The sequence below is a fragment of the Pseudomonas sp. TH15 genome (assembly GCF_016651105.1).
GTDB lineage: Bacteria > Pseudomonadota > Gammaproteobacteria > Pseudomonadales > Pseudomonadaceae > Aquipseudomonas.
In genome coordinates this window covers 2,878,693-2,936,363 of record NZ_JAEKEL010000001.1, presented here as the reverse complement: position 1 = coordinate 2,936,363, position 57,671 = coordinate 2,878,693, and the positions used below count along the sequence as shown (strand labels likewise).

The window sequence follows — 57,671 nt, the reverse complement described above, 5'->3', positions numbered from 1 at the left end:
CGACAGCAGCTCAAGCGTACCGACCAGATGGGCGAAAACCCCGCCGCGATTGATGTCGGCGATCAGCACCACCGGACAGTCCACGGCTTCGGCAAAGCCCATGTTGGCAATGTCACCAGCGCGCAGATTGATCTCGGCCGGCGAGCCCGCGCCTTCGACCATCACCACCGGATAAGCCGCGCTCAGCCGTTCATGTGAGGCCAGCACCGCTTGCATCGCGATGGCTTTGTAGTCGTGATAGGCGACCGCGTTCATGGTGGTGACGGCGCGACCATGAATGATCACTTGGGCGCCGGTGTCGCTGTTGGGTTTGAGCAGCACCGGGTTCATGTCGGTGTGCGGTTCAAGGTTGGCGGCCTGAGCCTGCACCGCTTGCGCGCGGCCGATCTCGCCACCATCAGCGGTCACGGCGCTGTTCAACGCCATGTTTTGCGGCTTGAACGGCACAACGCTGACACCGTGGCGCGTGACCCAGCGACACAACGCCGTCACCAGCGTGCTTTTACCGGCGTCGGACGTAGTGCCTTGCACCATCAACGTAGTCATCGGGTTTCCTTGGCGAAGGCTTGCAGGGCTTGCTCGAGGCGAGCCTCTTCAGTTGCATCAGCCGGCAAGCCAAAACGCAGGCTGCTGTTGTGGGTGAACAACCGCAGCAAGATCCCGCGCCGAGCCATAAATGCATGCAGCTCTTCGGCGCGCTCAGTGATCAGCCATTGAAACAAGGCACAACCGCCCTGCGGCTTAAGGTCATATCGTTCCAGCAGCGCAGCCAGGCGCTGACTGGCCTCGTCGCTGCGCACCCGTTGCCGGGCGTGCCCTTCAGTGTCCTGCAAACAGGCCTGGCCCAGCACCCGGGTCGGGCCACTGACCGCCCACGGTCCGACTTGCTCAGCGAGCAATCTGAGCAACTTGCGCTCCGCCAGGACGAAACCCAGCCGTACCCCGGCCAGGCCAAAAAATTTGCCGAAAGAGCGCAGCACGATCAGCCCGACCTGATTGGCAAACGCGGCCAGGCTCAGGTGCGGCGTGTTGTCCATGAACGCTTCGTCCACCACCAGCCAGCCACCGCGCTGGGCCAGCCGCGAGTGCCAGTCGAGCAGACGATTCGGGCTCAGGCTCAGGCCCGTGGGATTGTTCGGGTTGACCACTACCAACACATCGAGGCTGTCGAGAAAGAAGTCGACTTCCTGCTCCAGCACTTCGCGCACGATGTAACCGTTACGACGCCACGCCTCCGCGTGTTCGGCATAACACGGCGACAGCACGCCGACCTTACCGGCCCGGCGCAGACGCGGCAGCAACTGGATCGCCATCTGCGAACCGGCGACCGGCAACACCTGGGCGGCGCCGTAGTAATCACAAGCCGCCTGCTCCAGACCGTCATCGGTTTCCGGCAACCGCGCCCAGGCTCGTAACGGAATTTCAGGAATCGCAAATGGCCAGGGTGCCAGGCCACTGGACAGGTCGAGCCAATCGGCTTCGGCGATGCCGTATTCGAGCGCCGCCTTACGCAACCGGCCACCGTGCTCAAGCATAGAATTCAGCCCCCACGCAGAGAATCAGCAGCCATAACCATACGCCGCGCTGGACCAATTGCCAGCCACGGTCGATGGAGTCGGCATCCGCTGGCGCGCCTTCACCGAGTTGTGGACGCTGATGCAATTCACCGTGATAAATCGCCGCCCCGCCCAGCTCGACACCCAGCGCACCGGCACCGGCCGCCATCACCGGGCCAGCGTTCGGGCTGTCCCAGGTCGGGCCCTGGGTACGCCAGCATTTCAATGCGAGTCGGGTTTTGCCCAACAGTGCGTAGGTCAACGCCACCAAACGTGCGGGAATGTAGTTGAGGACGTCGTCGATTTTCGCCGCCGCCCAGCCGAACCGTTCGAAGCGTTCGTTGCGATAGCCCCACATGGCGTCGAGGGTGTTACTGAGTCGATAGAGCACCACGCCCGGCGCACCGGCCACGGCAAACCAGAACAGCGCAGCGAACACCGCGTCACTGCCGTTTTCCAGCACCGATTCGGTGGCGGCGCGGGCGACTTCGGTTTTATCCAGCTCACTGGTCTGGCGGCTGACCAGATAACCCACGCGTTTACGCGCTTCGTCCAAGTCATCGCTGCGCAGGGCCTTGGCCACCGGCTCGACGTGTTCGCCAAGGCTGCGCATGCCGAGGGCGCAATACAGCGCCAGAATCTCGACCACCCAACCGACATAAGGCGCCCAGGAAAGCGCCGTAACCAACAAGGTCAGCGGCAACACCGCGATCACCCAGGCGGTGACGCCGTGACTGCGCCAACCGCGACCGCCGGAGTTGAAACGTTGCTCGATGCGATCGGCAAAACGGCCGAACGCCACCAGCGGATGCCAGCGTTTGGGTTCACCCAGCAGCGCATCCAGCGCAACCGCGGCGACACTCAATAACGCCACACTCATTGACTCACTCCCCAATAGTTTTCATACAGCAATTCACTGAGCGGGCGCGCCTGCGCCCAGCCTTCGAGTACCAACATCGGCGCCGGATAGAATTCCTTGACCGGACCCAGGCAAAGAACCGCCAGCGGTTTGGCACCGACAGGCAAACCCAGCAGGTCCGCCAGAGCTTGCGGCTCGAACAGCGACACCCAGCCCATCCCCAGCCCTTCAGCGCGGGACGCCAGCCACAAATTCTGGATCGCGCAGGACAGCGACGCCATGTCCATTTCCGGCAAGGTGCGGCGACCGAAAATGTGGCGTTCGCGATCATCCATCAACGCTGCTACCAACACTTCGGCGCAGTCGTTGATGCCTTCGACCTTGAGCTTCATGAACTCGTCGGTGCGCTCGCCGAGGGCTTCGGCAGTGCGGATGCGTTCTTCTTCTACTAATAACTGGATCTTGCCGCGCAGGGCTCGATCGCTGATGCGGATGAAGCGCCATGGCTGCATCAGGCCGACGCTGGGTGCCTGGTGCGCGGCTTCGAGCAGGCGCCGCAGCAATTCAGGCTCGACAGTGCCGCCGCTGAAGTGGCGCATGTCGCGGCGTTCAGCGATGGCGCGGTAGACGGCGGCGCGTTCGGCTTCGGAGAAGGCGTTGTCGGTCATGGCCGCTTCGCGAGCAAGCCCGCTCCCACATTAGATGGCGTGCTGCCTGACGAAACGCGGTCAACTGTGGGAGCGGGCTTGCTCGCGAAGGCGGCCTCAAGATCAGGCGCAAACAGAGCGGCAATCGCCGACGGATTCGACGGGAAATAAAAGTGCACATAAGAGGCTGTCATCCGCCCCTCACGATAAACCGCCTCCGCCCCGCGCCCGCCATTCGGGCTCAGGCCCCGGGCAATCGGCTCAAGCTCAGTGCTGGTCAACGAGTGATGATAGGTGTGCCCGCGCAACAAACCTTCGGGCAACTCGACCGCTTGCAACGCCAACGCCGCCAGACGTTTTTGCATCACCGCATCCCCCGCCAGCAAGCCGACCAGTTCAGCGCGAGTGCCGTCGACATCGGTTAAGGAATCGAGCAGATACAGCATGCCGCCGCACTCGGCCAGCAATGGCTTGCCCGCCGCATGGTGTGCGCGAATAGCGTTGAGCATCGAAGTGTTTTGCGACAGGGCGACATGGTGCAGTTCAGGGTAGCCGCCGGGCAGATAGAGGCTGTCTGCCTCCGGCAACTCGGTATCGCGAATCGGCGAGAAAAATGACAACTCGGCACCCATCGCCCGCAGCAAATCCAGGCTCGCACCGTAGGTGAAGGCGAACGCTTCGTCACGGGCCACGGCGATGCGCACACCCGCCAGCAACGGCTCGGCGCTGATCACATCCGGGGCGGCGAATTCGACGGCCGGTGGTAGCGCCACCTCGCAACTACTGGCCAACGCATCGGCCGCCGCATCGAGGCGCAGATCGAGATCATTCAACTCGCTGGCCTGCACCAACCCGAGGTGACGGCTCGGCAGTTCGATCCCGGTTTCCCGGGACAACGCACCGTACCAACGCAAGCCTTCGGTCAGGCTGCCTTCAAGCAATTGCGCATGACGCAAGGTGCCGACGCGGTTAGCCAACACGCCGGCAAACGGCAAGTCCGGCTGATAACGCGCCAAGCCCAGGGCCAACGCACCAAAGGTCTGAGCCATGGCGGTGCCATCGATCACGCCAAGCACCGGCACACCGAAGTGTCGCGCCAGGTCAGCGCTGGATGGCGTACCGTCGAACAAGCCCATGACCCCTTCGATCAGAATCAGGTCCGCTTCACCCGCCGCTTCCCACAACAGCCGACGGCTTTCCTGCTCGCCGACCATCCACATGTCCAGTTGATAGACCGGCGCACCGCTGGCGCGCTCGAGAATCATCGGGTCGAGAAAGTCCGGGCCGCATTTGAATACGCGCACCTTGCGCCCCTGATTGCGATGCAAACGGGCCAGCGCAGCAGTGACAGTGGTCTTGCCCTGACCGGAGGCCGGCGCGGCAATCAGTACCGCCGGGCAATGACGTGGTTGATTCACAGCTCGACGCCTTTTTGCGCTTTGATCCCGGCCTGGAACGCGTGTTTGATCACGTTCATTTCGGTGACGGTGTCGGCCAGCTCGATCATTTCCGGCTTGGCGCCGCGACCGGTGACCACCACGTGTTGCATCGGCGGACGGGCCTGCAAGTCGCTGAGGACTTGATCGAGATCGAGGTAACCGTGTTTGAGGGCGATGTTCAGCTCATCAAGCACCACCAGGCCAATCGACGGATCGCGCAGCAACTCGCGGGACACGGCCCACGCGGCTTCGGCGGCGGCGATGTCACGCTGGCGGTCCTGGGTTTCCCAGGTGAAGCCCTCGCCCATCACGTGAAAACGCACTTGCTCCGGGAAGCGGCGGAAGAACAACTCCTCGCCTGTGCTGTTGCGCCCCTTGATGAACTGCACCACACCGCACTGCATGCCATGGCCCATGGAACGGGCGAGCATGCCGAAGGCCGAGCTGCTTTTGCCTTTGCCGTTGCCGGTCAGCACCAGCAGCAGGCCGCATTCGTTCGGCGAATTGGCGATGCGTTCGTCAATCACGGCTTTTTTACGCAGCATGCGCGCCAGGTGGCGTTCGTCACGATCGAGGGTATCAGTCATGGGGAGCTCTCCGTTGAGGCTGGATAACGGCGGGCAGGCACAAGAATAGATGGCAAGAAGCCTGGCATCGCCCACCGTGATGCCGCTGGATGGATCAGGCCGGTCTCCGGGCTCATGAGCGGCATTACGCCTGGCTGCGCGCCTTCCCATGTCGAGTTAAGACACAGTGGCTCAGGCGCAGCTTTCTCTCATTTACCGTTGCGGGGGCAGCGCCGGGATCGTGGTTCTTCATCTATGGAAGAAATCACTCACCGGCTTCCCTGTTTCACTCTGTCGACCGCGGTCACAGAGCACCTGAAACAAGCCGCGAAGGTTAGAGGGTTGGGGGTGGAGCGTCAATTAAAGCCGGGGCGCCATCCAGCGAAAAACTGCCGTCGATCAATTTACTGACGCCAATCTTGCGCCACACTCCCAGCAGTGATATCAAAGAGCCATAACTCACAACACAATAACAAGGGTGAGCCACATGCAAGGCATGATCATCAGCAATCCGAAGCTGGAATTCCTGCGCCCGCTGCTGGAACGCTGGTTTGACTGTATCGACCGTTACAACGCCGTGCGCGGCGATAACGACACACCTTACTGGTTCGACGAAAAAGCCAACCTCGGGCTGCTCTCGGCCGCCGCGTGGATGGCCGAAATGGTCACGTTGCAACAGACGCCGAGCCGCAAACAGACCGAAGAAGGCGAACGCAATGCCCGAGCCGATTTGTTGATTGCCAGCAGCGAAGCTCGCGCTTTTATTCAGGCCACCCAGCGTTGGCCACGGGTCAATAGCCTGAATCTGACGCAAGCCCTGGCCGATATCACCAGCGAGGCGAAGCGAATCAGCCACGCCAGCGACCTGAAACTCGGCTGCCTGTTCGCCGCTCCACAAAAAGCCCAGCACAGCGCCACCCCGGAAGAACTCCAGGACATGGTCGACGACCTGCAAAAGGAACACACCTGCGCCGTGGCCTGGTATTTCCCTTACGCCTATCGCAAGTTGCGCAACGAAGCCGGCAACTATCACCCTGGTATCGCCGTACTGTTCAAAGAGGCCCGTGGTTGACGGGTTGAACCATCGCGTCTTTTCTCTTCTCTATGATTAAGACAATGCATTCATAGGGAAGAAGATCAGCATGCTCAAGCTTCAGTTCGTTCTCGTCATCGCGCTCGCCGGAGGGCTCGCCGCCTGTGGTGAATCCTCCAGCCTGCAAGTCTCGGACGGCACCGGACCGTCGCCCAAGCTGCCAGAACCGAACAAGACCCTGATCCCGACAGTCAACATCGCCCCGGCGATCGGCTGGCCGGCCGGCGCCAAACCCATTGCGGCCGCAGGGACGCAGGTCGCGGCATTTGCCGAAAACCTCGATCACCCGCGTTGGCTCTACGTGCTGCCCAACGGCGATGTGCTGGTGGCCGAAACCAACGCACCGCCCAAACCCGATGACAGCAAAGGCATTCGCGGCTGGGTGATGACGAAAGTCATGGGCCGCGCTGGTGCCGGCGTACCGAGTCCGAACCGCATCACGCTGCTGCGGGACAAGGACCACGATGGCGTGGCCGAAACCCGCACGGTATTCCTGGAAAACCTCAACTCGCCATTCGGCATGACCCTGGTCGGCAATGACCTGTACGTCGCCGACACGGATCGCCTGCTGCGCTTCCACTATGAAACCGGCGATACGACGATCAAGTCACAGCCCATTAAGGTCACCGATCTGCCGGGCGGCACGATCAACCATCACTGGACCAAAAACGTCATCGCCAGCAAGGACGGCAGCAAGCTCTACGTGACGGTGGGCTCCAACAGCAACGTCGGCGAAAATGGCCTGGCGGCCGAAGAAGGTCGCGCGGCGATCTGGGAAGTGGATCGTGCCACCGGCAATCACCGGATCTTCGCCTCGGGCCTGCGCAACCCGAACGGCATGGACTGGGAACCGAACAGCGGTGCGCTCTGGACCTCGGTCAACGAGCGGGATGAAATCGGCAGTGATCTGGTGCCGGACTACATCACCTCGGTCAAGGACGGCGCGTTTTATGGCTGGCCGTTCAGTTATTACGGGCAACACATCGATGTGCGCGTCGAGCCGCAGAACCCGGAGCTGGTGGCCAAAGCCATCGCCCCGGATTACGCCGTTGGCCCGCACACCGCCTCGCTGGGGTTCACCTTTGCCGAAGGCAGCAAACTGCCTGCACCGTTTACCAACGGCGCATTCGTCGGCCAGCACGGCTCGTGGAACCGCAAACCGCATAGCGGCTACAAGGTGATTTTCGTGCCGTTCGCGGCAGGCAAGCCGACCGGGCAGCCGGTAGATGTGCTGACCGGATTCCTCGATAAGGATGAAAATGCCATGGGCCGGCCGGTGGGTGTGGTGATTGATCAGCAGGGAGATTTGCTGGTGGCGGATGATGTAGGGAACAAGATTTGGCGGGTTTCGGCGGCTAAATAAGCCTCCAACGCCAACACACATAACAAATGTGGGAGCGGGCTTGCTCGCGAAGGCGTCATGACATTCAACATCTCCGTTGACTGTTACACCGCTTTCGCGAGCAAGCCCGCTCCCACATTAAGATTGCTGCGATTTTCCTACGGGTTACGCGCCAGGTGCTCAGGCTGCAAGACGCGCTTGGCGCTCAGGTAGGCTTTCTGCCAATAGGCTTTGGATAAGCTGTCGAGCTTCACCGTGCCGCCCGTGGCCGGGGCGTGGACGAAGCGGCCTTCACCGACGTAGATCCCGGCGTGGCTGACCTGGGAGCCGCCATTGGTGGCGAAGAAGATCAGGTCGCCGGTTTGCAGGCCTTCCTTGCCGACATTGGCAGCTTGCATGCTGATCATCTCGCGGGTGGTGCGCGGCAGGGAAATGCCGGCGACGTCACGGTAGACGTAACCGATCAGGCCACTGCAATCGAATCCCGAATCCGGTGTGTTGCCGCCCCAGCGATACGGCGTGCCCACCAGGCCGAGGGCGCGAAACAACACGTCTTCTGCTTCCGGGGAGAATGCTTGGGAGGAACCGAAAATAATCGGCGCGCGAACCACCGGTGCTGAGGGCGGTGGACGGCTGGCGCAGGCGCTGAGCAGCGCTGCGAAGAACATGAGTGCGAGGCGGGCCGACATCGTCATAAGCAGAACATCCTGATCTGGCTGCGGCTTTTTCTGCCGGAAAGACAGAAAAGAAAACCGCCTGCGCAGGACGCAGGCGGTTTGCCATCAATAATAGATCAGGATTCTAGCGCCTATGCGGCAAACTTCAAGTAAGACTTTAAGTTCGCCTTACATAAAGTGTGCTTACTTGCGAGCAGTGACCACAGTCGGGGCCATCGCGAGTGCGCGTTTGGCTTCGATGAAGGTCTTGCTCCAGTAGCTGTCGCCCAGGCTATCAACCCGCACGCCACCGCTTTTGCGGCTGCTGGAATGGATGAACTGGTCATCACCCAGGTAGATACCGGCGTGACTGACGCGACCGCGACGACCGTTGGTCGCGAAGAACAGCAAATCACCAGGCTTGAGCTTGTTGCGCGCTACCAACGGGGCATCCACGTTGATCATTTCGCGAGTGGAGCGCGGCAGATTCATGCCGGCCTCTTCACGAAACAGGTAGCCGATGAAGCCGCTGCAGTCGAAACCGGCTTCAGAGGTACCGCCGAAACGGTAACGGGTACCGATCAGGGACATACCACGTTCGAGGATGCTGTCGGCCAGAACCGGAAGCTGGTACGACTTGCCATCGGCGAAGTCTGCCAGTTCTTTTTCGGTGGCCACTTCTTCCTGATACAGAACGGAAGATTGGGCGGTAGCAGAGTTTCTAACCTGCTGTTGTTGCTCTTGCTGGGACACTGGAGAGTGAGCAGCGCAACCAAACAACAGGGTGACGAGTGCGAGAGGCACGAGGGGTGCGAAGCGATTTAGCATGGGCACGACCGTGGCTGATAGTTGTAAAGAAGGCGAGACTATGCCCGCTATCAACCTCATTTGCAAATTCAATCGATCTTTTTGTGACTTCTCGGTTTCTCGTTTACATCTAAGCGCTTAAGCCCATTTTAAACATTCGCGCAGCCTGCAACCTTGCAGGAAAGCGGATTTTCTGACGCCTGAAATATGCCGAAACCCGCTACAGGCCTTTATTTACTGGGGCTAGCTACCAACCGAGGGTTTCTTTCAGGAAGGGAATTGTCAGCTTGCGCTGAGCTTGAAGGGAGGCCTGATCGAGGCGTTCAAGTAGCTCGAAAAGCGCACTCATGCTGCGAGTACCGCGGGTCAAAATAAAATGCCCGACTTCATCGGTCAGGTGCAAACCGCGACGGGACGCACGCAATTGCAGGGCACGCAATTTGTCTTCATCGGACAGTGGGCGCATCTGGAAGATCAACGCCAAGGTGAGGCGCGATTTGAGATCCGCCAGCTTCACCGGCAGTTCACGCGGCGAGGTCGACGCAGCAATCAGCAGACGTCGGCCACTGTCACGCAGACGGTTGAACAGGTGGAACAACGCCTCTTCCCAATCCGCTCGCCCGGCGACGGCCTGTAGATCATCGAGGCAGACCAGTTCGTATTGTTCGAGGTTGTCGAGAATTTCGATGCCGCGATCCAGCAACTCGGCCAACGGCAAGTACACCGCCGGCTCGCCCATTTGCTCGAAACGCAGGCAGGCAGCCTGCAACAAGTGCGTGCGCCCTACCCCGTCCTTGCCCCAGAGGTAAATCAGGCTTTCGGTCCAGCCGGCGTCGGCTTCGCATAGCCGCTCGACATAGCCGAGTGCAGCGGCATTGGCGCCTGGGTAGTAATTGATAAAGGTAGCGTCATCACGCAGACGCACACCTAGGGGCAGCTGAATCGGTTTCATGCTGACTGAACAGTTCCAAAGGAACCGTTAGTGGCCTCTGTGTAAAGTTTGCGAAGTTTATACCCGTGAGACAGCCCGCACAATGCAGCAGACCACAAGCAAAATCAAAGGTTTGCGTTAACGCACTGGTTTTATGACAGTTTCTTTGGCGGCGCATGTGACAGCCGCGAGGGAGAAGCGGGCCGACCAGGCAAGAATCCAGGCCGCCCGCTACAAGCGATCAGTCGACTTTAAAGCTCAGGCTCGTCGACGCCGCTGTACATATCCGAATCTTTATACAAATCATGCACATGACGCACCAGCACCATGATCACCGCCGCCACCGGCAACGCCAGCAGCACGCCAGTGAAACCGAACAGCTCGCCACCGGCCAGAATCGCGAAAATCACCGCCACCGGGTGCAGGCCGATCCGGTCGCCCACCAGCAACGGCGTCAGCACCATGCCTTCCAGTGCCTGCCCAACCATAAACACCGCAACGATGCCGAGCATCGGATACAAGTCACCGTGAAACTGGAACAGGCCAGCAATCAACGCCGCGCCAATCCCGATGACAAACCCCATGTAAGGCACGATCGCCGCCAGACCGGCGATAAGACCGATCAACAGCCCCAACTCCAACCCGACCAGCATCAGGCCCGCGGCATAGATCACGCCCAGAGCCAGCATCACCAGCAATTGCCCGCGAACAAATGCCCCGAGCACTTCATGGCATTCACCGGCCAGTGACACCACGCGCTCTTCGCGATCACGAGGCAACAGGCTGCGGATCTTGGCCATCATCAGGTCCCAATCGCGCAGCAGGTAGAAGCTCACCACCGGGATCAGCACCAGGTTGGCTAGCCAACCAATCAGCGCCAGACCGGACGCGGTCGCCTGACTCAGTACCACACTGACAATGTCGGTGGTCTGGCCCATGTGCTCGCTGATCGCAGCCTTGACCTTGTCGAACTTCCAGAAATTATCCGACAGTCCGAATTTCGATTGCGCCCACGGCAAGGCAGTGTGCTGCAACCAATCCAGCATCTGTGGCGCCAACTCGTACAAGCGGAACAACTGCTTGGCGAGCAACGGTACCAACACCAGCAGCAGCGTCGTGAAGATCAAAGTGAACAGCGCGAACACCGTCACCACGCCCCAGGTCCGAGACAGGCCAAGCTTCTCCAGCCGATCCACCAGCGGATCGAACAGATAGGCCAGCAGTAGCGCCACCAAAAATGGCGTCAGGATCGGATGCAACAACCAGACAAACACGCAGAGCAGGACCACCCCGCCCAACCAGAACCAACGCCGCGTATCGGCCATCTACAACTCCCTATGCTTCTATATAAAGAAAGAAAACCTTACCAACGGAATCGCAACGACGGCGCCGCAGGTGTCGGGGCTGGCGCCGCAACAGGTGCTGCACCGGCAACCGCAGGCTGCGGCGCATCGACCGGGGTCGGTGCCTCGGGCGGCAGCTCCTGCAACTTCGCCAGCGACAACTGCGCGCGCATCTGATCGGCACTGCCATTGACCCGATACACGATGCGATCGCCATCGACACTTTGCAGACGCACGCCGAACGGTTCGAGTAACCGCAACAGCGTTGCGTAATGCTCAAGATTCATGCCCTGCACTTCCAGAGTCTGCTGACCCGAAACGCCAGGCTTGGCGACAAAACGTGGCGCCAAGCGCTCGGCCACCGCGAGCATCACCGCGTCGGCTACGGCAGCCTGATCGGCGCCCTGCACGCTGCCCGCCTCTTTTTGATCGCCCAGCCACAGATGCCATTTGGCCTGCCACTGCCCGCCTTCTTCGCGAGCATGCACGGCAAGCAAGGCATCCGCGTTGTAGCGCTCCGAAGCGCCGCGCAATGGCGCAGGGTCCGTGCCCTCGAGCGCGGGCGCCGTGGCCACCAGTTGCTCGCTCAAATCCGCCAGCGGCAAACGCAACGGCAAGCCGCGATGTTGCGCCGCTGCACGCAGAGGCGCCGCAGCGGCCTGGCCATCACCGACCAGACTCGAACCTTCAGTCGAATCGTTGAGCCACCAGCTCAGGATCGACGGGCGACTGGCCCCCACAGCGACAACCCGGCGCGGCGCAATGCCTGCTCGGTGGTCGTCGGATCGAAATCGACCTTGAGCACTTCCGGCGGTCCGGCATCAAAGCCGAACTGACTGATGATCTGCTGCGGATCCTTGCGAATCGCCGCCAACCCCGGGTTCTGCGGGGCTTTCGGATCGCCGGTCAGGCGTAGCACCAGCGTATCGAGCGCCGCCTGAGTGGCGCGATCACGTTCTTCCGGTGCCTGACCGTGCACCGGCTCTCGCACTTGATAAAGGCCTTTGAGGTTTTCGGCATGACTCGCCAGGCTGACCACAGACAAACAGCCCACAAACAACAATTTACAAAAACGCATGGAAAATTCCCGTCGACAGGAGCGGCTGGAACAGGCCGCGTGAACCGGTTGAGCAAGGCTGTGACCCTCGGCCGTTGCAAAACATTCACACGGCGGCGATAAGTTTTTGCACAGTGATAACGATAGACGGTTAATTGCCACACCTTATACAGGCACCCACGTCGCTCAATTGCAAAAAATTTCCGCTGATATGGCCCTGCCGTCGGCGCGAGGATGGCCGCTGCCTCTCAAGCCTGATAAAATCGCGCGCCTTCGCAGACCGGCAACAGCCGGGCACCCTGAAATTCGCGCAAGGCACTCGCCTTCGTTTGTTTCGGCGGTCCCACTGGACTCGGTCGTTACCCCTGAATCCCCCCTAAAGGCCTGGATCATGAGCAAGCAACCCTCCCTGAGCTACAAGGACGCCGGTGTAGACATCGACGCCGGTGAAGCATTGGTCGAACGCATCAAGAGCGTCGCCAAGCGCACTGCGCGCCCGGAAGTCATGGGCGGCCTGGGCGGTTTTGGCGCCCTCTGCGAAATCCCGGCCGGCTACAAGCAGCCAGTGCTGGTTTCCGGTACTGACGGCGTCGGCACCAAACTGCGCCTGGCGCTGAACCTGAACAAGCACGACAGCATCGGTATCGACCTGGTCGCCATGTGCGTCAACGACCTGGTGGTGTGCGGCGCCGAGCCGCTGTTCTTCCTCGACTACTACGCTACCGGCAAACTGAACGTCGAAACCGCGACCCAGGTCGTGACCGGCATCGGCGCAGGCTGCGAGCTGTCCGGCTGCTCCCTGGTCGGCGGTGAAACCGCTGAAATGCCTGGCATGTACGAAGGCGAAGACTACGACCTGGCAGGCTTCTGCGTCGGTGTCGTGGAAAAATCCGAAATCATCGACGGTTCCAAAGTCGCTGCCGGCGATGCCCTGCTCGCCCTGCCGTCTTCCGGCCCGCACTCCAACGGCTACTCGCTGATCCGCAAGATCATCGAAGTCTCCGGTGCAGACATCGAAAATATTCAGCTCGACGGCAAACCGCTGACCGACCTGCTGATGGCCCCGACCCGTATCTACGTGAAGCCGCTGCTCAAGCTGATCAAAGAAACCGGCGCCGTCAAAGCCATGGCCCACATCACCGGTGGTGGCCTGCTCGACAACATCCCGCGCGTACTGCCAAAAGGCGCTCAGGCGGTGGTTGACGTGGCAAGCTGGACTCGCCCGGCCGTATTCGACTGGCTGCAAGAGAAAGGCAACGTCGACGAAAACGAAATGCACCGCGTACTGAACTGCGGCGTCGGCATGGTTATCTGCGTTGCTCAAGAGCACGTTGAAACCGCTCTGAACGTTCTGCGTGAAGCCGGCGAGCAGCCATGGGTCATCGGTCAGATCTCCACCGCTGCCGAAGGCGCGGCTCAGGTTGAACTGAAGAACCTCAAGGCTCATTAATGTCCGCCACCTGTGATGTCGTGGTGCTGCTCTCCGGCACCGGCAGTAACTTGCAGGCCTTGATCGACAGCACGCGGACCGGCGACAGCCCGGTCCGCATTGCTGCGGTGATTTCCAACCGCGCCGACGCCTACGGCCTGCAACGCGCCAGGGACGCGGGTATCGATACCCGCGCCCTGGATCACAAGGCTTTCGATAGCCGCGAGGCCTTCGATGCCGCGCTGATCGAACTGATCGACGCCTTCAATCCCAAACTCGTGGTACTCGCCGGTTTCATGCGCATTCTCAGCGCTGACTTCGTGCGGCACTACCAGGGTCGCCTGTTCAACATCCATCCCTCGCTGCTACCCAAATACAAAGGGTTACACACTCATCAGCGCGCTCTGGAGGCCGGCGACACCGAGCACGGCTGCTCCGTGCACTTCGTCACCGAGGAACTCGATGGCGGACCACTGGTCGTACAGGCAGTAATACCGGTAGAGTTGCACGATACGCCGCAGAGTCTGGCTCAGCGGGTACACGTTCAGGAACACCTGATCTACCCGATTGCTGTGCGCTGGTTTGCCGAAGGTCGTTTATCACTCGGCGAACAAGGTGCTTTACTGGATGAAAAGTTACTCGCGGCCAGCGGCCACTTGATTCGAACCTAGGAGATTTTATGCGTCGCGCCCTGCTCTTCGCTTGCGCTCTGTTCGCCCTGCCTCTGGCACAGGCTGCAGACCTTCAACCGTTCTCCGCCAGCTACACCGCCGACTGGAAACAACTTCCAATGAGCGGCACCGCGGAACGCAGCCTGACCAAGGAAGCGAACGGCGTCTGGAAACTCAGCTTCAAGGCATCGATGATGATCGCCAGCCTGAATGAAGAAAGTACCCTGACGCTGGACAAGGACACTTTGCTGCCCCAGTCCTACCACTTCGAACGTGGCGGCCTAGGCAAAGCCAAGAAAGCCGATCTGGACTTCGACTGGACCACAAAAATGGTCACCGGCACTGATCGTGGTGACCCGGTCAAGGTTCCGCTGAACCGTGGTATGGTCGACAAATCCACCTACCAGCTTGCTCTTCAGCATGACGTGGCAGCCGGCAAGAAAAGCATGAGCTACCAGGTGGTCGATGGCGGTGATGTCGATACCTACGACTTCCGCGTGCTGGGTTCGGAAAAAGTCGACACCAAGGCCGGCCAGATCGATGCGATCAAGGTCGAGCGCGTGCGCGACCCGACGCAAACCAAGCGCACCACTGTCATGTGGTTCGCCAAGGACTGGGATTACCTGCTGGTCCGTCTGCAACAGGTTGAAACCGACGGCAAGGAGTACAACATCATGCTCCTGGACGGTACGGTCAATGGCAAGGCTGTCAAAGGCAGCTGATCCGGCTCGAAATGAAAAGCCCCGCAATTGCGGGGCTTTTTTTTGCCTGATGATTTGTCGGGGAGTAATGCAACTGAATGAACAATAGATAACCTGTGGCGAGGGAGCTTGCTCCCGCTGGGCTGCGAAGCGGCCCCAAAAGAGCGGGACTGCTGCGCAGTCCAACGGGAGCAAGCTCCCTCGCCACAAAAGCTCGCTCCCACAGAGTTCAGTGTTGCGCTCAACAGACGGGCTAAACCGAAAACCGCGCCACCATGGTGTGCAAGTCCACCGCCAACCGCGACAACTCCTGACTCGCAGCACTGGTCTGGTTCGCCCCGGCCGAGGTCTGCAACGCCAGGTCACGGATATTCATCAGGTTGCGATCCACTTCCCGCGCCACAGCCGCTTGCTCCTCCGAGGCACTGGCGATCACGATGTTGCGCTCGTTGATCAAGGTGAACGCCGAGGCAATCTCCTCCAGCGCAACGCCCGCTGCTTTCGCTACTTCCAGGGTCGAGCGCGCCCGACTATTGCTCTGCTGCATCGAGCTGACGGCTGAGTCGGTACCCTGCTGGATACCGCTGATCATCTGCTCGATTTCCTGGGTCGACTGCTGCGTCCGGTGGGCCAGCGCCCGCACTTCATCCGCCACCACGGCGAAGCCGCGTCCGGCATTGCCGGCACGCGCTGCTTCGATCGCCGCGTTCAAGGCCAGCAGATTGGTCTGCTCGGCGATCGAGCGAATCACGTCCAGCACCTTGCTGATGCCATAAACCTTCTGCGCCAGATCCTCGACCTGGGTCGCATTGGCGGTGACATCGTCCGCCAGAGACTCAATCGACAATACCGTCTGATGCACCTGCTCACGACCATGCTGGGCGATCCGGTCAGACTCACGGGATGCTTCGGAGGTGGCCACCGCGTTGCTCGCCACCTCTTCCACCGCCGCCGTCATCTGGTTGACCGCCGTCGCGGCCTGCTCGATTTCCAGACTTTGCTGATGCAAGCCACGGGTGGCGTCCTCGGTGACGCAACTGAGTTCTTCCGAGGCCGAGGCCAATTGGCTGGAGGAATCGGAAATCTGTCGAATGGTCTCGCGCAGGCTTTGCTGCATGCTCTTGAGCGCATGCAGCAGCCGCGCCGGCTCGTCTTTGCCGGTGATGCTTATGTCGCCGGTCAGATCGCCACCCGCCACCACTTCCGCCACGCCCAGCGACTGCGCCAACGGCAGCACAATGCTTCGAGTCAGGAGTAGCGCCAGACCAATGGTGATCAGCGCGGTAACGCCGATCATCACCCCGACCCACACTCGCGAATTGATGAACACCAGCCGTGCGGCTTCAGTGGCGAGGTTGGCGTTGTGCTTATTCATCTCGACCAGTTCGCGCAGGACCACCGCGATTTCATCGGCCAGCGGGCTCATCTCGCCATTGACGATGACCGCCGCGTCGTCGACCTGCCCTTGGGCGGACAGGGTCATCACTTGCCCCTGAAATTGCAGGTACTGTTGCTCAGACATTTTGAAGCGATCAAACAGCGAGCGCTCCTCCGGCAGCACGATCAACGCGTCATAGCGCTGTTGAGCGTCGCCCAGCGTGCCTTTGAGTTCATTGAGTTTGCTGACGTTCTGCGCCAGCGCCTGGGGATCACGGTTAATCAACAGGCGCATGGTCAGGGCGCGCAAGCGAAGCATGTCCTGACTCATCTCCCCCACCGCCATCACGCTGGGCAGCCAGTTGTTATCGACCTGATCGGACTCGGCGCGCATGTTCGACATCTGTTGCAGGGCGAACGCCCCCAACCCGAACACCATCAACGCCAGCAGGCCAAAACCCAGCCCCGCGCGCGGCGCAATATTGAGACTTCGGATACTCATTGCTCTGGTTCCTTCCAATTAGGCACTGCATATCCCTGCAGCGGGTTGCTTTAGACGGTATCGGCCCGCAGAAATTTTGCGTAAGACCAAAACGTGATATCAAAACGCCTTAATACTTCGATCAACGGGCGGTAACGATTCAGCCGAGCCAAGCAAAATCAAAAGATCGTCCGAACGCGGCCCGAGCCTTCGGCAGCTCCGCCCTGTGGGCGAAGGCTGCGATCTTTTTGGGAACGCGCCACAGCACGCATGCTCTATACCTTCAGGGTCCAATTTTGATCGAATGACTTTTCCTACTGCCGATGAGGTTTCCCATGACTGTTACCGTCAATACCGTTTCCAGTGAAGGCTTTCGTCACAGCGTCCAGATCGACGACCACGAACTGTTTGCCGATGTGCCCACCTCCGCCGGCGGCGAAGGCTCGGCGCCGGAGCCTCACGACTACTTCGACGCCGCCCTCGGTGCCTGCAAGGCCCTGACCCTGAAGATGTACGCCAAGAAGAAGGACATCCCGCTGACCGGCGTTACGGTCGAGGTCAAACGCGACAACAGTGAGGAGCAGAAAGGCAAATACGCCCTGCACGTCAAACTGACCCTCAAGGGTGTGCTCACTGACGCCCAGCGCGAGGAGTTGCACCGCGTTGCCGACCGTTGCCCGGTGCACAAACTGATGACCACCACCGAGGTCAGCATCGAGACCCACCTGTCCGAAGGCGCCTTCAGCCAATAGCGGCAAGGGCAGTGCAAGCGGGTTATGCTCCACGCATTACCCGCTCAGCCTGGAATGCAGCATGAACACTCCACTCGTGATCAGCCCCCGCGCCGAAGATGTCGAAGGTCAACCGATTCTTCGTCCGTTGCCGTCAGCCAAATGCCGCAGCGTCGGGCCTTTCGTGTTTTTCGACCACATGCTCGAAACCCGTTATCCGCCGGGTAAAGGCATGAACATCCGACAACACCCGCACATCGGTCTGTCGACCCTCACCTATTTGTTCCAGGGGCAGATCCAGCACAAGGACAGCCTCGGTTCTGATCAGGTGGTGAGCACCGGCGATGTGAGTTGGATGACGGCGGGCAGCGCGATTGCCCACGTTGAACGCACGCCCGAGGCGCTGAAAAATAGCGGCTTCACGATGCACGGCGTGCAGATCTGGCTCGCCTCGCCCAAGGATCATGAACAAGGTCCGGGGCACTACAGCCATCACCCTGCGCCCACGTTGCCGGTCAGCGATAACCTCGGCGTGAAGATCCGGATGATTGCCGGGACAGGCTTTTGCCTGGAATCGCCGGTGCCGGTGCTTTCTCCTACGCTGTACGCCGAATTGAACCTGCAAACCGCGACGACCTTGCTGATTCCGACCGAGCATGAAGAGCGAGCACTGTATGTGCTGGATGGCGAGGTACAACTCGACGGCGAGCCGGTAGAACCGCATTCGCTGGTGGTGTTGCCGGTCGGGGAAGAGATGACGTTGTTTGCCGAGAGCGACTGCCACGCCGTGTTGTTCGGCGGTGCGCCGCTGGATGGGCCACGGCGGATCAACTGGAACTTTGTCGCGAGCGATCCGGCGCTGATCGATGAAGCGAGGCGACGCTGGGCGGCCGGGGATTGGCCGACGGTGCCGGGGGAAAGTGAGCGGATCGAACTGCCTTAAGGTCTTCAGCATCAGTTAAACCGCTTTCGCGAGCAGGCTCGCTCCCACAGGGGAATGCATTCCAATGTGGGAGCGAGCCTGCTCGCGATGAGGCCAGCACTAACACCAACGATGTCAGGGCAAAAAGCAGCAATCAGCCTTTAAAGACTTCATCCAGCAAGTTATGCATCGACACAAACGCCCGAGTGGCCGTTTTCGCGTCATACATCATCTTGCCCGGCACGTTCGCATGCGGATCGGTAAACGAGTGAACCGCACCGCCGTAGCTCAGCAGCTGCCAATCCACGCCCGCCGCGTTCATTTCATCTTCAAACGCCGGCAATTGCTCTTTTGGCACCAGCGGATCGGACGCACCGTGCAGCACCAACACCGAGCCCTTGATGTTTTTCGCATCGTTCACGTTCGGTGTATCCAGCGAGCCATGGAACGAGACCGCCGCTTTCACCGGCGCACCGGTGCGAGCCAGTTCCAGCGCGCAGCAACCGCCAAAGCAGAAACCGAAGGTCGCCAGCTTCGAGGTATCGACCGCCGCCTCGCCCTGAGTCTGCAATTGCTCGAACGCTGCCGCCATGCGCTTGCGCAGCAATGCGCGGTCATTCTTCAACGGCATCATCGCCGCGGCCGCCTCATCGCCGTTCTGCGGGCGAACCGACTGGCCGTAAAGGTCAGCAAGCAACACCACGTAACCCTTGGCCGCCACCGACTTGGCGATTTCTTCGGCGCCAGCGCTGACGCCCATCCAGTTCGGTGCCATCAACAGACCCGGACGTGGCCCTTTATGGTCGGCATCAAAGGCCAGACGGCTTTCGTAAGATTGGCCATCCAGTTGATAGACCACGGAACGCACAGTGACTTGGCTCATTTCAGACTCCTAAGACTCAAGAATAAAAAAACCCGCCGAAGCGGGTTTTTGTACAACTCAGTTAAACCGACAGTTCAACCAACAGCTTGTTGAGACGGCGCACGTAGGCCGCCGGGTCTTTCAAGCTATCACCAGCCGCCAGGGCCGCCTGATCGAACAGGATGTGCGACAGATCGCCAAAGCGCTCGTCACTCTGCTCAGCGTCAAGCTTCTCGATCAGTGGGTGAGCCGGGTTGAATTCGAAGATCGGCTTCGAATCCGGCACCTTCTGCCCGCTGGCTTCGAGGATCTGACGCATCTGCAAGCCCAGGTCCTGCTCGCCGATGGCCAGGATCGCCGGGGAATCGGTCAGACGGTGGGAAACCCGCACTTCAGCAACCGAGTCGCCCAGTGCAGTTTTCAGACGTTCAACCAAACCTTCTTTGGACTTGGCGACTTCTTCCGCGGCTTTCTTGTCTTCTTCCGAATCCAGGTTGCCCAGATCGAGGTCACCGCGCGCCACGTCGACAAAGCTCTTGCCGTCGAACTCGCTGAGGTAGCTCATCAGCCACTCGTCGATACGGTCGGTCAGCAGCAGCACTTCGATGCCTTTCTTGCGGAAGACTTCCAGGTGCGGGCTGTTCTTGACCTGCGCGTAGGTTTCGCCGGTCAGGTAGTAGATCTTGTCCTGACCTTCCTTGGCGCGGGCCAGGTATTCAGCCAGACCGACCACTTGCTCGCCTTCATCACCGTTGGTGGATGCAAAGCGCAGCAGGCCTGCGATTTTTTCTTTGTTGGCGAAATCTTCAGCCGGGCCTTCTTTCATGACCTGACCGAAGTTTTTCCAGAAGCCTTTGTATTGCTCGGGCTCGTTCTTCGCCAGTTTTTCCAGCATGTCGAGTACGCGCTTGGTCAGCGCCGACTTCATGGAATCGATGATCGGGTCTTTCTGCAGGATTTCCCGCGACACGTTCAGCGACAGGTCGTTGGAATCGACCACACCTTTAATGAAGCGCAGGTACAGCGGCAGGAACGACTCGGCCTGATCCATCACGAACACACGCTGCACGTACAGCTTCAGGCCTTTCGGCGCTTCACGCTGGTACAGGTCGAACGGAGCGCGGGTCGGCACGTAGAGCAGCGAGGTGTATTCCAGCTTGCCTTCGACCTTGTTATGGGTCCAGCTCAGCGGGTTCTCGAAATCGTGGGCGATGTGTTTGTAGAACTCCTGGTATTCCTCATCCTTCACTTCAGTGCGAGGACGGGTCCACAGGGCGCTGGCGCGGTTGACGGTTTCCCATTCAACGGCTGGCTGCTCTTCGCCTTCAGCGGCTGCCGCTTCTTTCGGCAACTCGATCGGCAGAGCGATGTGGTCGGAGTATTTCTTGATGATGTTGCGCAGACGCCAGCCATCGGCGAATTCGTCTTCAGCAGCCTTCAGGTGCAGGACGATACGGGTGCCACGCTCGGCTTTCTCAACGGTGGCGACTTCGAACTCGCCTTCACCCTTGGACGCCCAGTGCACGCCTTCGCTGGCAGCATCACCGGCACGACGGCTGAACACGTCGACTTTGTCGGCGACGATGAATGCAGAGTAGAAGCCCACACCGAACTGACCGATCAGGTGCGAATCTTTTTTCTGATCGCCGGACAGGTGCTTCATGAAATCGGCCGTACCGGATTTGGCGATGGTCCCCAAGTGGGTGATCGCTTCTTCACGGCTCATGCCGATACCGTTGTCTTCGAGGGTGACGGTTTTGGCGTCTTTGTCGAAGCTCACACGGATTTTCAGTTCGGCGCCACCTTCCAGCAACTCAGGCTTGGACAGGGCTTCGAAACGTAATTTGTCGACAGCGTCAGAGGCGTTCGAGATCAATTCGCGAAGGAAGATTTCCTTGTTGGAATACAGCGAATGGATCATGAGGTGCAGCAGTTGCTTCACCTCGGTCTGGAAGCCCAGGGTTTCCTTTTGAGTTTCCACACTCATGGTCATCAAACTCCAATCAGATGGCAGTGGCCGCGACCTGAAGGGTCGGCGGCGGGTTGTCATCAGAGTTTGGGGCTGAGTTCAGGATTTCAAGGGGTCTTCAATTTTGAAATGCCCCCGGGCCGTGGCAATCGGCTCGGCTTCGGTGGTTTGCCAGGCCGTTATCGCCACGTTGGCCACCCGCCGCCCCTGGCGGCAAACCTGGCAACGCGCCCAGGTATCGCGAAATTGCCCGGCGCGCAGATAGTCGAGGGAGAAGTCGATAATCTTCGGCACACCGGGCGAGCCGGTGAAGATCAACAGGTGCAGTGCCGCCGACAGCTCCATGAACCCGGCGATCACGCCGCCATGGATCGCCGGCAATAAAGGGTTACCAATGTTGTCCTTGTTGGCCGGCAAGCGGAACAGCAACTCATCCCCGACTCGCGAACACTCGACACCAATCAACTTGGCGTACGGGATCAGGTGTAGCAGCGAGGCGTAGTCCCCTTGCGCGTGGGCCTGTTGAAGTTGTTCCTTGAACGAATCGGTCATTTCGCACCTCCGGCGATCGTGCCGCCAAAGCCTTTAGTGCCTTTGATGCCCTTGCCCATGCGCATAAAAGTGCCGACCACGTGGGCGATGGGGTGCTCGGGGTCGTCCTGGTAGGCAAAGCCTCGGGCGAAGATCACGTCAGTGGTCACCCGGTAACACTGGGCGAAACCGTAGACATCCTTATGCGGCTGGGCCGCGTGCATGTAGTCAATGCGCAAATCGAGGGTCGGGCAGACTTCGAATTCCGGCAACACGCACAGGGTGGACATGCCGCACGCGGTGTCCATCAGCGACGTCAGGGCGCCACCATGGATGACACCGGTTTGCGGGTTTCCGACAATTTGCGGGCTGTAGGGCAGGATCACTGTCAGCCCTTCATTGCTTGCGCTGTGCACGCGTAAACCGAGTACCTGACAATGTCGCAGTGCCGATAGAAATCGTGTTGCACGCTCAAAAATGGGGTTGTCGGCCATTAGGTAAATCTCTTCTTAGTATCCAGCCAAAGCCTCAGGTGAATCAGGCAAAAGTTCCGTATCGTTAAAAACATATATATCTGTATGAAATGAGGAACTTATCGTCGGCGGTTGTGCTCGAAAGGCCAGTAGATATTTTCCATAAGGAGAAACACCCCATGCGTAAGACTTTAGCTATTGCCTTGATGTTGACCGCTTCCCTCGGTCTCGCTGCTTGCGATAAAAAATCCGAGGACAAAGCTCAAGATGCTAACCAACATGCTGAGCAAGCCCAGCAAAAAATGAACGAAGCTCAGGATAAAGTGAACGACGCGGCGAAAGAAAACGCCGAAGCCGCCAAAGATCAGGCTGAATCGAACCAGGCTGCACAAGACGAAGCTGCCAAGAAGCAATAATTTGCCTCTTGATGCAGAGAAAAGAAAACCCGCCAAGTGCGGGTTTTCTTTTGCCTGTTATTTGCTGCGTTAGAGCAAAACGGTTTTAAAAGTCGGACTAATCATCAGCAATAACGAACAGACTAACCCGACGATCCAGACCAAACTGCGCAGCTTTGGTATATCCGCCAGATAGCACAACAAATAGAGAATGCGCGCGACCACAAAGATGATCGCCAGCGAGTCGATCAGCCACCCCGCCGTTTGCGTGGTGTGCGCCATCAACACGCCCACTGCAAACAAGATGAAGGCTTCGATACTGTTCTGGTGAGCCGCCAATGCACGGGCGCCCAAACCGGTTAGTTGCGCCTGTTGCTGGCGTGGCAGGTGATTGTTGTAACCGCCCTGCTCTTTCATGGCTTTGGCCACGGGCATGCGGGCCACGTAAATCAGCAATGCACTGATAAACACACACCAGAACGGAATACTCATCAAGCGGCCTCTTTGTTGGCTTCGGGCAATGGCGCCTCTGTAGGGGTATAGACCATCACGTCGAGAACGTCGGAGTGAAACTCCCGACGATACAACACCAGCACCACGCCGGTGCTCATCAACATGAACAGCCATGGGCTGACGAACCAGGCCAGCATGGTCATGCCGAAGTAGTAAGAGCGCAGGCCGAAGTTGAACTGGTTGGCCGCCATCGAGATCACCCGCGCCGCACGTGCGGCGAAGGCTTTACGCTCCTGCTCGGAAACATGCCGCTCGCCGATCATCGGTGCCGAGCCAACTAGCACGGCCGCGAAGTTGTACTGACGCATGCACCAACTGAAGGTGAAGAACGCGTAGACAAACACCATCGCCAGACACAGCAACTTGATCTCCGACATACCCTGAGAAGCCTGCTGGACCATGGGAATGTCTGCCAGCAACGACACAGCCCTTTCGGAGGCGCCGAGTAGGGTGAGAATACCCGCCAGGATAATCAAGGTGCTGGAGGCGAAAAACGAGGCGTTGCGTTCCAGGTTGCCGATCACGCTGGCATCGGCGATGCGGTTGTCACGCAGCAGCATGCGGCGCATCCAGTCTTCGCGGTACAGATGCAGCACGCTGGCCAGGCACGCGGTATCACGGCCCTTCCACGTCGCATAACGGGTGTAGCCGCCCCAGCAGATGACAAACCAGAGCGCGGCGAGAAGGTGGATCAGGTTGGCGTGGATGAACGACATGCAATTCCTTTGAATACGTGACCTGTAGGAGCAAAGCTTGCTCGCGAAAGCGGTGTGTCAGTCAACATCAATGTTGAATGTACCGCCGCCTTCGCGAGCAAGCTTCGCTCCTACAAAAAGCGATGCAACCCTTCGACGCTAGCTGACGGAAAAAGACACTGCCTCACGCCCATAAAAAATGCCCCGTATCGATTGATACGGGGCATTTCTGTTTTGGCCTGCTGCCCGCTTGTGGCGGACGGTCAGGTTTAAGCCAGGGCTTCGGCGCGCTTGCCGAGCATGCGATCGCAAACGGCGGCCACTACCAGGGTCATGACCGACGGCACCAGCCAGGCCAGACCTTGTTCGCTCAACGGCAGGTGCGACAGCTGCGTCGGCATCCAGTCCGCCAGACCGGCACCTTTAAGCGCGTCGATCATGCCGAAAATGAACGACACCAGCATCACCGGGCCAACGATGCGGCCCTGTTCACGCCAGAAGTCTTTGCAGAAGCTCAGGGCGACCAGGACGATGCACGGCGGGTAGATCGCGGTCAGCACCGGGATCGAGAACGCGATCAGCTTGGTGAGGCCCAGGTTGGACACAAACAGCGAGAACACCGCCAGGATGATGACCAGTGTCTTGTAGGACAGAGGCAACACCCGGCTGAAGTATTCGGCGCAGGCGCAAGTCAGGCCGACCGCAGTCACCAGGCAGGCCAACGAGATCAACACCGCCAGGAAACCGCTGCCCAGCGAACCGAAGGTGTGCTGCACGTAGGCGTGCAGGACGGCCGCACCATTCGCGGCACCGGCGGCCACTTCATGGCTGCCCGAACCGAGGCGGAACAGGCTGACGTACACCAGCGCCAGACCGACGCCGGCAATCAAACCGGCAATGATCGCGTAACGGGTGATCAACGCTGGCGACTCGACGCCACGGGAGCGGATCGCGTTAACGATAACGATGCCGAACACCAGAGCACCCAGGGTATCCATGGTCAGGTAACCATTGATAAACCCTTGAGAGAACGGTGCCGCCACATATTCAGGCGTGGCCACGCCGATATCACCGGCCGGCAAGGCGAACGCGGCGATGCCGAGCACGGCCAGGGCGATGATCTTCAGCGGCGCAAGGAAACGTCCTACGGTATCCAGCAGGCGGCCCGGATACAGCGAGATAAAGAACACCAACAGGAAGTACACCGAGCTGTAGAGGAACAGCGCCAGCGGGCTCTCACCGGTCAGCGGCGCCAGGCCTACTTCGAAGGACACGGTGGCGGTGCGCGGCGTCGCAAACAGCGGGCCGACAGCCAGGTAGCACGCCGCGGCCAACAGGCCACCAGCGACTTTACCGATCGGGCTGCTCAACGCATCCATTGCCCCACCGACCTTGGCCAGGGCGACAACGGTGATCACCGGCAGACCGACTGCAGTGATCAGAAAACCCAGCGCCGCCATCCAGACATGAGGCCCGGACTGCAAACCGACGATAGGCGGGAAGATGATGTTGCCGGCCCCGACAAACAGGGCAAACGTCATAAAACCAAGTGCCAGGATGTCCTGGCCTTTCAACACTTTCATTAAGGAAATACCACACTACTGAATCGGAATTTAGAGAGGGATTTCCCTATGGGTGAGGGAAATGCTGTCGGTCTGTATAGGACCAACCCGTTTAGCGCGTAGCGACCTTGTGGGCAGCGGACGCAAAAATGGCTGCTAGCCTAACGAATTTGCACGACAAACGCACTGTTAGGGGGCGAAGTATCCGATACGCGACATTTCGATGTCGCGTTTACATATCTAATTTACCTTCACAGGATCCTGTGGCGAGGGGATTGCCCCCGTTCGGCTGCGAAGTAGTCGCAAATCAAACAAATGTGATCTACCTGACGTAACGCAATCGCCTGTTTTGGGGTCGCTTCGCAACCCAACGGGGGCAAGCCCCCTCGCCACAAAAACCCTGCGAATGGCTCAAATCCCGGAAACAACAAAGGCCACCCGAAGGTGGCCTTTGTTTGGTGAAGCGTCAGCTAAGCGCGAGGCTTACTTGACAGCCCAACCGGTCAGCTCGGACAAAGCCTTGCCGATGTCTGCCAGCGAACGCACGGTTTTAACGCCTGCGTCTTCCAGGGCAGCAAACTTCTCGTCTGCAGTGCCCTTGCCGCCAGAGATGATTGCGCCAGCATGGCCCATGCGCTTGCCAGCAGGGGCAGTCACACCAGCGATGTAGGAAACAACCGGCTTGGTCACGTGTGCCTTGATGTAGGCAGCCGCTTCTTCTTCAGCCGAACCGCCGATCTCACCGATCATTACGATCGCTTCGGTCTTCGGGTCTTCCTGGAACAGCTTCAGGATGTCGATGAAGTTCGAACCCGGGATCGGGTCACCGCCGATGCCGACGCAAGTCGACTGACCGAAACCGGCGTCAGTAGTCTGCTTAACAGCTTCGTAGGTCAGGGTGCCGGAACGGGAAACGATACCGACCTTGCCTGGCAAGTGAATGTGACCTGGCATGATGCCGATCTTGCATTCGCCTGGAGTGATCACGCCTGGGCAGTTAGGACCGATCAGGACTACGCCCAGTTCGTCGCACTTGACCTTGGCATCCAGCATGTCCAGGGTAGGAATGCCTTCAGTGATGCAAACGATCAGCTTGATGCCGCCGAATGCTGCTTCCAGGATGGAGTCTTTGCAGAAAGGAGCTGGAACGTAGATCACGCTGGCGGTGGCGCCAGTGGCAGCTACAGCGTCTTTCACGGTGTTGAACACTGGCAGACCCAGGTGCTCGGTGCCGCCCTTACCAGGAGTAACGCCACCAACCATCTTGGTGCCGTATTCGATGGCTTGCTGGGTGTGGAAACTACCTTGCGAACCGGTAATACCCTGGCAGATAACTTTGGTGTCTTTATTGATCAGGACGCTCATTATTTGCCCTCCGCAGCTTTGACAACTTGTTGAGCAGCGTCGGTCAGGCTGGTAGCAGCGATGATGTTCAAACCGCTTTCTGCCAGTACTTTAGCGCCCAGTTCAGCGTTGTTACCTTCAAGGCGAACAACAACCGGGATTTTCACGCCGACTTCTTTCACTGCACCGATGATGCCTTCGGCAATCATGTCGCAACGAACGATGCCGCCGAAGATGTTGACCAATACTGCAGCGACGTTAGTGTCGGACAGGATGATCTTGAACGCTTCGGTAACGCGTTCTTTGGTAGCACCGCCGCCCACGTCGAGGAAGTTGGCTGGTTTGCCGCCATGCAGGTTGACGATGTCCATGGTACCCATGGCCAGGCCAGCACCGTTGACCATGCAACCGATGTTGCCTTCCAGTGCTACGTAGTTCAGTTCGAACTTGGCAGCGTGCGCTTCGCGCGGATCGTCTTGCGACGGATCGTGGAAAGTTTTCAGCTTAGGCTGACGGTACATGGCGTTGGCGTCGATGTTGATCTTGGCGTCGAGGCAATGCAGATCGCCGTCAGCCTTGATCACCAGCGGGTTCACTTCCAGCAGAGCCAGGTCGTGATCCTTGAACAGCTTGGCCAGACCTACGAAGATCTTGGCGAACTGAGCAACTTGCTTGCCTTCCAGACCCAGCTGGAATGCCAGCTCGCGACCCTGGAATGGCTGAGCGCCAACCAGTGGATCGATAGTGGCCTTGAGGATTTTCTCAGGGGTGTCGTGAGCGATTTTCTCGATGTCCACGCCACCTTCGGTGGAAGCCATGAACACGATGCGACGGCTCGAACGGTCAACGACAGCGCCCAGGTACAGCTCTTTAGCGATATCAGTGCACGATTCAACCAGGATCTTGGTGACTGGCTGACCATTGGCATCAGTCTGGTAAGTCACCAGACGCTTGCCCAACCACTGTTGAGCGAATGCTTTGGCGTCTTCTTTGCTGCGAACCAGCTTAACGCCGCCCGCTTTACCGCGACCACCTGCGTGAACCTGGGCTTTGACAACCCATTCGGTCCCGCCGATTTTGTCGCACGCTTCTGCTGCTGCTTCCGGGGTGTCTACGGCGAAACCCTGGGATACTGGCAGGCCGTATTCAGCGAACAGCTGCTTACCCTGATACTCGTGAAGATTCATGCTTATTACCGTCTTCGTTAGGTACTGCGCATTCGGTGCTGCACTCGATCAAGTGCCGCACCACCTGTGACTGCTGCTTGCGTAGGTGTTCCGGATAACCGGTGAGACTACGCAAGGCTGCGTCCGGCGGACATTCCGCGGTGAGTCTTGCACGCAAGGCTCACGACGGGCCTTCCGCCGTGGTTTCTTATTGTCTTGTCTTAACGCTTCTTGCGGTTGGCGATGTGAATGGCGCCGCCATTCACTGCCAGAGCAGCTTCGTGCAGGGCTTCGGACAGGGTCGGATGGGAGAAAACCATCATGCCCAGGTCTTCGGCACTGGTGCCGAATTCCATGCCGATTGCGCCCTGCTGAACCAGTTCTGCAGCGCTCGGGCCAATCACATGGACGCCCAATACGCGGTCAGTCTTGGCATCAGCAATGACTTTCACGAAACCGCCGGTATCGTTGGCTGCCATGGCACGGCCACTGGCTGCGAACGGGAAAGTGCCGACGTTAACTTCAACGCCTTCAGCTTTCAAGGCTTGCTCGGTTTTACCGACCCACGCGATTTCCGGGTGAGTATAAATAACAGACGGGATCAGGTCATAGTTGATCTGGGCTTTGTGGCCCTTGATGCGCTCTACAACCATGATGCCTTCTTCGGACGCCTTGTGCGCCAGCATCATGCCGCGAACCACGTCACCGATTGCGAAAACGCCCGGAACGCTGGTTGCGCACTGGTCGTCAACGAAAACGAAGCCACGTTCGTCGATGTTAACGCCGCTGTCAGCTGCCAGCAGCTCGGTGGTCACTGGGCGGCGACCAACGGCAACGATCAGCTTGTCGAACGTGATGCTCTGTTCACCGTTGGTATCGGTGTAGTTCACAACGACTTCGTCGCCGTTCACTTTGGAACCGGTAACGCGAGCGCCCAGCTTGATGTCCAGACCTTGTTTGGTCAGGGTTTTGTAAGCTTCTTTGGAAACCGCTTCGTCAGCTGCAGGCAGGAACTTCTCCAGCGCTTCCAGAACCACGACTTCGGAGCCCAGGCGGGACCATACCGAACCCAGTTCCAGACCGATCACGCCAGCGCCGATCACGCCCAGACGCTTAGGTACGGTTTGGAATTCCAGCGCGCCAGTCGAATCGACGATCACATTCTGGTCAACCGGAGCCGGTGGAATGTCGATCGGACGCGAGCCCGACGCCAGAATCACGTTCTCGGCTTCGATGATTTCAACGGTGCCGTCTGGCTTGGTCAGTTCAACTTTCTTGCCGGCCAGCAGTTTGCCGTGGCCTTGCAGGGAAGTAACGCCGTTAGCCTTGAACAGGGTTGCAACGCCAGAGGTCAGGCCTTTGACGATGTTGGCTTTACGGCCAACCATTGCAGCCACGTCCATGGTCACGCCAGCGTGATTGATACCGTGGATCGCGAAGCCTTCTTTGGCTTCCTTGTATTTCCAGGAGCTGTCCAGCAGCGCCTTGGAAGGAATGCAGCCGACGTTCAGGCAAGTACCGCCCAAGGCCAGTTTGCCTTCCTTGTCGGTGTATTTCTCGATGCAGGCAGTGGTGAGACCCAGTTGCGCTGCTTTGATGGCAGCTACGTAGCCGCCAGGGCCCGCGCCGATCACTACTACGTCAAATTTCTGCGACATTCAAAAAATCCTCTTTTAGCAACAAGCTTGAAGCCGCAAGCCTCAAGCCAAGCTGCAATTACTTGCAGTTTTGGACTTGAAACCTGCGGCTGCTTCTATCAGATATCCAGCAGCAAACGAGCCGGGTCTTCCAGCAGGTTCTTGATGGTAACCAGGAAGGTCACAGCTTCTTTGCCATCGATCAGACGGTGATCGTAGGACAGAGCCAGGTACATCATCGGACGGATAACGACCTGACCGTTGATCGCCATAGGACGCTGCAGAATGTTGTGCATGCCCAGGATGGCCGCTTGCGGCGGGTTGACGATCGGGGTCGACATCATCGAACCGAAAGTACCACCGTTGGTGATGGTGAACGTACCACCGGTCATTTCGTCCATCGACAGCTTGCCGTCGCGCGCCTTTTTGCCGAAAGCAGCGATGCCGCCTTCGATTTCAGCCAGGCTCATCAGTTCGGCGTTACGCAGAACCGGTACAACCAGACCGCGGTCGCTGGAAACAGCAACACCAACATCGGCGTAGCCGTGGTAAACGATGTCAGCACCGTCGATCGACGCGTTGACAGCCGGGAAGCGTTTCAGCGCTTCGGTAGCTGCTTTGACGAAGAACGACATGAAGCCCAGGCGTACGCCGTTGTGGGACTTCTCGAACAGGTCCTTGTACTTCGAACGCAGGGCCATGACTTCGGTCATGTCGACTTCGTTGAAAGTGGTCAGCATCGCCATGTTCGACTGAGCTTCTACCAGACGCTTGGCAACGGTGGCCCGCACGCGGGTCATCGGTACGCGCTTCTCGATGCGGTCGCCAGCGGCGAACACAGGAGCAGCGGCAGCCGGAGCAGCAGCCTTGGCAGGAGCAGCGGCCGGAGCAGCTTTCTTGGCAGCAACAGCAGCGACTACGTCTTCCTTGGTCACACGACCGCCTTTGCCGGTGCCGGCAACGGAAGCGATGTTGATGCCGTTTTCTTCAGCCAGCTTGCGAGCAGCCGGTGCAGCAACAGGATCGTCTTCGCCGTCGGCAGCTGGAGCAGCAGCTTGTGCAGCGGCCGGAGCAGCGGCAGCAGCTGGAGCGGCAGCAGCGCCGCCCTCTTGGATGGAGCCCAGGACTTCGTCGGACAGAACGGTGTCGCCTTCGTTCTTGACGATAGCGCCCAGCACGCCGTCAGCAGTAGCCAATACTTCCAGTACCACTTTGTCGGTTTCGATATCGACGATCAGGTCATCACGCTTGACGGCGTCGCCTGGTTTTTTGTGCCAGGTGGCAACGGTGCCATCGGCAACCGATTCCGGGAAAGTGGGGGCTTTGATTTCGATAGCCATTATCAGTGGGTCCTTAAATTCGGTTTCAGGTGCGCGAAGGCGTTAAACAGTAAAGGCGTCTAGCAGCAGTTTTTCCTGCTGCTCAGCGTGCATCGATGCATAACCACAAGCAGGTGCAGCAGAAGCATCACGGCCGGCGTACTCGAGAACGAGCGCCTTGTTGTGATTGCCAACGATGCGGCGCATGTGGTGTTGGCTGCAGTACCAGGCACCCTGGTTCATCGGCTCTTCCTGACACCAAACGATATGTTTGAGGTTGGTATAAGGAGCCAGGACTTCGTTCAAGTCGTCCTCAGGGAATGGGTACAGCTGCTCGATACGCACGATGGCGATGTCATCACGACCTTCGGCACGACGTTTTTCCAGCAGGTCGTAGTAGACCTTGCCGCTACACAGAACAATGCGCTCGACCTTTTTCGGGTCTTGGGCATCGATTTCCGGGATCACGGTCTGGAACGAACCTTCGGCCAGATCTTCCAGGGTCGAAATAGCCAGCTTGTGACGCAGCAGCGACTTCGGTGTCAGCACGATCAACGGCTTGCGCAGCGGGCGAATCACCTGACGACGCAGCAAGTGGTAGATCTGAGCCGGCGTAGTCGGCACGGCTACCTGAATGTTGTGCTCGGCGCACAGTTGCAGGTAACGCTCCAGACGAGCCGAAGAGTGCTCCGGCCCCTGACCTTCATAACCGTGCGGCAGCAGCATGGTCAGACCGCAAAGACGGCCCCACTTGTGCTCGCCACTGGTGATGAACTGGTCGATAACCACCTGGGCACCGTTGGCGAAGTCGCCGAACTGGGCTTCCCAGATCACCAGCGCCTCAGGCGTGGTGGTCGAGTAACCGTATTCGAACGCCAGTACGGCTTCTTCGGACAGGAACGAATCGTACAAGTCGAAACGTGGCTGACCTTTGTACAGGTTCTGCAGCGGAATGTAGCTGCCGGCGTCTTTCTGGTTGTGCAACACAGCGTGACGGTGCGAGAACGTACCGCGGCCGATGTCCTGGCCAGTCATGCGGATCGGGTGACCTTCGAACGCCAGGGTCGCGTACGCCATGGTTTCGGCGTAACCCCAGTTGATCGGCAGGCCGCCGACTTGCATTTTCTGACGGTCTTCGTAGATCTTCGAAACCTGGCGCTGAACCACGAAGCCTTCTGGAATTTCCAGCAGCTTGGCGGACAGTTCCTGCAAGGTTTTCAGATCGAAACTCGTGTCGTGACGTGCAGTCCAGGCGTGGCCCAGGTACGGACGCCAGTCCACGAACAACTCTTTGTTCGGCTCTTTGACCAGGCTTTTCACAACATGCAGACCGTTGTCCAGCGCGTTGCGGTATTCGTCGATCTTGGCCTGTACGCGTGCATCATCAACCACACCGGCCTGGGTCAGGCGTTCGGCGTACAGCTCACGGGTGGTGCGCTGCTTGGTGATCTGCTGGTACATCAGAGGCTGGGTGCCGCTAGGCTCGTCAGCTTCGTTGTGGCCGCGACGACGGTAGCAAACCAGGTCGATTACCACGTCACGCTTGAACTGCATGCGGTAGTCGATGGCCAGCTGGGTCACGAACAATACGGCTTCCGGATCATCACCATTTACATGGAGGATCGGCGCCTGGATCATTTTCGCGACGTCGGTTGCGTACTCGGTAGAGCGCGAATCTTCCGGGTTGCTGATGGTGAAACCGACCTGGTTGTTGATCACGATGTGCACGGTACCGCCGGTTTTGAAACCGCGGGTCTGCGACATCTGGAAGGTTTCCATCACCACGCCCTGACCGGCGAATGCCGCGTCACCGTGGATGGAGATCGGCAGAACCTTTTCACCGGTAGGGTCGTTACGACGATCCTGACGGGCACGGACCGAACCTTCGACCACTGGAGAAACGATTTCCAGGTGGGACGGGTTGAAGGCCATGGCCAGGTGAACTTCACCGCCGGCGGTCATGACGTTGGAGGAGAAGCCCTGGTGGTATTTAACGTCACCGGAACCCAGCTCGACCTTCTTCTTGCCTTCGAACTCGTCGAACAGCTCGCGCGGGTTCTTGCCGAAGGTGTTGACCAGCACGTTGAGACGGCCACGGTGGGCCATGCCGATAACGATTTCCTTGGTGCCGTAGGAACCGGAACGCTGGATCAGCTCGTCGAGCATCGGAATCAGGCTCTCGCCGCCTTCCAGACCGAAACGCTTGGTACCCGGGTATTTGGTGCCCAGGTATTTTTCCAGACCTTCGCCGGCAGTGACGCGTTCGAGCAGGTGGCTCTTGATGTCGGCGGAGTACGTCGGACGGCCGCGCACGCTTTCCAGACGCTGCTGGAACCAGTGACGCTGCTCGGAATCGGTGATATGCGTGAATTCAGCGCCGATGGTGCGGCAATATGTCTGCTGCAACGCTTCGTGAATTTCGCGTAGGCTCGCCTCCTCTTTGCCGATGAACAGGTCGCCGGCACGGAAGGTCGTATCAAGATCGGCATTGGTCAAGCCGTAATGATTGATCGACAGGTCTGCAGGTGCAGGACGCTGCCACAGCCCCAGCGGGTCAAGCTGGGCTGCCTGGTGGCCACGCATACGGTAGGCCTGGATCAATCGCAGCACTTCAACTTGCTTCTTCTCGTGCTCACTGCTCACGCTGCCGGCGGAAACCGGTTGTGCGCGGCGCTGGTTCTTTGCCAGCAAGACGAAATGGTCGCGAATTGTGGAGTGCGAAACATCGGTGGCAGTGTTGCCGTCAGCAGGCAACTTCTGAAAGTAGGTGCGCCACTCTTCTGGCACAGCGTTAGGGTCGTGCAGGTAGAGCTCGTAGAGCTCTTCCACATAGGCAGCGTTACTACCGGATAGGTAGGCGCTGTTCCACATGCGCTGCATCACGCTTTCTTGCATGCTTGGTCACCCTCGGTTAGGGGAACACCACCGGCGTCGACACCGAGCAAACTTGCAGAAGTCCGAATGCAGCGACTAAAACAAGCCACTTAGGATCACGCTGATAGTCCGGGTACCAGCCCGGATGCCCCTGCTTGTCTCATTTCTTCAAAATAAGAGCTGCAGCTTTATGAGCTGCTGCTCAGGTTAAAACTACGGCGCCGGTTGAAGCCTGCGCCGTAGCATCTACAGGTACAGCGGTACTACATTTACAACAGCCGGGTTACAGCTGCTGAATCACACGCCGCTTTGCAGCAACATGTTACGTACGTGACCGATGGCCTTAGTCGGGTTCAGGCCTTTCGGACAGACGTTGACGCAGTTCATGATCCCGCGGCAGCGGAATACGCTGAACGGGTCATCCAGCGAAGCCAGACGCTCGGCAGTCTTGGTGTCACGGCTGTCTGCCAGGAAGCGATACGCTTGCAGCAGAGCAGCTGGACCCAGGAACTTGTCCGGGTTCCACCAGAAGGACGGGCAAGAGGTCGAGCAGCAAGCGCACAGGATGCACTCGTACAGACCGTCAAGCTTTTCACGCTCTTCAGGGGTCTGCAGACGTTCGATGGCCGGAGCCGGCGTGTCGTTCTGCAGGAATGGCTTAACCTTCTCGTATTGCTTGTAGAAGATGCTCATATCGACGACCAAGTCACGGATAACCGGCAAACCTGGCAGAGGACGAACGATCAGCTTGTTACCTTTTACGACAGCGGACAGCGGCGTAACGCACGCCAGACCGTTTTTGCCGTTGATGTTCATGCCGTCGGAACCGCAAACACCTTCACGGCAAGAGCGACGATAGGAGAAACCCTCGTCCTGCTCTTTGATCAGGGCCAGCACGTCCAGCACCATCAGGTCTTTACCGTTGGTATTGACCTGGAATTCTTGCATGAACGGCGCAGCGTCCTGATCAGGGTTGTAGCGATAAACACTGACTTTCAACATGGCGGCCACCCTTAATAAGTCCGAATCATTGGTTCAAAGGTCGGGACTGTTTTTGGCGAGAAGTTCACGGCACGCTTGGAAACGCGCTTCTCACCCGGGAAATACAGGGTGTGACACAGCCAGTTAACGTCATCGCGCTCTTCGAAGTCTTCACGGGCGTGAGCACCGCGGGACTCTTTGCGGATCTCTGCGGCGATGGCGGTAGCTTCGGCCACTTCCAGCAGGTTCTGCAGTTCCAGCGCTTCGATACGAGCGGTGTTGAACGCCTGGCTCTTGTCGTTGATCTTGACGTTGGCGATACGGCTACGCAGATCAGCCAACTGAGCAATACCCTTCTGCATGTATTCACCGGTACGGAATACACCGAAGTAGTTCTGCATGCAGCTTTGCAGTTCTTTACGCAGGGTGGCGACGTCTTCACCTTCGGTACGCGAGTTCAGGCCATCGAGACGTGCCAGGGCAGCGTCGATGTCGGACTGGCGAGGGCGAGCGTAGTCAACGCCTTCTTTCAGGGTCTGTTCCAGGAACAGGCCGGCAGCACGACCGAATACCACCAGGTCGAGCAACGAGTTACCGCCCAGACGGTTGGCACCGTGAACCGATACGCAAGCCACTTCGCCTACAGCGAACAGGCCCGGGATGATCTGGTCAACGCCTTCAGCGTCCTGAGTGATTGCCTGACCATGAATGTTGGTCGGCACGCCGCCCATCATATAGTGGCAGGTTGGAACGACCGGGATCGGCGACACGGCTGGATCGACGTGAGCGAAGGTCTTGGACAGTTCCATGATGCCTGGCAGACGGCTGTGCAGAACTTCTTCACCGAGGTGATCGAGTTTCAGCATTACGTGGTCGCCATCCGGACCGCAACCGTTGCCGGCGATGATTTCTTTAACCATCGAGCGAGCAACCACGTCACGACCAGCCAGGTCTTTGGCGTTCGGAGCATAACGCTCCATGAAACGCTCGCCGTGCTTGTTGATCAGGTAACCGCCTTCACCGCGGCAGCCTTCAGTAACCAGTACACCAGCGCCGGCGATGCCGGTCGGGTGGAACTGCCACATTTCAATGTCTTGTACCGGCACGCCAGCACGCAGAGCCATGCCGACGCCGTCACCGGTGTTGATCAGGGCATTGGTGGTGGACGAGTAGATACGGCCTGCACCGCCGGTCGCCAATACGGTGGCGTTCGCGCGGACGTAGGAGGTTTCGCCAGTTTCGATGCAGATGACGATCATGCCGACAAAGGCACCATCTTCGTTCTTCACCAGGTCGACGCCGTAGTATTCGTTAAGGAATACGGTGCCAGCCTTGAGGTTGGCCTGGTACAGGGTGTGCAGCAGTGCGTGACCGGTACGGTCGGCAGCAGCGCAAGTACGGGCAGCCTGGCCGCCTTTACCGAAGTCTTTCGACTGACCGCCGAACGGACGCTGATAAATGCGGCCCTGTTCGGTACGGGAGAACGGCAAACCCATGTGCTCGAGCTCGAAAACCGCTTCCGGGCCTACGGAACACATGTATTCGATAGCGTCCTGGTCACCGATATAGTCGGAACCCTTGACGGTATCGTACATGTGCCAGCGCCAGTCATCGTTCGGATCTGCCGAGGCGATGGCGCAGGTGATGCCACCCTGAGCGGATACGGTGTGCGAGCGAGTCGGGAAAACCTTGGTTACCACGGCAGTCTTGTGACCACCTTGTGCCAGTTGCAGCGCAGCGCGCATGCCAGCACCGCCGCCGCCAATAATAATGGCGTCGAACGAAAGCGTATTAACTGTAGTAGACATGAATCAGATACCCCAAAGAATCTGCACACCCCAGACGAAGTAGGCGAACATCGCAACGCCGCATACTGCCTGGAAGAGGAAACGTACTGCAGTCGCGGACTTGCCCAGCGCCATCGGCGTCAGGTAGTCGGTCGCGATGGTCCACATGCCAACCCAGGCGTGAGCGCCAAGGGCCACCAGGGCCAGCAGACTGAAGATACGCATCCCGTTGCTTGCAAACAGCTCATGCCATTGGGCGTAGCCAATGCCAGGATGCGCTGCGAGGTATCCGATCAGGAAAATGAAATAAGCCGCGAGAACAACCGCAGACACACGCTGCGCCATCCAGTCATAGAGACCGGAACGCGACAGGTTCGTTACGCTGGTTACCATATCCAAACTCCCGCCAGAACGATCAGCACCGCAGACACGGCGATAATGATTTTCGAGCCCAGTTTGCCGCCTTCCAGCGTCTCACCGATGCCCATGTCCATGATCAGATGGCGCACGCCGGCTACCATGTGATACAGCAAGGCGGACAGGAGGCCCCATGCTACGAACTTGGCCAGCGGACTGGTCAAGCATGCCTTCACCTCGACAAAACCTTCCTCGGAACCCAGGGATTTGCCCAATGCATAAAGCATGATGCCAAGGCCCAGGAAGAGGATGATGCCGGAAACACGGTGAAGAAACGACGTAACGCCGGTGATGGGGAGTTTGATGGTCCTTAGGTCTAGGTTTACAGGTCGTTGGCTTTTCACGGCTTTTTTCACACTGAAGAGCCCCTAACAATCAGGGCAAAGTTGTTGGGGAGTGCACTGGTCAGGTAACCACCACCCAGGGATGCGACCCCCAATAAAGCAGGCCCAAAAGCCCCTGGCGGTCGGTGGCCGAGTATAGACAGTTAGGCTACTAATGACAACGCGTTCGCCTCCCCCTAATAGCTCATTGCACAAGTCGGATAAAAGGCGTAAATGGCAGGTAATTTCGAGGAAAAAGTCCGGTTAAAGCCTTCTGGAGCAAGACTTTAGGCAAATTGACATTCGAATTTATCTCACTATAGTGGTGCGGGCCCTGCGTGGGGGGTCTGTCTGATGATTTCAAGCATAAATAGGAGGCCACATGGCTGACAAAAAAGCGCAGTTGATCATCGAGGGCGCAGCCCCCGTCGAGCTGCCCATTTTAACCGGCACCGTTGGTCCCGATGTAATTGATGTTCGGGGCCTGACGGCCACGGGCCGTTTCACCTTTGACCCTGGCTTCATGTCGACCGCCTCCTGCGAGTCGAAGATCACCTATATCGACGGCGACAACGGCATCCTGCTGCACCGCGGCTACCCGATCGAACAGCTGGCTGAAAAGTCGGACTACCTGGAAACCTGCTATCTGCTGCTCAACGGCGAATTGCCGACCGCAGAACAAAAGGCCCAGTTCGTCAGCACCGTGAAGAACCACACCATGGTTCACGAGCAGTTGAAGACCTTCTTCAACGGCTTCCGTCGCGACGCCCACCCAATGGCCGTCATGTGCGGTGTAGTCGGCGCCCTCTCGGCCTTCTACCACGACTCCCTGGACATCAATAACCCGCAGCATCGCGAAATCTCCGCGATCCGCCTGGTTGCCAAGATGCCGACCCTGGCAGCGATGGTTTACAAGTACTCCATGGGGCAACCCATGATGTACCCGCGCAACGACCTGACGTACGCGGAAAACTTCCTGCACATGATGTTCAACACCCCGTGCGAGATCAAACCGATCAGCCCGGTACTCGCCAAGGCCATGGACCGGATCTTCATCCTCCATGCCGACCACGAGCAAAACGCATCGACCTCTACCGTACGTCTGGCAGGTTCGTCGGGGGCCAACCCGTTCGCCTGTATCGCCGCCGGTATCGCTGCACTGTGGGGCCCTGCCCACGGCGGCGCGAACGAAGCTGTTCTGACCATGCTTGACGAAATTGGCGATGTTTCGAACATCGACAAATACATCGCCAAGGCCAAGGACAAGAACGATCCGTTCAAACTGATGGGCTTCGGTCACCGGGTTTACAAAAACCGCGACCCACGCGCCACAGTTATGAAGAAGACGTGCGACGAAGTACTGAAAGAACTGGGTATCAAAAACGATCCGCAACTCGAACTGGCCATGCGCCTGGAAGAGATCGCCCTGACCGACCCGTACTTCATCGAACGCTCTCTGTACCCGAACGTCGACTTCTACTCGGGGATTATCCTCAAGGCGATCGGCATTCCAACCAGCATGTTCACCGTGATCTTCGCTTTGGCGCGGACCGTGGGCTGGATCTCCCACTGGAAAGAAATGCTCTCCAGCCCGTACAAGATTGGCCGTCCGCGCCAGCTGTACACCGGCTACGAGTCGCGTGACATTACCAAGCTGGAAGACCGCAAATAAGATTTGTCTTGCGATAACGTCTTAAGTTGTACCGGGAACGGCCTCTATATTGAGGCCGTTTTTGTTTGTGCGATTTTTGAACATATCTGTTTCTTCGGTAACGACCGCTATTGGTTTCGCTCTTACAGCGAGTCACTTTTCCAGACGCCGAAAAGTAAGCAAAAGGCTTCGCCCCGGCGTACGGCATCTCGCTTCGCTCGATGTACCCTCGCTACGGTGTCCATCAGGGGGCATCGCCTACGGTCTGCTTCGCTACGACCTCCTCTCGATGTGTTCGGCTTCGCCGAACGGCGCTGCGCGCCTAACCCCCTGATGAACACCTACGCTCGGCCTGCCGAAGGGGCGAGAGATCAAAAGCCAAAGCAAGATCACAAGCCAGATGAAAAGCCAGCCCCCCTCACCCTAGCCCTCCCGAAACGTCGGACCGCCCGAAGGGAGAGGGAACTGATCGAGGTGCTTGGGAGAGGTACGCCGACATGGAATACCGAGTCGAACGCGTATTTTGAAAAGCCCACCAATCGGCCCCCTCTCCCTCGGGAGAGGGCTGGGGTGAGGGGCGAGAACACCACAAGAACCAAAGCCAAGCACGCTGTGCTCCTCACCACTCAACACGATGAGCGTTAGCTCGAGTAAAGCTCTTGATCTAGAAGGCCCGTCGGCAGGCTGAGTGGAGGGATTGATCCGGGGTGGGAGCGCAGCGACCGTTTGGCGAAGCCAAATGCATCGAGAGGAGGTGCAGCGAAGCAAACCGTAGGCGATGCGCCCGGATCGATCCCGGAGCGAAGGAATCCGAGCCTGCGAGGGCCGAACGCTGGGGCAAGCCTTTTTTTGCTTACTTTTTTGAGGCGTTTGTCAAAAAAGTAACTCGCCGTCAGGGCGAAACCCTAAGCAGCCATCACCGCAGCAACGGATATACACACACAAACCACCAACCACACAGCCCCGCCGTCCGATAACCGCCCAATAAAAAATGCCCCGATCTCTCGACCAGGGCATTCAGTAAAACGCTACAACTTACCGATAAGCATCAAACGATCAATGCGAAACAGCCCCACTCGCCCCCAACCCAGTCTGCGAACGCACAAATTGCGGGAAGAACAACGCCCGCTCTTTATCAGCCGCCGCCGACTTATCAGTAATCGAGAAGAACCAGATCCCGGCAAACGCAATCGCCATGGAAAACAGCGCCGGGTACTCGTACGGGAAGATCGCCTTCTCGTGATGCAGGATCTGCACCCAAATGGTCGGCCCAAGCACCATCAAGCCCACCGCGCTGATCAACCCCATCCAGCCACCGACCATCGCACCGCGAGTGGTCAGCTTCTTCCAGTACATGGAAAGCAGCAGCACCGGGAAGTTACAGCTCGCCGCAATGGAGAACGCCAGGCCCACCATGAACGCGATGTTCTGGCTTTCGAACAGAATGCCCAGACCAATCGCCAGCACGCCCAGAGCGATGGTGGTGATTTTCGAGACGCGGATCTCATCCTTGTCGTTGGCCTTGCCCTTCTTGATCACGCTGGCGTAAAGGTCGTGAGATACCGCCGTCGCACCGGCCAGGGTCAAACCGGCCACAACGGCCAGAATGGTCGCGAACGCTACCGCCGAGATGAAGCCCAGGAAAATACTGCCGCCCACCGCGTCAGCCAGATGCACCGCCGCCATGTTGTTACCGCCCAACAGCGCGCCAGCCGCATCTTTGAAGGCCGGGTTGGTGCTGACCAGAAGGATTGCGCCGAAACCGATGATGAAGGTCAGGATGTAGAAGTAGCCGATGAAGCCAGTGGCGTACAGCACGCTCTTACGCGCTTCTTTCGCATCACTCACGGTGAAGAAGCGCATCAGGATATGCGGCAGGCCAGCCGTACCAAACATCAGTGCCAGGCCCAGGGAGAACGCCGAGACTGGATCTTTCACCAGACCGCCCGGGCTCATGATCGCTTCACCTTTAGGGTGAACCTTGATCGCCTCGGAAAACAGCATGTTGAAGTCAAAGTTGACGTGTTTCATCACCATCAGCGCCATGAACGAGGCACCAGACAGCAGCAACACAGCCTTGATTATCTGCACCCAAGTGGTCGCCAGCATGCCGCCGAACAGCACATACATGCACATCAGGATGCCGACCAGGATCACCGCAACGTAGTAGTCGAGACCGAACAGCAGTTGGATCAGCTTGCCGGCACCGACCATTTGCGCAATCAGGTAGAACGCCACCACCACCAGCGAACCGCAAGCAGACAGCGTGCGGATCTGGGTTTGCCCGAGGCGGTAGGACGCCACGTCGGCAAAGGTGTATTTACCCAGGTTACGCAGACGCTCGGCGATCAGGAACAGAATGATCGGCCAGCCCACCAGGAAGCCGATCGAGTAGATCAGGCCGTCATAGCCGGAGGCGTACACCAAGGCGGAAATACCCAGGAAGGACGCTGCCGACATATAGTCACCGGCAATCGCCAGACCGTTTTGCAGGCCGGTGATCTTGCCACCCGCCGCATAGTAGTCGGCTGCGGAGTTGTTGCGCTTGGAGGCCCAGTAGGTAATGCACAGGGTCAGGCCGACAAACGCGACAAACATCAGGATCGCGGAAACGTTGAGGGGTTGTTTGTGCACTTCGCCGGTCAGGGCTTCAGCCGCCCAGGCGCCGGGTGCAAAGGCTGCGATGCTCAATAGAGCCATTAGACGCCGGATCATTGCTGAGCCTCCTTGAGAATCAGATTGTTCAGGTCGTCAAATTCGCCATTGGCGCGTCGTACGTAGATTGCAGTCAGGATAAAGGCCGAGAGAATCAGCCCGACACCAATCGGTATCCCCCAGGTAATCGAAGATTCGGGGCTGATTTTCGCCCCCAGAATATGCGGCCCGTAAGCAATCAAAAGGATGAATCCGGAGTAAAGCCCAAGCATGATCGCGGAGAGTATCCAGGCGAACTTTTCTCGCTTACTAACCAGCTCCTTGAAACGCGGGCTGTTTTGAATCGAGAGGTAAATGCTGTCGTTCATTGTTTTTATCCTCGCAGCACAGATTATTGTTAGAACGTATCCACTTTATGCGGCTGCGGAACTGGTTCCAGACGACCTTAGTATTAGAACGACATGACGGTTTTGCCACTTTTCAGCACACACAAAAACTGTGGGAGCGAGCCTGCTCGCGAAGGCGTCGGATCAGTCGATATTTGTATCAACTGACAGATCGCTTTCGCGAGCAGGCTCGCTCCCACAGGTTATGGTGGTGAAGCTTTTATTTGATCCATTCAGCCACGCGATCCGGGTGTTTGGCCACCCAATCCTTGGCTGCAACTTCAGGTTTGGCACCATCCTGAATCGCCAACATGACTTCGCCGATTTCGTCTTTTGAAGCCCACTGGAAGTTTTTCAGGAACTTGGCCACTTCCGGTGCTTTAGTTGCCAGTTCTTTGCTACCGATGCTGTTCACGGTTTCAGCCGCGCCGTACACGCCTTTCGGGTCGTCGAGGAAGCGCAGTTTCCACTTGGCGAACATCCAGTGCGGCACCCAACCGGTGACGGCGATGGATTCGTTTTTCTTCTCGGCACGGGTCAGCTCGGCAATCATGCCGGCGCCGGAACTGGCCTTGAGGGTGTAATTGGTCAGACCGTAGTCCTTGATCGCCTGATCAGTCTTGAGCATCACGCCTGAACCGGCGTCGATGCCGACGATACGACCTTTGAAGCTGTCATCGGTTTTCAGGTCGTCGATGGACTTGGCCTTGACGTACTCCGGCACGATCAAGCCGATTTTTGCATCCTTGAAGTTCGGGCCGTAATCGACGACCTGATCCTTGTTCTTGGCCCAGTATTCACCGTGGGTCACGGGCAGCCAGGCGGACAGCATGGCATCGAGTTTACCGGTGGCCACACCCTGCCACATGATCCCGGTGGCGACGGCTTGAAGCTTCACGTCATAACCGAGTTTCTGCTTGATCACTTCAGCCGCGACATGGGTGGTCGCGACACTGTCGGACCAACCGTCGACGTAGCCGATGCTCAGGGTTTTGCTCTCGGCATTGGCAAATGTGGAGCCAATCGCAAGTACCAGAGCGGCACTGGCGCCTAAAAGTCGTCGCATCTTCATCGTTACTTCCCCGAAAGTGCTGCGCCCGACGGATGCCGAGCGACGTCAACGTATTGTTATGGTGCACAGCGCCCCCATCACGCCTCACCGCAAACTCGTTCGATCATCAGCGGAGTACTGATACTTCGATAATCAACCTCGCGACAACAGCGACCTGCTCTGCCAGCGACCTCAAGGCATCGAGAAACGACATCAGAACGCCATTAATCGCGACCGCTGCAAATGCCCCGCCCGATCCGCCCGAACTTTGCATGTCTAAATCATGCAGGCCACCTAGCGCGGGACAAATGCAGGTAACATGCGCGCCTTTGCTCCCAGACGGCCTGATCATGCCCGCGACATCACGCTTTCCTTTCTTTGCTTATCTCTTCGCCTGCCTGCTGGGGCTGTTTGCTCTCGGCGGCTTCTGGTACGGCCTCGGTAAACCGGTGATCCTGCCGGACGTCGCCAGTGCTTCGCACAAGCTGCAATGCGCCTCCTACACCCCATTCGACAAAGACCAGTCGCCATTCGATCAGCCGTTCAAGCTGCGCCCCGAGCGCATGGACGCCGACCTCGCGCTGTTGGCCACCCGCTTCGAATGCATCCGCACCTATTCCATGACCGGCCTCGAGGCCCTGCCCGACCTGGCGCGCAAGCACGGCTTGAAGCTGATGATCGGCGCCTGGGTCAACAGCAACCCGTTGGACACCGCCAAGGAAGTCGACCTGCTGATCGCCTCGGCCAATGCCAACCCGGACGTGGTGACCTCGGTGATCGTCGGCAACGAAGCCTTGCTGCGCAAGGAAGTCACCGGCGCGCAGTTGGCGACACTGATTAATAAAGTCAAAAGCCAGATCAAGCAGCCCGTCACTTACGCCGACGTCTGGGAATTCTGGCTTAAACACCCGGAAGTCGCGCCAGCGGTGGATTTCCTGACCATCCATTTGCTGCCGTACTGGGAAGATGATCCATCGAACATCGACGCCGCGCTGCAGCATGTGGCTGAGGTCCGCCAGGTGTTCGGCAACAAGTTCGCACCCAAGGATGTCCTGATTGGCGAAACCGGCTGGCCGAGCGAAGGCCGCCAGCGTGAAACCGCCCTGCCGAGCCGGGTCAACGAGGCCAAGTTCATTCGTGGGTTTGTCGCCATGGCCGAGCAACAAGGCTGGCACTACAACCTGATCGAAGCCTTTGACCAGCCGTGGAAACGCGCCAGTGAAGGAGCAGTCGGTGGTTATTGGGGCCTATTCGATGCCGATCGCCAGGACAAGGGCGTACTGGCCGGTCCAGTGACGAACGTGCCGTACTGGTCGCAATGGCTGGCGGTGGGCGGTTTGATATTCCTCGGCACGTTGCTGCTGGGCGGTCGGGTTCGCAGCACACGTTCGGCGTTGATTCTGCCGCTGCTAGGCGCACTGGCCGCCTGCTCGATCGGCGCTTGGGGCGACCTGGCGCGTGTGACCACCCGATTCGCCAGTGAATGGCTGTGGGTTGGCCTGCTGACGGCGTTGAATCTGTTGGTGCTGGCCCATGCCGCGCTGACCTTGAGTGCTCGCACCGGATGGCGTGAACGCGCGTTCAACGTGCTGGAACGGCGCGCGGGCTGGCTGGTCGCCGCGGCTGGTTTTGCCGCGGCGGTGATGATGCTCGAGATGGTTTTTGATCCGCGGTATCGCAGCTTTGCGAGCATGGCGTTTGTTGTGCCTGCGTTGGTTTACCTGTGCCGCCCGGTCAGCGTGCCGCGTCGGGAGATTGCTCTGCTGACCTTTATTGTCGGTGCGGGGATTGCGCCGCAGTTGTATCAGGAAGGTTTGCAGAATCAGCAGGCGTGGGGTTGGGCGTTGGTGAGTGCGTTGATGGTCGCCGCCCTGTGGCGCTGTCTTGGTGTTCGAAAAGTCTGATCTTCAGCGAGACATCAGGCCTCTTCGCGAGCAGGCTCGCTCCCACAGGGATTGCATTCCAAAGGTGGGAGCGAGCCTGCTCGTGAAGACAGATTATCAGGCGTTACGGGTAGCTCTGACCAACCGCAACCCCGCAATCACCACCGCAAACACCGCCAGCGTCGTGTTGTACAACGCCAGTGCCGGGAACCCCAGCACCAGCGCCAACACCGCCAGCCACCAACCTGCCCGGCCCGGTACGACAAAACCGATGACTGCCGCGGCCACTGCGCCCCAACCCAGGACTGCGAAGTGAATCATCAGCCCAAGGTTCGACCGAACCTGGCATTCCCAGCGATTCGCCTCATCCACGCAGAGGCCGACCCACCGCGCATCCTCCATGAAGCCATAACGCGCGCCATAACTGGCGGCCAGCCATAACGGCAGCAAAACAAGCAGCAGAATCACGGGCAGACGGCGAGACATGAAGCACTCCAATAAACGAAAACGGCGGCCAGCTTAATCTCCCGGCAGCCGTGTGCAAGCGTTAACAACAGTTAACTAGGCAGCCAATCACTGCAAAGTGTATCGTCCGGCTACCATTACTCCGAAATCAGGCCTGATTGGTGCCGATCCATGGCACTTTGACGCCGCCCCCGTGGTCATAGCCTGCGAACTTCATTCGGCACCTTTCTCTAAGGGATTTAGTCATGCTCCGTTCCTTGCGCTTCGCCGCCTTGTTTGGCGGCCTTATTTTGAGTGCGTCCGCACTGGCGGTCGACATTGACGCCGCCAGCTATGGCTACCCTTTGACCAACCCGTTCGAAGCGACCATTGCAACAACACCGCCGGAGTTACGCCCGGAGTTGCCGTCCAACGAGGACATCAATCAGCAGGACCGCAGTGTCCGATTGCGCCCGGAGCGTGAATTCAGCCTGCCGGACAATTTCTGGCCGGTGAAAAAACTCACCTACCGCATCGCCACCCAGGATCACGCCGCCCCACTGATTTTCCTGATCGCCGGTACCGGTGCGCGCTATGACAGCAGCCTCAACGAATACCTGAAAAAGCTCTACTACAAGGCCGGCTATCACGTGGTGCAACTGTCGTCGCCGACCAGCTTTGACTTCATGAGCGCCGCTTCTCGCTTCGCCACGCCCGGTATCACCAAGGAAGACGCCGAAGACATGTACCGGGTGATGCAGGCCGTACGGGCGCAAAACCCGAAAACGCCGGTCACCGAGTACTTCCTGACCGGTTACAGCCTGGGCGCTCTGGATGCCGCCTTCGTCGCGCACCTGGACGAAACCCGCCGCAGCTTCAACTTCAAGAAAGTCCTGCTGCTGAACCCACCGGTCAACCTCTACACCTCGATCACCAACCTGGACAAGCTGGTCCAGACCGAGGTCAAGGGCATCAACAACAGCACCACCTTCTATGAACTGGTGCTGAACAAACTGACCCGCTACTTCCAGCAGAAAGGCTACATCGACCTCAACGATGCCCTGCTCTATGACTTCCAGCAGTCCAAGCAGCACCTGACCAACGAACAGATGGCCATGCTGATCGGTACCTCGTTCCGCTTCTCGGCGGCCGACATTGCCTTCACCTCGGACCTGATCAACCGCCGTGGCCTGATCACCCCGCCGAAATACCCGATCACCGAAGGCACCAGCCTCACGCCGTTCCTCAAGCGTGCGCTGCAATGCGACTTCGACTGCTACATCACCGAACAGGTCATTCCGATGTGGCGCGCCCGCACCGACGGCGGCAGCCTGCTGCAACTGATCGACCAGGTCAGCTTGTATGCACTGAAGGACTATCTGCATGACAGCCCGAAAATCTCGGTCATGCACAACGCCGACGACGTGATCCTCGGCCCTGGCGACCTGGGTTTCCTGCGCAAGACATTCGGTGATCGCTTGACCGTTTACCCACTGGGCGGCCACTGCGGCAACCTTAACTATCGCGTCAACAGCGACGCCATGCTGGAGTTCTTCCGTGGCTAAATATCTCCTGCTTTTCGCAGCGTTACTCTGTGCAGGCGTCGCCCAAGCCGACAACAGCAAAGCCAACGCACCGGTCGTTATCGACAACGATGGCTTCAAGGAACCGCTGAGCAAACTCAAGTTCAACCCGGGGCTGGATCAACGCGAATTCGAACGCTCGACGCTCAACGCACTGGCGGTCTATGACCCGCTGGAAGAGTGGAACCGCCGGGTTTACCACTTCAACTACCGCTTCGACCAATGGGTGTTCCTGCCCGTGGTCGACGGTTATCGCTACATCACCCCGAGCTTCCTGCGCACCGGCGTGAGCAACTTCTTCAATAACCTGGGTGACGTGCCGAACCTGTTCAACAGTCTGTTGCAGCTCAAGGGTCATCGCTCGTTGGAGACTACCGGGCGACTGCTGCTCAACACCACGATCGGCGTCGCCGGCCTCTGGGACCCGGCCACCGCCATGGGCTTGCCGCGCCAAAGCGAAGACTTCGGCCAGACGCTGGGCTTCTACGGCGTACCGGGCGGCGCCTACTTCGTCCTGCCGATCCTCGGCCCGTCCAACCTGCGCGACACCGCAGGCCTGGCCGTCGACTACACCGGAGAATCGGCGATCAACTTCCTGAACGTCTCCAAAGTCAGCGAAAACCACCCGGAAATCTGGGTCCTGCGCGGTATCGACAAGCGCTACCAGACCAGCTTCCGCTACGGCCAATTGAACTCGCCGTTCGAGTACGAGAAGGTGCGTTACGTCTACACCGAGTCCCGCAAGTTGCAGATCGCCGAGTAACTCTGGCGGCACAAAATCTGACGGCAACAAAAAAGGCCATTCGATGCGAATCGAATGGCCTTTTTCATGACACGACAAAGATCAAACTGTAGGAGCGAAGCTTGCTCGCGAAAGCGGTCGTTCAGTCGATATCTTCGTTGGGAGACAGACCGCTTTCGCGAGCAAGCTTCGCTCCTACAAGAAGGCTGCTGTGTTTAGCCTTTGATGGCGCGCCAGATTTTGCCGACGACGGAAACCACCGCCAGCACCACCGCACCAGCGATGATCCCCGCGACACCGTTGAGCAACATCGGCACCGCAAACCCAGCAGAACCGGCCGCCGCGCCGACACTTTCAATCCAGTGATGCACCACCGGCACGCCGTGGGTCAGGATCCCGCCGCCGACCAAAAACATCGCAGCAGTACCAATCACCGACAGGCTTTTCATCATGTACGGTGCCGCCCGCAGGATCGCCCCGCCGATACTTTTGGCCATTTGTCCCGGTTTCTGGGTCAGCCACAGGCCGAGATCGTCGAGTTTGACGATGCCCGCCACCAGCCCATAGACGCCGATGGTCATGATGATGGCGATGCCGGACAGCACGATCACTTGCTGGGTCAACGTGGCGTCGGCCACGGTGCCGAGGGTGATGGCGATGATTTCCGCCGAGAGGATGAAGTCGGTGCGAATCGCGCCTTTGATCTTGTCCTGTTCGTACGCCACCAGATCGGTCGCCGGATCAGCCACGGCTTCGACCAATTGGGCATGCCCGGCGTCATCTTCAGCCTTGCTGTGGAGAAACTTGTGGGCCAGTTTTTCGAACCCTTCGAAGCACAGGTACGCACCGCCGACCATCAACAACGGCGTGACCAGCCACGGTACGAACGCGCTGATGGCCAGCGCCGAGGGCACCAAAATCAGTTTGTTGCGAAACGAGCCCTTGGCCACGGCCCAAACCACCGGGATTTCCCGTTCGGCGCGTACGCCGCTGACCTGCTGGGCATTGAGCGCCAAGTCATCGCCGAGCACGCCGGCGGTTTTCTTCGCGGCCATTTTGGTCATCAACGCTACATCATCGAGTACGGCGGCAATATCGTCGATCAGCACCAGCAAACTGCTTCCTGCCATGGGTCAGGCTTCCCTACATAAAAAAGTGCGCGAAGCATAACGCGCGCAATGCAGGGGAAGCGAGGCGCCTCAGTGATCCGCGGGCACTTGCCAGCCGCCGCCAAGGCTCTGGAACAGCGCAACGCTGCCCTGACTGAGCAACCCTTGGGTGTCGCGCCAGTTCTGTTCGGCTTGCAGCAATACCAACTGCTGGGTCAGCACCGCTTGCTGACTGACAATACCCGCGCGTTGTTGCGCCTCCTGGCTGCCGAACAACTGCTGATTGCGCTGATACATCTGTTCAAAGGCCTGGGCCTGGGTGTGCAGATGATTGATCGCCGACAGATTGTCCTCGACGTTTTGCAGGGCACTGAGCACTGTCCCCCGATAGTTGGCCACATCCTGATCGTAGCTGGCCTGGGCCTGTTGTTTCGCCGCCTCCCGCGCGCCGCCGTCGAAAATGGTTTCGGCCAGCGCCGGGCCGAGGGTCCAGATGCGGTTAGGCACGGAGAACAATCCCCCCAGCGCGGTGCCGCGATAGCCGGCTTCGGCAGTCAGGTCCAGCGTCGGGAAAAACGCCGCTTCGGCGACACCGATTTTCGCGTTCGCCGCCGCCGCCACGCGCTCGGCAGACACCACATCCGGGCGTCGTTGCAACAGGCTTGATGGCACAACCGGTGGCGGCAGCGGCATGACAAAACGATAGTCACCGGCCTTGGGCAGATTGAACTGCGCAGGCGCCAGCCCCACCAACACCGCCAGCGCATGTTCAGCCTGCTCGCGTGAGCGTTGGGCATTTTGCAGGGCACTGATCACCGTGCTCAGTTGATCCTGCGCCACCAGCAACTGATCGTTGGTCGCAGTGCCCTGCACCGTTTGCGCTTGAATCATCGTCAGCAATTGTTGATTGATCGTCTGTTGGCGCTGCAACAGGTCGATGTCGATATCCAGCTGCCGCAATCCCAGATAGTTGGTCGCCACGCTGGCACCGATGGACAGGCGCACGCCGGCGAGCAAAGCATCAGACGATTGCAGCGAGGCTTGGCTCGACTCGATGCCGCGTCGTACTTGCCCCCACAAATCCGGCTCCCAACTGGCGCTGAGGGTGGCGCTGACGGTTTGCTCAACGCTGCCGCCTCCGCTGCCGGTCAGGCCGCTGGTGGTGCTGCCGCTGGCCCCGCCGCCAACCCCGCGCGCACCGGAAAGCCCGACCCCCACTGTCGGCCACAACCCGGCGCGACTCGACGCCACTTGCGCCTGCGCCAGGCGATACGCGGCTTCAGCGGCGATGATCGACTGGTTGGCCTTGGCCGAACGGGCGATCAGGTCGTTCAGGACCGGATCCTGATAGGCCCGCCACCACTGGCTGTCCAGCGCACCTTGCGGATTGGACACAGCACGCTGCCACTGCGCGCCCTCCTTGAACGAAGTCGGCAGTTCAGTCGCCGGTTTTTGATAATCCGGCCCGCCCATGCAACCGCTCAATAACAGGAATACCCCCATTAAAAGTGGGAGCGAGCCTGCTCGCGAAAGCGGTTTTACAGCCGACATGAATGTTGAATGATCCAACGCCTTCGCGAGCAGGCTCGCTCCTGCAGGGGATTTGCGATATTTCATGAGGATCTCCTGCGCAGGCGCTGGGACGCCCGGTCGAGCCAGAGGTAAATCACCGGAGTGGTGTAGAGCGTCAGCAACTGGCTGAACACCAATCCGCCAATAATCGAAATCCCCAAGGGCCGGCGCAATTCGGAGCCATAGCCGATGCCCAGCACCAGCGGCAATGCGCCGAGAATCGCCGCCAGGGTGGTCATCATGATCGGCCGAAAACGGATCAGGCACGCACGGCGAATCGCTTCCTTGGCGCTCAGGCCGGACTCCCGGCGCTCGGTGATGGCGAAGTCGATCATCATGATCGCGTTTTTCTTGACGATACCAATCAGCAAAATCACCCCCACCAGCGCAATGATCGACAGTTCGGTACCGGTCAGCAGTAATGCAATCAGCGCACCGACCCCGGCGGACGGCAGGGTCGAGAGGATCGTCAACGGGTGCACCAGGCTCTCGTAAAGCATGCCCAGCACGACATACACCGACAGCAGCGCCGCGACGATCAGCAACGGCTCATTGGCCACCGACGACTGGAACACCTGCGCCGTGCCGGCGAACTGGCCAACGATGCTTGCTGGCATTCGCAACTGCGCCACGGCGTTCTCCACCAGCGCCGTCGCCTGACCGATGGACACGCCGGAGACGAGGTTGAACGAGGCCGTGACCGCCGGAAAGGTGCCCTGATGGCTGATGGAAATCGCCGTGCGGCCCACCGAATACTCCGCCACCGCCGACAGCGGCACCAGGTTTTGCGCAGCCGTGGCACTGAGATTGGGCGCCGTAGCTGCGCCCTTGACGGTGACAGCCGTATTGCCCACCGGCACGTAGACGTTTTCCAATGTCGCCGGGTCGGACCAGTACGGCGGCGCCACTTCCATCACCACGTGATACTGGTTGGCCGAGCGGTAGATAGTCGAGACCTGACGTTGGCCGAAAGCGTCGTACAACGTCTGATCGATGGCCGACATGCTCACCCCCAAACGCGCAGCCGCGTCGCGATTGACGATCACGCTGGCCATTAGACTGTTGTCCTGCTGATCGGTGTTGATGTCAGTCAGTTGGGGCAAGGTGTGCAGCACCGCCACCACCTTGGGCACCCATTCGTCGAGGGTGCTCTGGTCATCAGCGGTCATGGTGTATTGATACTGCGCCCCGCTCTGTCGGCCGCCTACGGTGATGTCCTGGGCCGACTGTAAATACAGGCGGGTGCCGGGCATGTCGCCGAGGGTTTTGCGCACCTGGGCCATGACCTGATCGGCGCTGTCCTTGCGGTCAGACAGGGATTTGAGGGTGATGAACAACTGCGCACTGTTGACCGCCCCGCCAATCCCCCCGCCACCGCCGACAAACCCGCCGACCGTCTCGACATTCGGATTGCTCAGGACCTTGCGGTTGATGTCGCTGAAGTTCGACTGAATCGCACCGAACGAAATACTCTGGGAAGCAATGATGCTGCCGGACATGCGCCCGGTGTCTTCCTGTGGGAAGAAACCCTTGGGTACCAGCACATACAGCACACACGCCAGCACGATCACCAGCAAAGTGGTCAGGCCCATCAGAAACGAATGCTCGATCACCCAGCCGAGGGTGCGGTCATAGAAGCGGTGAAAACCCGAGTCGGGCTGATTGCTGCTGCTCTGTTCCTTCGTGCGCAGCAACACACTGGACAGCATCGGCGTCACCGTCAGCGAAACCACCATCGAAATAACGATGGCCACCGACAGCGAAATCGAGAACTCGCGAAACAACCGCCCGACAATCCCGCCCATCAGCAGCAACGGAATGAACACCGCCACCAGCGAGACGCTGATGGTCATCACGGTGAACCCGACTTCCCGCGCGCCGGCCAGTGCCGCCTGCATCCGGCTTTCGCCCTTCTCCAGGTGACGCATGATGTTCTCGACGACCACGATGGCATCGTCCACCACAAAGCCTGTGGAAATGGTCAGCGCCATCAGCGACAAGTTGTTCAGGCTGTAGCCCAGAAAATACATCGCGCCAAACGTGCCGAGCAGCGACAGCGGCACCACGATGGCCGGCACCAGCGTGCTGCGCCAGTCGCGGAAAAACGCGAAAGTCACCAACGTGACCAAGGCAATCGAGATCATCAGCGTCAACTCGACATCCCGTAGCGACGCCCGGATGGTGGTGGTGCGGTCCATCAGGGTGTTGATCTTGATCGACGACGGAATCGAACTCTGGAGAAACGGCAGCTCAGCCTTCACCGCATCCACGGTGTCGATGACGTTGGCCCCCGGTTGCTTGAACACGACCAGCAGCACCGCCGGTTTGCCGTTGGACAGACCGAAGTTGCGCAGGTCCTCGACATCCTCGGTGACATCGCCCAAGTCCGAGATACGCACCAGATCGCCGTTGCTTTGCTTGACCACCAACGGCCCGTAGTCCGCGCCTTGGTAAAGCATGTCGTTGGCTTTCAGGCCGTAAGACTGATCGCCCACCGACACCGTGCCCTTGGGCAGGTTGACGTTGGCCGCCTGAATCACCTGACGCACCTGCTCCAGGCTGACGCCGTAGCGATTGAGCCGGTCCGGATTGAGATCAATCCGCACCGCCGGCAAAGACGCGCCCCCCACCGTCACATCGCCGACCCCGGTAGTCTGCAGCAAACGCTGCTCCAGCAAGGTCGAGGCCACGTCATACATTTGCCCGCGGGTGGCGCTGTCGGAGGTCAGGCTGAGGATCAGGATCGGCGAGTCGGCCGGGTTGACCTTGCGGTAGGTCGGGTTGCCGGACAAGTCGCTGGGCAAGCTGCTGCGCGCAGCGTTGATCGCCGCTTGAACATCCCGGGCGGCGCCGTCGATGTCACGATTAAGGTCAAATTGCAGGGTGATGCGTGTCGCCCCCAGCGAACTGGACGACGTCATCTCGGTGACCCCGGCGATTTGCCCGAACTGGCGTTCCAGTGGCGTGGCTACCGACGACGCCACGGTACTCGGGTCTGCTCCCGGCAATGATGCGCGCACACTGATGGTCGGAAAATCCACCTGCGGCAGCGGCGCCACCGGCAACAGATTGAACGCCAGCACACCAAACAGCGCCAACCCGACTGCCAGCAATGTGGTGGCAATGGGACGCTGGATAAAGGGCGCGCTAAGGTTCATCGCGATAGGCCTCGACCACCGGCTGGCGCCGACTGAAACGCCGCTCCAGACTGTGCATGGCGAGGAAAATCACCGGCGTGGAAAACAGCGTCAGCAATTGACTCAACAGCAGCCCGCCAATGATCGCGATCCCCAGTGGATGGCGCAGTTCAGAGCCGATCCCGGTGCCCAGCGCCAAAGGCACCGCACCAAACAGCGAGGCCATGCTGGTCATCAGGATCGGTCGAAACCGTAACTCGGCGGCCTGACGAATCGCCGCCACCGGGTCCAGCCCGCCCTCGCGCTCCAGTTCCAGGGCGAAGTCGACCATCATGATGCCGTTCTTCATCACGATCCCGATCAGCAACACAATGCCGATCAGGCCGATGATGTCGAACTGCGTGCCGGTGATCAGCAACGCCAGCAACGCCCCCAGTGCAGCGGACAGCAAGGTCGAGAGAATCGTTATCGGGTGCACGAAACTCTCGTAGAGAATCCCCAGCATCAGGTACACCACGACGACAGCGGCCAGCACCAGAAACACCTGGTTGGACAGCGACGCCTCAAAGGTTGCCGCCGCCCCTTCCAGGTTTGCCTGCACCGACAGCGGCAGCCCGGCCTGGGCTTCGATGTCCTTGAGCCGGGTGACGGCAGCGCCGAGGGTCTGGCCGGGGGCCAGGTTGAACGAGACATCGGCATAGGGGAATTGCCCCAGGCGATTGATGGTGACCGGCGTGCGGATCACTTGCATGGTCGCCATGCTCGACAGTGGCGCCACGCCGCCGGACGGGATGTCCACGTACAGTCCGGTCAGCAAGTCCGCCAGATTGCGTGGCGGATGATCGGTGGCAATCACCACGTGATACTGGTTGAGCTGGGTGTAGATGGTCGAGACCTGACGCTGGCCGAAGGCGTCGTACAGCACGTCGTCGATGGCCTGCGGCGTGACGCCCAAGCGCGACGCGGTGGCGCGGTCGAAGTTGAGCTGGAGCTGATTGCCGAACTGCATCGCCTGGCTTTGCACATCGGTGAACATCGGGTCCTGCTTGATCGCCGCCAGCAGTTTGGTGGTCCACTGCTCCAGCTCGTCAGGATCGGTGGCCTGCAAGCCCAGGCGATAACTGGTGGTCGATACCGTGGCATCGAGGGTCAGGTCCTGCACGCTATGCAGGTACAAGCGAATCCCGGCGTCGTCGGCATTGGCGTCGGAGAGCCGGCGAATCACCGCTGCACTGTTGTCACGATCGCCGTGGGGCTTGAGGTTGATCAGCAGGTTGCCCTGGTTGATCGTCGGGTTGGTTTGATCGATGCCGACGAAGGATGACAGGCTCGCCACCGCCGGGTCCTTCAAAATCCGCGCCGCCAACCGTTGTTGTTCAACCTGCATCTGCTGGAAGGAGATGGTCGGTGACGCCTGGGAAATACCCTGGATCAGCCCGGTGTCCTGCTCGGGAAAGAAGCCCTTTGGCATGATCACAATGATCAGCAGGGTCAGCAACCCGGTACACACCACAGAGATCAGCGTCAGCCCACGGTGCAGCAGCACCCAATCGAGGCCTTTGACGTAATAGCCGTTGATGCGGTCGAAGAAATCGACCCGGCGCTCTTCCTTTTTATGCTTGAGCATCCGCGAACACATCATCGGCGTCAGCGTCAGGGAAATCAGCGCCGAGATGACGATGGTCACCGCCACCGTCATGGCGAATTCGCGAAACAGCCGTCCCACCACATCCCCCATGAATAGCAGCGGAATCATCACCGCGATCAACGCTATCGACAGCGAAATAATGGTGAAACCGATCTGCTCCGAGCCCTTGAGCGCGGCTTCCATCGGCGAGTCGCCGGCCTCGATGTAGCGAGTGATGTTTTCGATCATGACGATGGCGTCGTCGACCACAAAACCGATGGCAATGGTCAGCGCCATCAGCGTCAGGTTGTTCAGAGAAAATCCAAACCCATAGGCCACCGCCAAAGTGCCGATCAGCGTCAGCGGCACGGTCACGGCTGGAATGATCGTCGCCGGCAAATTGCGCAGGAACAGGAAAATCACGATCACCACCAGCAGAACGGCCACGCCCAGTTCGTACTGCACGTCGGTGACCGAAGCGCGGATGGTTTGCGTGCGGTCAGTGAGTACGGCGACCTTGAGGGTGGCCGGCAAACTGGCGCGCAGTTTGGGCAACAGTTGCTGCACCCGGTCGACGACGTCGATCACGTTGGCACCGGGCTGGCGCTGAATATTAAGGACAATCGATGGCGTGCTGTCGGTCCAGGCCGCCTGACGCGGGTTTTCCGGACCCTGGGTCGAGCTGGCGATCTGCGACAAACGAATGGGCGCGCCGTTTTTGTAGGCGATCACCAGATCACGGTATTCCTCGGCTGACTGCAACTGGTCGTTGCTGCCGATGGAATAGGCCTGGAACTTGCCGTCAATATTGCCCTTGGCCTGGTTGACGTTGGCGGTGCCCAGCGAGGTGCGCAGGTCGTCGATGGACAACCCCAGATTATTCAGCGCAGAGGTGTTGGCCTCGACCCGCACCGCCGGGCGCTGGCCGCCGCTGATGGTGACCAGGCCAACCCCGGTGATCTGCGAAATTTTCTGCGCCAGACGGGTGTCGGCCAGGTCTTCGACCTTGGTCAGCGGCAGCACGTCGGACGTCAGTGACAGCGTCAGCACCGGGGCATCGGCCGGGTTGACCTTGCTGTAGACCGGCGGATACGGCAGGTTGGCCGGCAGGAAAGTCCCGGCAGCGTTGATCGCGGCTTGCACTTCCTGTTCGGCGACATCCAGCGACAGCGACAAATCGAATTGCAGGGTCACCACCGACGCGCCGTCGGAACTGGTGGAGTTCATCGACTTGAGGCCCGGCATCTCGCCGAGCTGACGTTCCAGCGGCGCGGTGATCGACGAACTGATCACCTCCGGACTGGCGCCGGGGTACTGGGTGAAAACCTGAATCGTCGGATAATCCACTTCCGGCAGCGCCGACACCGACAGCAAGTGATAACCGAGCATGCCCAGCAACAGCACGGCCACCATCAGTAATGTGGTGGCCACCGGGCGTTCGATAAAGGGCCGCGAGACGTTCATGACTGGCCATCCCTCACTGCGTGACGACCTTCACAGCAGAACCGTCATCCAGTTTGTCCGCGCCCTCGGTGACCACCTGCTCGCCCTGTTTCACGCCATTGTCGAGAATCGCCGAAACATCGCCCGTGGCCGGCCCGGTCTTGACGTTACGCAGGCTGACCTTGTTGCCGGGGTCGACCACCACAAACACGAAATCACCCTTGCTGCCGTGCTGAATCGCCCGGGTCGGCACCACCGTGATTTGCGTCAGGGTATCGGCCTTGAGCCGGGCGTTGACGAACTGATTGGGAAACAGCGCCTTGCCCGAGTCATCGAACTGCGCCTTGACCTTGATCGTACCGGTGCTGGTATCGACCTGATTGTCCAGCGCCAGCAGGCTGCCGGTGCCCAACAGGTTGTGCTTGTTACGGTCGTAGGCCAGTACCGTCACCGCGCCTTTGGCCATGGCCTGATTGATCGCCCCCAGATCATCTTCGGGCACAGCGAAGACCACGGTCGCCGGAGTCATCTGAGTAATCACCGCAATACCGGTGGTGCTCGCGGTGGTAACGTAATTGCCGGGATCGACCTGGCGCAAACCGACCACGCCATCGACCGGTGAGGTGATGGTGCAATAACTCAACTGAACTTCCAGGTTCTGCACACTGCCCTGATCGGAGGCGACCGTGCCTTGCAGCTGCTGTACCAGAGAGGCCTGGGTGTCGAGGGTTTGCTGGGTGGTGGAACCGACCTTGATCAGCTCGCGATAGCGCGCCAGGTCCCGCACTGCGTTGCTCAACAACGCCTGATCATGCATGAGCGTGCCCTTGGCTACCGCCAGTTGCGCCTTGAGCGCGCGGTCGTCGATGCGGGCGATGACCTGTCCCTTGTGCACCTGCTGGCCTTCCTTGAACTCGACCGAGCTGAGAATC

General features: G+C 59.1%; 48 protein-coding genes, 2 pseudogenes and 1 riboswitch (2 of these 51 only partly in view). Of the genes and pseudogenes, 12 read left to right on the top strand and 38 right to left on the bottom strand.

Translation table 11 applies throughout. The features are described from left to right. The 6 genes in view from JFT87_RS13340 to cobO are tightly spaced (each overlapping or abutting the next) and all read right to left on the bottom strand, a layout consistent with a single transcriptional unit that may run on beyond the window. Positions 1-546, bottom strand: the 5' end (the start) of a protein-coding gene (locus tag JFT87_RS13340) for a cobyric acid synthase (protein WP_201201910.1). Its footprint begins 906 nt before the window's first position; only the first 546 of its 1,452 coding nucleotides appear in the window; its start codon is at positions 544-546; the stop codon falls past the left edge of the window. Next, complete coding sequence (gene cobD / locus JFT87_RS13335; RefSeq protein ID WP_201201909.1) at positions 543-1,535, bottom strand: threonine-phosphate decarboxylase CobD; 993 nt, start codon at positions 1,533-1,535, stop codon at positions 543-545. The genes JFT87_RS13340 and cobD overlap by 4 nt, the downstream gene beginning before the upstream one ends. Further along, positions 1,528-2,436 (bottom strand): adenosylcobinamide-phosphate synthase CbiB, encoded by a 909-nt coding sequence (gene cbiB, locus JFT87_RS13330; RefSeq protein ID WP_201201908.1) that lies wholly within the window; start codon positions 2,434-2,436, stop codon positions 1,528-1,530. Before cbiB ends, cobD begins: the two co-directional genes overlap by 8 nt. Next, positions 2,433-3,083, bottom strand: a complete 651-nt coding sequence (gene bluB / locus JFT87_RS13325; protein WP_201201907.1) for a 5,6-dimethylbenzimidazole synthase — start codon at positions 3,081-3,083, stop codon at positions 2,433-2,435. Before bluB ends, cbiB begins: the two co-directional genes overlap by 4 nt. Then, positions 3,080-4,480, bottom strand: coding sequence for a cobyrinate a,c-diamide synthase (locus JFT87_RS13320; protein WP_201201905.1), 1,401 nt, complete (start codon positions 4,478-4,480; stop codon positions 3,080-3,082). The genes bluB and JFT87_RS13320 overlap by 4 nt, the downstream gene beginning before the upstream one ends. Further along, positions 4,477-5,088, bottom strand: coding sequence for a cob(I)yrinic acid a,c-diamide adenosyltransferase (cobO, locus tag JFT87_RS13315; protein WP_201201904.1), 612 nt, complete (start codon positions 5,086-5,088; stop codon positions 4,477-4,479). Before cobO ends, JFT87_RS13320 begins: the two co-directional genes overlap by 4 nt. A gap of 80 nt (positions 5,089-5,168) precedes the next feature. Then, a riboswitch (cobalamin riboswitch) is annotated at positions 5,169-5,401 on the bottom strand. Positions 5,402-5,554: 153 nt separating this feature from the next. Here cobO and JFT87_RS13310 point away from each other — a divergent pair. Together JFT87_RS13310 and JFT87_RS13305 are read left to right on the top strand one after the other, a co-directional pair. Continuing rightward, the gene (locus JFT87_RS13310; RefSeq protein ID WP_201201902.1) at positions 5,555-6,139 is read left to right on the top strand and encodes a hypothetical protein; all 585 of its coding nucleotides are present in this window, start codon (positions 5,555-5,557) and stop codon (positions 6,137-6,139) included. A 70-nt stretch (positions 6,140-6,209) separates the two neighbouring features. Next, the gene (locus JFT87_RS13305; protein ID WP_201201900.1) at positions 6,210-7,523 is read left to right on the top strand and encodes a PQQ-dependent sugar dehydrogenase; all 1,314 of its coding nucleotides are present in this window, start codon (positions 6,210-6,212) and stop codon (positions 7,521-7,523) included. Between the two features lie 137 nt (positions 7,524-7,660). On the opposite strand, the gene JFT87_RS13300 is transcribed toward JFT87_RS13305, so the two are convergent. The 5 genes and pseudogenes from JFT87_RS13300 to JFT87_RS13280 form a co-directional block, all read right to left on the bottom strand. Further along, the gene (locus JFT87_RS13300; RefSeq protein ID WP_201194887.1) at positions 7,661-8,197 is read right to left on the bottom strand and encodes a C40 family peptidase; all 537 of its coding nucleotides are present in this window, start codon (positions 8,195-8,197) and stop codon (positions 7,661-7,663) included. Positions 8,198-8,362: 165 nt separating this feature from the next. Beyond that, a complete protein-coding gene (locus JFT87_RS13295) occupies positions 8,363-8,986 on the bottom strand; it encodes a C40 family peptidase (RefSeq protein ID WP_201201899.1) in 624 nt (207 codons plus the stop codon). 226 nt (positions 8,987-9,212) lie between these two features. Continuing rightward, complete coding sequence (hda, locus tag JFT87_RS13290; protein ID WP_054049492.1) at positions 9,213-9,917, bottom strand: DnaA regulatory inactivator Hda; 705 nt, start codon at positions 9,915-9,917, stop codon at positions 9,213-9,215. 230 nt (positions 9,918-10,147) lie between these two features. Continuing rightward, on the bottom strand, positions 10,148-11,221 hold the full coding sequence (locus JFT87_RS13285; protein WP_201201898.1) for an AI-2E family transporter: 1,074 nt from the start codon (positions 11,219-11,221) through the stop codon (positions 10,148-10,150). A gap of 38 nt (positions 11,222-11,259) precedes the next feature. Further along, positions 11,260-12,317, bottom strand: a pseudogene (locus JFT87_RS13280) (DUF2066 domain-containing protein). Between the two features lie 370 nt (positions 12,318-12,687). Here JFT87_RS13280 and purM point away from each other — a divergent pair. Genes purM through JFT87_RS13265 form a run of 3 tightly spaced genes read left to right on the top strand, consistent with a single transcriptional unit; the run spans position 12,688 to position 15,118 of the window. Next, complete coding sequence (gene purM / locus JFT87_RS13275; protein ID WP_008148639.1) at positions 12,688-13,746, top strand: phosphoribosylformylglycinamidine cyclo-ligase; 1,059 nt, start codon at positions 12,688-12,690, stop codon at positions 13,744-13,746. Then, on the top strand, positions 13,746-14,396 hold the full coding sequence (gene purN, locus JFT87_RS13270) for a phosphoribosylglycinamide formyltransferase (RefSeq protein WP_201201897.1): 651 nt from the start codon (positions 13,746-13,748) through the stop codon (positions 14,394-14,396). Before purM ends, purN begins: the two co-directional genes overlap by 1 nt. Positions 14,397-14,404: 8 nt before the next feature. Continuing rightward, positions 14,405-15,118, top strand: coding sequence for a DUF3108 domain-containing protein (locus JFT87_RS13265; protein ID WP_201201896.1), 714 nt, complete (start codon positions 14,405-14,407; stop codon positions 15,116-15,118). A 232-nt stretch (positions 15,119-15,350) separates the two neighbouring features. Here the strand turns inward: JFT87_RS13265 and JFT87_RS13260 are convergent, their stop codons facing one another. Both JFT87_RS13260 and JFT87_RS28825 read right to left on the bottom strand, forming a co-directional pair. After that, positions 15,351-16,472: a methyl-accepting chemotaxis protein gene (locus tag JFT87_RS13260; RefSeq protein WP_446739732.1), complete on the bottom strand. Its 1,122-nt coding sequence runs from the start codon at positions 16,470-16,472 to the stop codon at positions 15,351-15,353. Between the two features lie 24 nt (positions 16,473-16,496). Beyond that, a pseudogene (locus tag JFT87_RS28825) lies at positions 16,497-16,913 on the bottom strand (MCP four helix bundle domain-containing protein); the annotation flags it as partial. Positions 16,914-17,290: 377 nt separating this feature from the next. Here JFT87_RS28825 and JFT87_RS13255 point away from each other — a divergent pair. Together JFT87_RS13255 and JFT87_RS13250 are read left to right on the top strand one after the other, a co-directional pair. Beyond that, the gene (locus tag JFT87_RS13255) at positions 17,291-17,707 is read left to right on the top strand and encodes an OsmC family protein (RefSeq protein ID WP_201201893.1); all 417 of its coding nucleotides are present in this window, start codon (positions 17,291-17,293) and stop codon (positions 17,705-17,707) included. A gap of 61 nt (positions 17,708-17,768) precedes the next feature. Next, the gene (locus JFT87_RS13250) at positions 17,769-18,629 is read left to right on the top strand and encodes a pirin family protein (protein WP_201201892.1); all 861 of its coding nucleotides are present in this window, start codon (positions 17,769-17,771) and stop codon (positions 18,627-18,629) included. A gap of 133 nt (positions 18,630-18,762) precedes the next feature. On the opposite strand, the gene JFT87_RS13245 is transcribed toward JFT87_RS13250, so the two are convergent. From JFT87_RS13245 to JFT87_RS13230, 4 genes are all read right to left on the bottom strand, one after another. Beyond that, positions 18,763-19,491, bottom strand: coding sequence for a dienelactone hydrolase family protein (locus JFT87_RS13245; RefSeq protein ID WP_201201891.1), 729 nt, complete (start codon positions 19,489-19,491; stop codon positions 18,763-18,765). A 61-nt stretch (positions 19,492-19,552) separates the two neighbouring features. After that, a complete protein-coding gene (gene htpG, locus JFT87_RS13240) occupies positions 19,553-21,457 on the bottom strand; it encodes a molecular chaperone HtpG (protein ID WP_201201890.1) in 1,905 nt (634 codons plus the stop codon). Between the two features lie 81 nt (positions 21,458-21,538). Beyond that, complete coding sequence (locus JFT87_RS13235) at positions 21,539-21,991, bottom strand: PaaI family thioesterase (protein ID WP_201201889.1); 453 nt, start codon at positions 21,989-21,991, stop codon at positions 21,539-21,541. Next, the gene (locus JFT87_RS13230; protein WP_201201888.1) at positions 21,988-22,464 is read right to left on the bottom strand and encodes a PaaI family thioesterase; all 477 of its coding nucleotides are present in this window, start codon (positions 22,462-22,464) and stop codon (positions 21,988-21,990) included. The genes JFT87_RS13235 and JFT87_RS13230 overlap by 4 nt, the downstream gene beginning before the upstream one ends. A gap of 158 nt (positions 22,465-22,622) precedes the next feature. Between JFT87_RS13230 and JFT87_RS13225 the strand changes: the two genes are divergently transcribed. Then, positions 22,623-22,859 carry a hypothetical protein gene (locus tag JFT87_RS13225; protein WP_102356803.1) on the top strand — a complete coding sequence of 79 codons (237 nt, stop codon included), beginning with the start codon at positions 22,623-22,625 and terminating at the stop codon, positions 22,857-22,859. A 69-nt stretch (positions 22,860-22,928) separates the two neighbouring features. On the opposite strand, the gene JFT87_RS13220 is transcribed toward JFT87_RS13225, so the two are convergent. The 12 genes from JFT87_RS13220 to sdhC all read right to left on the bottom strand — a co-directional run bounded on the left by JFT87_RS13220 (position 22,929) and on the right by sdhC (position 37,489). Next, a complete protein-coding gene (locus tag JFT87_RS13220; protein WP_201201887.1) occupies positions 22,929-23,330 on the bottom strand; it encodes an MAPEG family protein in 402 nt (133 codons plus the stop codon). After that, positions 23,330-24,067, bottom strand: a complete 738-nt coding sequence (locus tag JFT87_RS13215; RefSeq protein ID WP_201201886.1) for a DUF599 domain-containing protein — start codon at positions 24,065-24,067, stop codon at positions 23,330-23,332. The genes JFT87_RS13220 and JFT87_RS13215 overlap by 1 nt, the downstream gene beginning before the upstream one ends. A gap of 248 nt (positions 24,068-24,315) precedes the next feature. Then, the gene (brnQ, locus tag JFT87_RS13210; protein ID WP_201201884.1) at positions 24,316-25,629 is read right to left on the bottom strand and encodes a branched-chain amino acid transport system II carrier protein; all 1,314 of its coding nucleotides are present in this window, start codon (positions 25,627-25,629) and stop codon (positions 24,316-24,318) included. A gap of 462 nt (positions 25,630-26,091) precedes the next feature. Further along, positions 26,092-26,973, bottom strand: coding sequence for a succinate--CoA ligase subunit alpha (gene sucD, locus JFT87_RS13205; RefSeq protein ID WP_003210566.1), 882 nt, complete (start codon positions 26,971-26,973; stop codon positions 26,092-26,094). Then, a complete protein-coding gene (gene sucC / locus JFT87_RS13200; RefSeq protein WP_008148602.1) occupies positions 26,973-28,139 on the bottom strand; it encodes an ADP-forming succinate--CoA ligase subunit beta in 1,167 nt (388 codons plus the stop codon). Before sucC ends, sucD begins: the two co-directional genes overlap by 1 nt. 200 nt (positions 28,140-28,339) lie before the next feature. Beyond that, on the bottom strand, positions 28,340-29,776 hold the full coding sequence (lpdA, locus tag JFT87_RS13195) for a dihydrolipoyl dehydrogenase (protein WP_201201882.1): 1,437 nt from the start codon (positions 29,774-29,776) through the stop codon (positions 28,340-28,342). Between the two features lie 98 nt (positions 29,777-29,874). Further along, positions 29,875-31,095: a 2-oxoglutarate dehydrogenase complex dihydrolipoyllysine-residue succinyltransferase gene (gene odhB, locus JFT87_RS13190; protein WP_201201881.1), complete on the bottom strand. Its 1,221-nt coding sequence runs from the start codon at positions 31,093-31,095 to the stop codon at positions 29,875-29,877. Positions 31,096-31,137: 42 nt separating this feature from the next. Beyond that, the gene (locus tag JFT87_RS13185) at positions 31,138-33,969 is read right to left on the bottom strand and encodes a 2-oxoglutarate dehydrogenase E1 component (protein WP_201201879.1); all 2,832 of its coding nucleotides are present in this window, start codon (positions 33,967-33,969) and stop codon (positions 31,138-31,140) included. A gap of 276 nt (positions 33,970-34,245) precedes the next feature. Next, positions 34,246-34,950 (bottom strand): succinate dehydrogenase iron-sulfur subunit, encoded by a 705-nt coding sequence (locus JFT87_RS13180; RefSeq protein WP_201194917.1) that lies wholly within the window; start codon positions 34,948-34,950, stop codon positions 34,246-34,248. Between the two features lie 11 nt (positions 34,951-34,961). After that, positions 34,962-36,737, bottom strand: coding sequence for a succinate dehydrogenase flavoprotein subunit (gene sdhA, locus JFT87_RS13175; protein ID WP_201201873.1), 1,776 nt, complete (start codon positions 36,735-36,737; stop codon positions 34,962-34,964). A gap of 3 nt (positions 36,738-36,740) precedes the next feature. Further along, a complete protein-coding gene (sdhD, locus tag JFT87_RS13170) occupies positions 36,741-37,109 on the bottom strand; it encodes a succinate dehydrogenase, hydrophobic membrane anchor protein (protein WP_123510546.1) in 369 nt (122 codons plus the stop codon). Continuing rightward, positions 37,103-37,489 carry a succinate dehydrogenase, cytochrome b556 subunit gene (sdhC, locus tag JFT87_RS13165; protein ID WP_201194921.1) on the bottom strand — a complete coding sequence of 129 codons (387 nt, stop codon included), beginning with the start codon at positions 37,487-37,489 and terminating at the stop codon, positions 37,103-37,105. Before sdhC ends, sdhD begins: the two co-directional genes overlap by 7 nt. A 349-nt stretch (positions 37,490-37,838) precedes the next feature. Between sdhC and gltA the strand changes: the two genes are divergently transcribed. Beyond that, the gene (gltA, locus tag JFT87_RS13160; RefSeq protein ID WP_201194923.1) at positions 37,839-39,128 is read left to right on the top strand and encodes a citrate synthase; all 1,290 of its coding nucleotides are present in this window, start codon (positions 37,839-37,841) and stop codon (positions 39,126-39,128) included. Positions 39,129-40,163: 1,035 nt separating this feature from the next. Here the strand turns inward: gltA and JFT87_RS13155 are convergent. The 3 genes from JFT87_RS13155 to JFT87_RS13145 form a co-directional block, all read right to left on the bottom strand. Next, a complete protein-coding gene (locus JFT87_RS13155; RefSeq protein ID WP_201194925.1) occupies positions 40,164-41,822 on the bottom strand; it encodes a cation acetate symporter in 1,659 nt (552 codons plus the stop codon). After that, a complete protein-coding gene (locus tag JFT87_RS13150; protein ID WP_059407499.1) occupies positions 41,819-42,130 on the bottom strand; it encodes a DUF485 domain-containing protein in 312 nt (103 codons plus the stop codon). The genes JFT87_RS13155 and JFT87_RS13150 overlap by 4 nt, the downstream gene beginning before the upstream one ends. A 238-nt stretch (positions 42,131-42,368) precedes the next feature. After that, positions 42,369-43,220: a glycine betaine ABC transporter substrate-binding protein gene (locus tag JFT87_RS13145; protein ID WP_201194927.1), complete on the bottom strand. Its 852-nt coding sequence runs from the start codon at positions 43,218-43,220 to the stop codon at positions 42,369-42,371. A gap of 287 nt (positions 43,221-43,507) precedes the next feature. Here JFT87_RS13145 and JFT87_RS13140 point away from each other — a divergent pair, with 287 nt between their 5' ends. Next, complete coding sequence (locus JFT87_RS13140) at positions 43,508-45,103, top strand: glycoside hydrolase family 17 protein (RefSeq protein ID WP_201201872.1); 1,596 nt, start codon at positions 43,508-43,510, stop codon at positions 45,101-45,103. Positions 45,104-45,199: 96 nt separating this feature from the next. On the opposite strand, the gene JFT87_RS13135 is transcribed toward JFT87_RS13140, so the two are convergent. Further along, positions 45,200-45,568: a hypothetical protein gene (locus JFT87_RS13135; RefSeq protein WP_201201871.1), complete on the bottom strand. Its 369-nt coding sequence runs from the start codon at positions 45,566-45,568 to the stop codon at positions 45,200-45,202. A 224-nt stretch (positions 45,569-45,792) separates the two neighbouring features. Between JFT87_RS13135 and JFT87_RS13130 the strand changes: the two genes are divergently transcribed. Then, positions 45,793-47,091: a serine/threonine protein kinase gene (locus tag JFT87_RS13130; RefSeq protein ID WP_201201870.1), complete on the top strand. Its 1,299-nt coding sequence runs from the start codon at positions 45,793-45,795 to the stop codon at positions 47,089-47,091. Beyond that, positions 47,084-47,872, top strand: coding sequence for an MlaA family lipoprotein (locus JFT87_RS13125; RefSeq protein WP_201201869.1), 789 nt, complete (start codon positions 47,084-47,086; stop codon positions 47,870-47,872). The genes JFT87_RS13130 and JFT87_RS13125 overlap by 8 nt, the downstream gene beginning before the upstream one ends. 194 nt (positions 47,873-48,066) lie before the next feature. Here JFT87_RS13125 and JFT87_RS13120 read toward each other — a convergent pair whose 3' ends face one another. The 5 genes from JFT87_RS13120 to JFT87_RS13100 form a co-directional block, all read right to left on the bottom strand. Next, positions 48,067-48,981 (bottom strand): DUF808 domain-containing protein, encoded by a 915-nt coding sequence (locus tag JFT87_RS13120; RefSeq protein WP_201201868.1) that lies wholly within the window; start codon positions 48,979-48,981, stop codon positions 48,067-48,069. Positions 48,982-49,050: 69 nt separating this feature from the next. After that, positions 49,051-50,463 (bottom strand): efflux transporter outer membrane subunit, encoded by a 1,413-nt coding sequence (locus JFT87_RS13115; protein ID WP_446739718.1) that lies wholly within the window; start codon positions 50,461-50,463, stop codon positions 49,051-49,053. 110 nt (positions 50,464-50,573) lie between these two features. Then, the gene (locus tag JFT87_RS13110; protein WP_201201865.1) at positions 50,574-53,690 is read right to left on the bottom strand and encodes an efflux RND transporter permease subunit; all 3,117 of its coding nucleotides are present in this window, start codon (positions 53,688-53,690) and stop codon (positions 50,574-50,576) included. Next, positions 53,680-56,760, bottom strand: a complete 3,081-nt coding sequence (locus JFT87_RS13105) for an efflux RND transporter permease subunit (RefSeq protein ID WP_201201863.1) — start codon at positions 56,758-56,760, stop codon at positions 53,680-53,682. The genes JFT87_RS13110 and JFT87_RS13105 overlap by 11 nt, the downstream gene beginning before the upstream one ends. A 13-nt stretch (positions 56,761-56,773) precedes the next feature. After that, a protein-coding gene (locus JFT87_RS13100) for an efflux RND transporter periplasmic adaptor subunit (protein WP_201201862.1) crosses the window boundary here: on the bottom strand, positions 56,774-57,671 show its 3' portion. 230 nt of this gene lie beyond the right edge of the window; only the last 898 of its 1,128 coding nucleotides appear in the window; its start codon lies off the right edge, out of view; the stop codon is at positions 56,774-56,776.

Bases quoted from the DNA above. Each gene is read 5' to 3' on its own strand.
- JFT87_RS13295 (WP_201201899.1), bottom strand. From the start codon at position 8,986: ATGCTAAATCGCTTCGCACCCCTCGTGCCTCTCGCACTCGTCACCCTG.
- JFT87_RS13135 (WP_201201871.1), bottom strand. From the start codon at position 45,568: ATGTCTCGCCGTCTGCCCGTGATTCTGCTGCTTGTTTTGCTGCCGTTA.
- JFT87_RS13180 (WP_201194917.1), bottom strand. From the start codon at position 34,950: ATGTTGAAAGTCAGTGTTTATCGCTACAACCCTGATCAGGACGCTGCG.
- odhB (WP_201201881.1), bottom strand. From the start codon at position 31,095: ATGGCTATCGAAATCAAAGCCCCCACTTTCCCGGAATCGGTTGCCGAT.
- JFT87_RS13250 (WP_201201892.1), top strand. From the start codon at position 17,769: ATGAACACTCCACTCGTGATCAGCCCCCGCGCCGAAGATGTCGAAGGT.
- JFT87_RS13120 (WP_201201868.1), bottom strand. From the start codon at position 48,981: ATGGCAGGAAGCAGTTTGCTGGTGCTGATCGACGATATTGCCGCCGTA.
- sdhA (WP_201201873.1), bottom strand. From the start codon at position 36,737: ATGTCTACTACAGTTAATACGCTTTCGTTCGACGCCATTATTATTGGC.
- purN (WP_201201897.1), top strand. From the start codon at position 13,746: ATGTCCGCCACCTGTGATGTCGTGGTGCTGCTCTCCGGCACCGGCAGT.
- htpG (WP_201201890.1), bottom strand. From the start codon at position 21,457: ATGAGTGTGGAAACTCAAAAGGAAACCCTGGGCTTCCAGACCGAGGTG.
- JFT87_RS13260 (WP_446739732.1), bottom strand. From the start codon at position 16,472: ATGAATAAGCACAACGCCAACCTCGCCACTGAAGCCGCACGGCTGGTG.
- sucD (WP_003210566.1), bottom strand. From the start codon at position 26,973: ATGAGCGTCCTGATCAATAAAGACACCAAAGTTATCTGCCAGGGTATT.
- sucC (WP_008148602.1), bottom strand. From the start codon at position 28,139: ATGAATCTTCACGAGTATCAGGGTAAGCAGCTGTTCGCTGAATACGGC.
- gltA (WP_201194923.1), top strand. From the start codon at position 37,839: ATGGCTGACAAAAAAGCGCAGTTGATCATCGAGGGCGCAGCCCCCGTC.
- cobO (WP_201201904.1), bottom strand. From the start codon at position 5,088: ATGACTGATACCCTCGATCGTGACGAACGCCACCTGGCGCGCATGCTG.
- JFT87_RS13185 (WP_201201879.1), bottom strand. From the start codon at position 33,969: ATGCAAGAAAGCGTGATGCAGCGCATGTGGAACAGCGCCTACCTATCC.
- brnQ (WP_201201884.1), bottom strand. From the start codon at position 25,629: ATGAAAGTGTTGAAAGGCCAGGACATCCTGGCACTTGGTTTTATGACG.
- JFT87_RS13130 (WP_201201870.1), top strand. From the start codon at position 45,793: ATGCTCCGTTCCTTGCGCTTCGCCGCCTTGTTTGGCGGCCTTATTTTG.
- JFT87_RS13305 (WP_201201900.1), top strand. From the start codon at position 6,210: ATGCTCAAGCTTCAGTTCGTTCTCGTCATCGCGCTCGCCGGAGGGCTC.
- JFT87_RS13220 (WP_201201887.1), bottom strand. From the start codon at position 23,330: ATGAGTATTCCGTTCTGGTGTGTGTTTATCAGTGCATTGCTGATTTAC.
- cobD (WP_201201909.1), bottom strand. From the start codon at position 1,535: ATGCTTGAGCACGGTGGCCGGTTGCGTAAGGCGGCGCTCGAATACGGC.
- JFT87_RS13245 (WP_201201891.1), bottom strand. From the start codon at position 19,491: ATGAGCCAAGTCACTGTGCGTTCCGTGGTCTATCAACTGGATGGCCAA.
- cbiB (WP_201201908.1), bottom strand. From the start codon at position 2,436: ATGAGTGTGGCGTTATTGAGTGTCGCCGCGGTTGCGCTGGATGCGCTG.
- bluB (WP_201201907.1), bottom strand. From the start codon at position 3,083: ATGACCGACAACGCCTTCTCCGAAGCCGAACGCGCCGCCGTCTACCGC.
- JFT87_RS13150 (WP_059407499.1), bottom strand. From the start codon at position 42,130: ATGAACGACAGCATTTACCTCTCGATTCAAAACAGCCCGCGTTTCAAG.
- JFT87_RS13215 (WP_201201886.1), bottom strand. From the start codon at position 24,067: ATGTCGTTCATCCACGCCAACCTGATCCACCTTCTCGCCGCGCTCTGG.
- hda (WP_054049492.1), bottom strand. From the start codon at position 9,917: ATGAAACCGATTCAGCTGCCCCTAGGTGTGCGTCTGCGTGATGACGCT.
- JFT87_RS13230 (WP_201201888.1), bottom strand. From the start codon at position 22,464: ATGGCCGACAACCCCATTTTTGAGCGTGCAACACGATTTCTATCGGCA.
- JFT87_RS13105 (WP_201201863.1), bottom strand. From the start codon at position 56,760: ATGAACGTCTCGCGGCCCTTTATCGAACGCCCGGTGGCCACCACATTA.
- lpdA (WP_201201882.1), bottom strand. From the start codon at position 29,776: ATGTCGCAGAAATTTGACGTAGTAGTGATCGGCGCGGGCCCTGGCGGC.
- JFT87_RS13235 (WP_201201889.1), bottom strand. From the start codon at position 21,991: ATGACCGATTCGTTCAAGGAACAACTTCAACAGGCCCACGCGCAAGGG.
- JFT87_RS13155 (WP_201194925.1), bottom strand. From the start codon at position 41,822: ATGATCCGGCGTCTAATGGCTCTATTGAGCATCGCAGCCTTTGCACCC.
- JFT87_RS13140 (WP_201201872.1), top strand. From the start codon at position 43,508: ATGCAGGTAACATGCGCGCCTTTGCTCCCAGACGGCCTGATCATGCCC.
- JFT87_RS13115 (WP_446739718.1), bottom strand. From the start codon at position 50,463: ATGGGGGTATTCCTGTTATTGAGCGGTTGCATGGGCGGGCCGGATTAT.
- JFT87_RS13225 (WP_102356803.1), top strand. From the start codon at position 22,623: ATGCGTAAGACTTTAGCTATTGCCTTGATGTTGACCGCTTCCCTCGGT.
- JFT87_RS13110 (WP_201201865.1), bottom strand. From the start codon at position 53,690: ATGAACCTTAGCGCGCCCTTTATCCAGCGTCCCATTGCCACCACATTG.
- JFT87_RS13145 (WP_201194927.1), bottom strand. From the start codon at position 43,220: ATGAAGATGCGACGACTTTTAGGCGCCAGTGCCGCTCTGGTACTTGCG.
- purM (WP_008148639.1), top strand. From the start codon at position 12,688: ATGAGCAAGCAACCCTCCCTGAGCTACAAGGACGCCGGTGTAGACATC.
- JFT87_RS13310 (WP_201201902.1), top strand. From the start codon at position 5,555: ATGCAAGGCATGATCATCAGCAATCCGAAGCTGGAATTCCTGCGCCCG.
- JFT87_RS13255 (WP_201201893.1), top strand. From the start codon at position 17,291: ATGACTGTTACCGTCAATACCGTTTCCAGTGAAGGCTTTCGTCACAGC.
- JFT87_RS13300 (WP_201194887.1), bottom strand. From the start codon at position 8,197: ATGACGATGTCGGCCCGCCTCGCACTCATGTTCTTCGCAGCGCTGCTC.
- sdhD (WP_123510546.1), bottom strand. From the start codon at position 37,109: ATGGTAACCAGCGTAACGAACCTGTCGCGTTCCGGTCTCTATGACTGG.
- JFT87_RS13265 (WP_201201896.1), top strand. From the start codon at position 14,405: ATGCGTCGCGCCCTGCTCTTCGCTTGCGCTCTGTTCGCCCTGCCTCTG.
- JFT87_RS13285 (WP_201201898.1), bottom strand. From the start codon at position 11,221: ATGGCCGATACGCGGCGTTGGTTCTGGTTGGGCGGGGTGGTCCTGCTC.